The organism is Thioclava sp. DLFJ4-1 (assembly GCF_002020145.1).
GTDB classification, from domain to species: domain Bacteria; phylum Pseudomonadota; class Alphaproteobacteria; order Rhodobacterales; family Rhodobacteraceae; genus Thioclava; species Thioclava sediminum.
In genome coordinates this window covers 892649-950319 of sequence record NZ_MPZT01000002.1, presented here as the reverse complement: position 1 = coordinate 950319, position 57671 = coordinate 892649, and the positions used below count along the sequence as shown (strand labels likewise).

Annotated in this window: 51 protein-coding genes (2 of these 51 running past the window's edge); 19 read left to right on the top strand and 32 right to left on the bottom strand. The window is 61.2% G+C overall.

What is annotated here, in order from left to right:
* From BMI85_RS21135 to BMI85_RS09680, 13 genes are all read right to left on the bottom strand, one after another.
* On the bottom strand, positions 1-121 hold the 5' portion of the coding sequence (locus BMI85_RS21135) for a hypothetical protein (protein WP_143595034.1). Its footprint begins 74 nt before the window's first position; the window shows 121 of its 195 coding nt (coding positions 1-121); the start codon lies at positions 119-121; its stop codon lies off the left edge, out of view.
* 133 nt (positions 122-254) lie between these two features.
* Complete coding sequence (locus tag BMI85_RS09740) at positions 255-1592, bottom strand: hypothetical protein (protein ID WP_246832526.1); 1338 nt, start codon at positions 1590-1592, stop codon at positions 255-257.
* Between the two features lie 458 nt (positions 1593-2050).
* Positions 2051-3022, bottom strand: a complete 972-nt coding sequence (locus tag BMI85_RS09735; protein ID WP_078601140.1) for a TniB family NTP-binding protein — start codon at positions 3020-3022, stop codon at positions 2051-2053.
* Positions 3019-4965 carry a Mu transposase C-terminal domain-containing protein gene (locus tag BMI85_RS09730; protein WP_078601008.1) on the bottom strand — a complete coding sequence of 649 codons (1947 nt, stop codon included), beginning with the start codon at positions 4963-4965 and terminating at the stop codon, positions 3019-3021. Before BMI85_RS09730 ends, BMI85_RS09735 begins: the two co-directional genes overlap by 4 nt.
* Positions 4962-5669 carry a hypothetical protein gene (locus BMI85_RS09725; protein WP_078601006.1) on the bottom strand — a complete coding sequence of 236 codons (708 nt, stop codon included), beginning with the start codon at positions 5667-5669 and terminating at the stop codon, positions 4962-4964. The genes BMI85_RS09730 and BMI85_RS09725 overlap by 4 nt, the downstream gene beginning before the upstream one ends.
* 224 nt (positions 5670-5893) lie before the next feature.
* A complete protein-coding gene (locus BMI85_RS09720) occupies positions 5894-6157 on the bottom strand; it encodes a helix-turn-helix transcriptional regulator (protein ID WP_078601004.1) in 264 nt (87 codons plus the stop codon).
* Between the two features lie 1507 nt (positions 6158-7664).
* The gene (locus BMI85_RS09710; protein WP_168174763.1) at positions 7665-9239 is read right to left on the bottom strand and encodes a cytochrome c peroxidase; all 1575 of its coding nucleotides are present in this window, start codon (positions 9237-9239) and stop codon (positions 7665-7667) included.
* The gene (locus tag BMI85_RS09705) at positions 9236-10462 is read right to left on the bottom strand and encodes a His-Xaa-Ser system-associated MauG-like protein (protein ID WP_210402333.1); all 1227 of its coding nucleotides are present in this window, start codon (positions 10460-10462) and stop codon (positions 9236-9238) included. Before BMI85_RS09705 ends, BMI85_RS09710 begins: the two co-directional genes overlap by 4 nt.
* Entirely contained in the window at positions 10446-10799 is a 354-nt protein-coding gene (locus BMI85_RS09700) for a TIGR03982 family His-Xaa-Ser system protein (RefSeq protein WP_246832535.1), read from the bottom strand. Before BMI85_RS09700 ends, BMI85_RS09705 begins: the two co-directional genes overlap by 17 nt.
* A 19-nt stretch (positions 10800-10818) precedes the next feature.
* Positions 10819-11355, bottom strand: coding sequence for a His-Xaa-Ser repeat protein HxsA (gene hxsA, locus BMI85_RS09695; RefSeq protein WP_078600994.1), 537 nt, complete (start codon positions 11353-11355; stop codon positions 10819-10821).
* On the bottom strand, positions 11352-12431 hold the full coding sequence (hxsC, locus tag BMI85_RS09690) for a His-Xaa-Ser system radical SAM maturase HxsC (RefSeq protein WP_078600992.1): 1080 nt from the start codon (positions 12429-12431) through the stop codon (positions 11352-11354). Before hxsC ends, hxsA begins: the two co-directional genes overlap by 4 nt.
* Positions 12428-13837, bottom strand: a complete 1410-nt coding sequence (gene hxsB / locus BMI85_RS09685; RefSeq protein ID WP_078600990.1) for a His-Xaa-Ser system radical SAM maturase HxsB — start codon at positions 13835-13837, stop codon at positions 12428-12430. Before hxsB ends, hxsC begins: the two co-directional genes overlap by 4 nt.
* Complete coding sequence (locus BMI85_RS09680; RefSeq protein WP_078600987.1) at positions 13837-14094, bottom strand: hypothetical protein; 258 nt, start codon at positions 14092-14094, stop codon at positions 13837-13839. The genes hxsB and BMI85_RS09680 overlap by 1 nt, the downstream gene beginning before the upstream one ends.
* Positions 14095-14654: 560 nt before the next feature.
* Between BMI85_RS09680 and BMI85_RS09675 the strand changes: the two genes are divergently transcribed.
* Positions 14655-15860 carry a DUF4365 domain-containing protein gene (locus BMI85_RS09675; RefSeq protein ID WP_078600984.1) on the top strand — a complete coding sequence of 402 codons (1206 nt, stop codon included), beginning with the start codon at positions 14655-14657 and terminating at the stop codon, positions 15858-15860.
* 232 nt (positions 15861-16092) lie between these two features.
* Here BMI85_RS09675 and BMI85_RS09670 read toward each other — a convergent pair whose 3' ends face one another.
* Positions 16093-18717, bottom strand: a complete 2625-nt coding sequence (locus tag BMI85_RS09670; protein ID WP_210402332.1) for a DUF4238 domain-containing protein — start codon at positions 18715-18717, stop codon at positions 16093-16095.
* Positions 18718-19040: 323 nt separating this feature from the next.
* Between BMI85_RS09670 and BMI85_RS09665 the strand changes: the two genes are divergently transcribed.
* A complete protein-coding gene (locus tag BMI85_RS09665; protein ID WP_078600980.1) occupies positions 19041-22853 on the top strand; it encodes a hypothetical protein in 3813 nt (1270 codons plus the stop codon).
* Positions 22854-23163: 310 nt separating this feature from the next.
* On the opposite strand, the gene gyrB is transcribed toward BMI85_RS09665, so the two are convergent.
* The 9 genes from gyrB to mutM all read right to left on the bottom strand — a co-directional run bounded on the left by gyrB (position 23164) and on the right by mutM (position 33155).
* Positions 23164-25614: a DNA topoisomerase (ATP-hydrolyzing) subunit B gene (gene gyrB / locus BMI85_RS09660; protein ID WP_078549568.1), complete on the bottom strand. Its 2451-nt coding sequence runs from the start codon at positions 25612-25614 to the stop codon at positions 23164-23166.
* A gap of 81 nt (positions 25615-25695) precedes the next feature.
* The gene (locus tag BMI85_RS09655; protein WP_078600978.1) at positions 25696-26316 is read right to left on the bottom strand and encodes a LysE family translocator; all 621 of its coding nucleotides are present in this window, start codon (positions 26314-26316) and stop codon (positions 25696-25698) included.
* Positions 26313-26741, bottom strand: coding sequence for a VOC family protein (locus tag BMI85_RS09650; RefSeq protein ID WP_078600976.1), 429 nt, complete (start codon positions 26739-26741; stop codon positions 26313-26315). Before BMI85_RS09650 ends, BMI85_RS09655 begins: the two co-directional genes overlap by 4 nt.
* Positions 26738-27796: a DNA replication/repair protein RecF gene (gene recF / locus BMI85_RS09645; RefSeq protein ID WP_078600974.1), complete on the bottom strand. Its 1059-nt coding sequence runs from the start codon at positions 27794-27796 to the stop codon at positions 26738-26740. Before recF ends, BMI85_RS09650 begins: the two co-directional genes overlap by 4 nt.
* Before the next feature lie 52 nt (positions 27797-27848).
* A complete protein-coding gene (gene dnaN, locus BMI85_RS09640; protein ID WP_078521612.1) occupies positions 27849-28967 on the bottom strand; it encodes a DNA polymerase III subunit beta in 1119 nt (372 codons plus the stop codon).
* 114 nt (positions 28968-29081) lie between these two features.
* Positions 29082-30473, bottom strand: a complete 1392-nt coding sequence (dnaA, locus tag BMI85_RS09635; protein ID WP_078571315.1) for a chromosomal replication initiator protein DnaA — start codon at positions 30471-30473, stop codon at positions 29082-29084.
* A gap of 497 nt (positions 30474-30970) precedes the next feature.
* Positions 30971-31237: a 30S ribosomal protein S20 gene (rpsT, locus tag BMI85_RS09630; RefSeq protein ID WP_078521610.1), complete on the bottom strand. Its 267-nt coding sequence runs from the start codon at positions 31235-31237 to the stop codon at positions 30971-30973.
* 209 nt (positions 31238-31446) lie between these two features.
* Entirely contained in the window at positions 31447-32223 is a 777-nt protein-coding gene (locus tag BMI85_RS09625; RefSeq protein WP_075776776.1) for an enoyl-CoA hydratase, read from the bottom strand.
* 86 nt (positions 32224-32309) lie between these two features.
* Positions 32310-33155, bottom strand: coding sequence for a bifunctional DNA-formamidopyrimidine glycosylase/DNA-(apurinic or apyrimidinic site) lyase (mutM, locus tag BMI85_RS09620; RefSeq protein ID WP_078600972.1), 846 nt, complete (start codon positions 33153-33155; stop codon positions 32310-32312).
* A gap of 76 nt (positions 33156-33231) precedes the next feature.
* On the opposite strand from mutM, the gene ubiE reads away from it, so the two are divergent.
* Together ubiE and ubiB are read left to right on the top strand one after the other, a co-directional pair.
* A complete protein-coding gene (gene ubiE / locus BMI85_RS09615) occupies positions 33232-33984 on the top strand; it encodes a bifunctional demethylmenaquinone methyltransferase/2-methoxy-6-polyprenyl-1,4-benzoquinol methylase UbiE (protein ID WP_078571138.1) in 753 nt (250 codons plus the stop codon).
* A 3-nt stretch (positions 33985-33987) separates the two neighbouring features.
* Complete coding sequence (ubiB, locus tag BMI85_RS09610; RefSeq protein WP_078600970.1) at positions 33988-35517, top strand: 2-polyprenylphenol 6-hydroxylase; 1530 nt, start codon at positions 33988-33990, stop codon at positions 35515-35517.
* Here the strand turns inward: ubiB and BMI85_RS09605 are convergent.
* Together BMI85_RS09605 and BMI85_RS21545 are read right to left on the bottom strand one after the other, a co-directional pair.
* On the bottom strand, positions 35514-36197 hold the full coding sequence (locus tag BMI85_RS09605; RefSeq protein ID WP_078600968.1) for a flagellar hook capping FlgD N-terminal domain-containing protein: 684 nt from the start codon (positions 36195-36197) through the stop codon (positions 35514-35516). The genes ubiB and BMI85_RS09605 overlap by 4 nt on opposite strands.
* A gap of 9 nt (positions 36198-36206) precedes the next feature.
* Complete coding sequence (locus tag BMI85_RS21545) at positions 36207-36809, bottom strand: flagellar hook-length control protein FliK (RefSeq protein WP_210402331.1); 603 nt, start codon at positions 36807-36809, stop codon at positions 36207-36209.
* 1612 nt (positions 36810-38421) lie between these two features.
* Here BMI85_RS21545 and BMI85_RS09595 point away from each other — a divergent pair.
* The 6 genes from BMI85_RS09595 to BMI85_RS09570 all read left to right on the top strand — a co-directional run bounded on the left by BMI85_RS09595 (position 38422) and on the right by BMI85_RS09570 (position 42164).
* Complete coding sequence (locus BMI85_RS09595) at positions 38422-38706, top strand: rod-binding protein (RefSeq protein WP_078601138.1); 285 nt, start codon at positions 38422-38424, stop codon at positions 38704-38706.
* A complete protein-coding gene (locus BMI85_RS09590; protein ID WP_078600964.1) occupies positions 38699-39037 on the top strand; it encodes a flagellar export chaperone FlgN in 339 nt (112 codons plus the stop codon). Before BMI85_RS09595 ends, BMI85_RS09590 begins: the two co-directional genes overlap by 8 nt.
* Positions 39038-39244: 207 nt before the next feature.
* Positions 39245-40486: a flagellin gene (locus tag BMI85_RS09585; RefSeq protein ID WP_078600962.1), complete on the top strand. Its 1242-nt coding sequence runs from the start codon at positions 39245-39247 to the stop codon at positions 40484-40486.
* Positions 40487-40528: 42 nt separating this feature from the next.
* Entirely contained in the window at positions 40529-40948 is a 420-nt protein-coding gene (flaF, locus tag BMI85_RS09580) for a flagellar biosynthesis regulator FlaF (RefSeq protein ID WP_168174762.1), read from the top strand.
* On the top strand, positions 40945-41349 hold the full coding sequence (flbT, locus tag BMI85_RS09575; RefSeq protein ID WP_078542484.1) for a flagellar biosynthesis repressor FlbT: 405 nt from the start codon (positions 40945-40947) through the stop codon (positions 41347-41349). Before flaF ends, flbT begins: the two co-directional genes overlap by 4 nt.
* Positions 41346-42164 (top strand): DUF1217 domain-containing protein, encoded by an 819-nt coding sequence (locus BMI85_RS09570; RefSeq protein WP_078600959.1) that lies wholly within the window; start codon positions 41346-41348, stop codon positions 42162-42164. The genes flbT and BMI85_RS09570 overlap by 4 nt, the downstream gene beginning before the upstream one ends.
* A gap of 3 nt (positions 42165-42167) precedes the next feature.
* On the opposite strand, the gene BMI85_RS09565 is transcribed toward BMI85_RS09570, so the two are convergent.
* Complete coding sequence (locus BMI85_RS09565; protein WP_078600957.1) at positions 42168-43160, bottom strand: asparaginase; 993 nt, start codon at positions 43158-43160, stop codon at positions 42168-42170.
* A 163-nt stretch (positions 43161-43323) separates the two neighbouring features.
* On the opposite strand from BMI85_RS09565, the gene BMI85_RS09560 reads away from it, so the two are divergent.
* The 4 genes from BMI85_RS09560 to BMI85_RS09545 all read left to right on the top strand — a co-directional run bounded on the left by BMI85_RS09560 (position 43324) and on the right by BMI85_RS09545 (position 46883).
* Positions 43324-43842, top strand: a complete 519-nt coding sequence (locus BMI85_RS09560) for an invasion associated locus B family protein (protein ID WP_246832534.1) — start codon at positions 43324-43326, stop codon at positions 43840-43842.
* A gap of 133 nt (positions 43843-43975) precedes the next feature.
* The gene (gene rlmN / locus BMI85_RS09555; RefSeq protein WP_078600955.1) at positions 43976-45157 is read left to right on the top strand and encodes a 23S rRNA (adenine(2503)-C(2))-methyltransferase RlmN; all 1182 of its coding nucleotides are present in this window, start codon (positions 43976-43978) and stop codon (positions 45155-45157) included.
* A 59-nt stretch (positions 45158-45216) separates the two neighbouring features.
* Positions 45217-46176: an amidoligase family protein gene (locus BMI85_RS09550; RefSeq protein ID WP_078600953.1), complete on the top strand. Its 960-nt coding sequence runs from the start codon at positions 45217-45219 to the stop codon at positions 46174-46176.
* Entirely contained in the window at positions 46173-46883 is a 711-nt protein-coding gene (locus BMI85_RS09545) for a gamma-glutamyl-gamma-aminobutyrate hydrolase family protein (protein WP_078521588.1), read from the top strand. Before BMI85_RS09550 ends, BMI85_RS09545 begins: the two co-directional genes overlap by 4 nt.
* 10 nt (positions 46884-46893) lie before the next feature.
* Here BMI85_RS09545 and BMI85_RS09540 read toward each other — a convergent pair whose 3' ends face one another.
* Positions 46894-47715, bottom strand: a complete 822-nt coding sequence (locus BMI85_RS09540) for an LOG family protein (RefSeq protein ID WP_078521586.1) — start codon at positions 47713-47715, stop codon at positions 46894-46896.
* Between the two features lie 81 nt (positions 47716-47796).
* Between BMI85_RS09540 and dapD the strand changes: the two genes are divergently transcribed.
* The 3 genes from dapD to BMI85_RS09525 all read left to right on the top strand — a co-directional run bounded on the left by dapD (position 47797) and on the right by BMI85_RS09525 (position 50341).
* Positions 47797-48624, top strand: coding sequence for a 2,3,4,5-tetrahydropyridine-2,6-dicarboxylate N-succinyltransferase (gene dapD, locus BMI85_RS09535; protein WP_078521584.1), 828 nt, complete (start codon positions 47797-47799; stop codon positions 48622-48624).
* Complete coding sequence (locus BMI85_RS09530) at positions 48617-48982, top strand: hypothetical protein (RefSeq protein WP_078600951.1); 366 nt, start codon at positions 48617-48619, stop codon at positions 48980-48982. Before dapD ends, BMI85_RS09530 begins: the two co-directional genes overlap by 8 nt.
* A 120-nt stretch (positions 48983-49102) precedes the next feature.
* Positions 49103-50341, top strand: coding sequence for a lytic murein transglycosylase (locus BMI85_RS09525; protein WP_246832524.1), 1239 nt, complete (start codon positions 49103-49105; stop codon positions 50339-50341).
* A gap of 33 nt (positions 50342-50374) precedes the next feature.
* Here the strand turns inward: BMI85_RS09525 and BMI85_RS09520 are convergent, their stop codons facing one another.
* From BMI85_RS09520 to ade, 4 genes are all read right to left on the bottom strand, one after another.
* Complete coding sequence (locus tag BMI85_RS09520; protein WP_078600949.1) at positions 50375-51250, bottom strand: DMT family transporter; 876 nt, start codon at positions 51248-51250, stop codon at positions 50375-50377.
* Between the two features lie 87 nt (positions 51251-51337).
* On the bottom strand, positions 51338-51625 hold the full coding sequence (locus BMI85_RS09515; protein WP_075776797.1) for an HU family DNA-binding protein: 288 nt from the start codon (positions 51623-51625) through the stop codon (positions 51338-51340).
* Between the two features lie 131 nt (positions 51626-51756).
* On the bottom strand, positions 51757-53232 hold the full coding sequence (locus BMI85_RS09510) for an AMP nucleosidase (RefSeq protein WP_078571151.1): 1476 nt from the start codon (positions 53230-53232) through the stop codon (positions 51757-51759).
* Entirely contained in the window at positions 53229-55031 is a 1803-nt protein-coding gene (gene ade / locus BMI85_RS09505; protein ID WP_078600947.1) for an adenine deaminase, read from the bottom strand. Before ade ends, BMI85_RS09510 begins: the two co-directional genes overlap by 4 nt.
* 101 nt (positions 55032-55132) lie before the next feature.
* On the opposite strand from ade, the gene BMI85_RS09500 reads away from it, so the two are divergent.
* Positions 55133-55984 carry an SDR family oxidoreductase gene (locus BMI85_RS09500; RefSeq protein ID WP_078601134.1) on the top strand — a complete coding sequence of 284 codons (852 nt, stop codon included), beginning with the start codon at positions 55133-55135 and terminating at the stop codon, positions 55982-55984.
* Here BMI85_RS09500 and BMI85_RS09495 read toward each other — a convergent pair.
* Entirely contained in the window at positions 55972-57207 is a 1236-nt protein-coding gene (locus BMI85_RS09495; RefSeq protein ID WP_078571153.1) for an MFS transporter, read from the bottom strand. The genes BMI85_RS09500 and BMI85_RS09495 overlap by 13 nt on opposite strands.
* Before the next feature lie 172 nt (positions 57208-57379).
* Between BMI85_RS09495 and BMI85_RS09490 the strand changes: the two genes are divergently transcribed.
* Positions 57380-57671: the 5' end (the start) of a glutathione S-transferase family protein gene (locus tag BMI85_RS09490; RefSeq protein ID WP_078542496.1), read on the top strand. The gene runs 305 nt beyond the window's last position; 292 of the gene's 597 nt are visible here — the first part of the coding sequence; the start codon lies at positions 57380-57382; the stop codon falls past the right edge of the window.

The following is a 57671-nucleotide window of genomic DNA, read 5'->3' as shown; positions in this document are numbered from 1 at the left end:
TCTCGTGCGCGAGTTTAGCTGCGGAAACGACGCCTGAGCGGATATCGCGCTCATCCTTGGCACGCGCGGCGGCTTTTTCAGCAGCGCGCTTTTCGAATGAAAAGTGTTTCTCAGACTTCATAGCGTACCCCTTGAGACATTCTCGAATGCAGTAAAATCGTCAAAAAATCAAGAAGACCTTACGTCTCAGCCTGAGTCAGAGCGGGTTTGCAGTGTGGTGTCGGTCGACGCGTTCCTCACTGACTAATTCTCAGTTACGCTGCCGGAGTGCCTTCAGCTGTAAGCTTGGACAGGGCTCTCGCGAGATCGGAGATACGGATGAGCCGTCCGCGGCTGGTTTCACCGACGCGCTTTGCGCCGATCGTCTCGACTGTTGCAGCCTCCAGCGCCGCAGAGAATGCACGCGATGAAGTACCCATGGCTCGTGCAAGATCGGCGACGACTGCATAGGTCGCTTGAAACTCGCAGAGCGCCTTCTGTCTGATGAGCCAAATCTCGGAGCTGCCGCGTTGTGTGCGTGACGCGGGGAGCAGTCCAATCGCACACCAATGCGTGACGCACTCGTACTTCCAGCCGGCGACACGAGAGACATCGCGTGCTGTCATCACTGTTTCAGCTGCGCTCTCAAGGGCCTTCTCAATGTCCGTAGCCGCGAAAGAAAAATCTCCTAATCTGTCGCCGTGAGCGACGGAAACTGGCTTGATGCCTCCGTCGAATATCTGGCGAAACAGGGTGAAAAGAGCGGAGCGATCCGTAGTGCGTCTCAATGTGAGTTGGTTAAAGGTGATGGTCTGGCAAGGTGCTGGCATCCCCTCGCTGTTCGCTGCGATCTGGTGAACCTTGGTTTCGATGAGTGTCCAGTCGAAACCGCCGTCAACGAGTGGTGGTCGCTCTTCAAGGCTTAGCTCGCGAAGTACGCCAGCGCCTCTGAGCAAAGAAAGCTGAGACTTTGAGACACCGAGGCGTTTCGCTGTCTCCCTTGCATCTAAGAAACGATCGCGATCTTGTTCGGCTTCAAGGATACATTTCTTAGGGATCACGGTGTGTCGATGTCCGTGCCCAGTCGTAGTTTGTCTTCCCTCGATCTTTCCAGATGCGACGGTGTCTACGAGTCGATCGGCGCGGACTCCGAGCCTGCGTGCCGCTTCGGTCGCCGAGAGCCAGTCCGGCTCTGAGGTTGGTTCCGAACGAGCGTAGGGATCACCACAGTGTTCGCGGATTACCTGCTGACAGCGCACCTTCAAAGAGTTGGCCAGATCTCCTTTGAGGCGCATCAGGGCACGGTACCAAGGCCCCATCCGCTGGCTCGCAGTTTGCCCCTCTCCCACGTTCCATCGACTTGATACATGTCGATCGAAGTTGATGGGCCAATCATTGAGGAGGTTGAGGGCTGGCGTCATGAACTCGCGGGTCTCGGTAACCGTTTGTGGGACGCGTGCCTTTCCGTTCTTCCCTGTTCTGTTCTCGACAAAGCCGCATGCCAGAAACCACACGGTTTCAGAGATTCCTTCGGTGCCAGAGATGATCTCAGTGGCGGTGTGCTCGGATGGACCATTGCCGGCAAGGGCTCGCGAAAACTGAGTTTCCGTCACCAATCCTGGGTCAGCCGAGATTTCGCCCAAGTCATATCCGCAGTCGCAGGTGCTCAGGCCGCCGGAATGCGGTGTGATGCGAGCGTCGCACATCGGGCAGTGGTCCTGCAGACAGACACCGTGGATCGCGCATGTGCTGACGAGAGCGTGGCGCCATTCCTTTCGCCACGGTAAACCCTCATGAAGGCATGTGGGACAAAATGGGTCGCTATGGAGCCTGTCGAAACGCCACTCGTAGCATGGGTCCGGCGGTCTGACCGAAGGCGCTCTCGCTTGCAGCCGGTCAAGATTAACATCCAACTCGGCGGCCAAGTCTTCGAGATGCTCGACCATGGGTCGCCCGTAGCGCATGCGAAGACGTCGCGAAAAATCCGCAAGGCTTACGTAGCCCTCGCTGTCCGCGACGCGACGCAGAAGCCCTGTGAGGCTTTCATGACTCATGCTGTCACTGGGGGCGCTCATTCGCCCACCAGACTCTTTTGTGCGCAAAATTGCTGAAGTCGCGTAGGGGCGACTGCGAGATCGGCATCTTTCATGACGCTCGCGTATGCGCATTCGAGATGGAAATCATCCAAGTCCTCGAGCTCAAACATGTCCGGCAGATTGCTTTGGGCCTGAGTGCAGGCACGGTAAGCTTTCGACAGATCACTGAACTCGACCGCTTTGCGATCGCCGATGAGCCGAATGCAATGCGAGAGCAAACGAACAACCGGCCCAATGCGTCCACCGCTTGCGCCGTAAAGTCGACGGATCGCATCGGCTTGGTCAAAATCGAGCGTATAGCCATTCTCCTCGAGGAGGTCGAAAAACGGGTACACGGCACCAAGAAAAGCTTCTCGATCAGCGTCGTCGCCCCAAGCATATGGATGAAGAGTAACGGTGCGCATGGCGCGATCACGCAGTTGCTCGTTGTCGTCGATCAGCTTCTGAAATTTCGGCAACCCGCTGAGTACCAGCACGACGCCTGTCTCATCGACAAGAGACTTGAAATGGTCGGTCGCGCTGCGAGGTGGAAAGTTGGCGCCGCGTTCTGCGCAGTGACTGACTTCATCAAGTGCAAGTATCCGGAGCTTGCGGTCTTCGATAAGTTTCGTCAGGCGTTTTCGGACCAGTTCTGTTGATTCACGGCTGAAATTTGAGCGCGGTTCGATTGTGCTGAGCAAAGCTCCGAGAAGTGTTTTTTCGCTCGGTTTCGGAGCGAGCGAACCCAATGCGAAGTCGCAAGTATCGGCGACCATGTTGAGGCGGCGCCAATGTCCCAGGTCGTTGCGCAGATGTCGAAGCAGCTCTGACTTACCGCTTCTCGTGGGGCCGAGAAGTGGGACAACGCCACCTGTGTCAGCGCATAAAGAAATGCGCTCACACATCTCTTCGTAGGCGGCAGTGTATCGTTCGTGCTCGATCCGTTTTCCAAAGAGAAGATCGTTCATTTCTCGGCCTGCTCATCTGAGAATTTGGCAAGTTTCGCCGGGCGTTGGATCGGCTTTGATGCTTGGGACGCTCTTTCCACCAAACTCTCGGCGGAGGCGTGGGGCCTCGATGCCGCCTCGCGGATGCGTTGGTTGCGCCTGTTTGCTTTCGCTTCGTGAAGCTTCCGGCGATGCTTCGTTCCAAGCGGTTTCTCGGAATGATGCTGGTCTGCCGCCGCACTTTTGAGAAGTTCTTCTACCGTCAGGCGATCGGCGGAGGTTTTGCCCAGTGATTTCCGAATCCGCTTCAGTTCCTCGACTGAGAGCGGGGGACATTCGGGGTCTTTTGTTCCGACGAAAAGCAGCTCGTTCGACTTCGGGTTAGTTACACCGATCGTCCGGATGTCCGTGACGTCGCGCCAGACCTCGACTTCGGATGTGCCGAGTGTACGGCTGAGGTAGCTCAAGTCTGCGGAATGATATTGAATTCCGTCAACCTCGATTCCGTAGTGATGGAGCTTCCTGCTTATGCGCTTGGCGAAGAATATCTGCCGAAGCTCTGGCTTGCTCGGTGGCTCAGGAACCAAGAATTCCTGTTCGAGACGCTTCCATGCTTGAGCCGGGCTTTCGCTCATTCGGTAGATCGAGTGAATACGCCTCCGCTTTGTTAGGGCGTAGCTGTCGAAACGCCATTTTTGGACAAACGCAGTGAAATCTTCGAGCGTAAGCTTCGCCTCGACTTTCGCTGGAGCGATGCGCGATCGGTTCGGCATCATCTTCGTCTTCGTGGCGCCCGGAAGCTGAGTTACGAACCCCGAAAACGTTCCGAAGAAGCGTTCGATGAACGGCTTTTTTTCCGGATGCCCGGGGATCGCTTGCTGAAATTCAAATCCCGCAGTCGCGATCAATCGTCGAATGATATCGCCGCTGTTTTCGCTGCCTTGGTCAGCGACAACTGTCAAAGGACGGCCCATGGTCCTCAACCGGTTCTCAATCTCAAACCTGTCGAAGAACGCGTCGCTTGCGGGTGTCATCGCTTCTTTCAGCACCTTCGCAGTCGTGACTGCAGTCGGATTTTCGATACCGATCTCCAAGCCGACAATCAGACCTGTGGCTACGTCTATCGCTGCCGTCACATGCGGACGCGCAACATTGCCCTGATCGTCTATGATGACGAAGATGTCGGCGACGGTGCTATCCACTTCAAGGCGTTCGAATGGGGCTTTGATCTGCTGAAAGCGCGCCGCCTGGTTTAGCCGCCGCCGCGCCTCCTTGGAGTCGAGCCGCATTTTGACCACATCCTCGTGCGGTAGGCTCGCGATGATGCTTTCGACGACTTTGCGCCCATGCGGTGCCGGTCGAAGTCTCCGCTTCGCACATTCGGCTTGATAGAGCGCGGCCGCATGTCGTGAGAGTTGCGTGACCGTCATGCGATCTGATGTAAGGAACTTGGATTCAAGCAAATCGAAGACGATTTCTTCGAAGACTTCGTCATGTCGATAGTTGCGATTGCCGGACAGCGCGCGCTTGTCGACCATGGCGCGCGACCCGATCCTCATCGCATGCTGCCGCCAATACTGGACTGTCCGAATTGCAGGAAAGCTACGCGCTCTTTCGCAATGCTTTGCGTCGCTTTGAAGCTCATCACGTGCTTTCGCCCAAGCAGTTGGCCAGCCATATCCGTTTTCGCGATGCCGCCCCACGCGCGCGAGGACTGCTTCGCGAAAGGTCTTTTCCTCGCGCGTGTCGTGATTGAGCGAACGCGTTGCAAAGTCCGGGACCTTCGCTTCTGAGACATTGCCGAGCGCGATCTGCATGCGAAAATCTTCGATCGGAAGGAACTTTCGATCGCCGACTTCATCTTCGAGAACAATGTTAGGAGTTCCCGAATCTTGTCCAATGACACGATAGATTGTTTCTCCATGGCGGAGGTAGCGGCCGTCGGGGGCGGAAATGAGGTTCATATCGGAAGCACCTTGAGATGGTCTAACTCACCTGTACCGGGACTGATGAGCGTCGATGGGCGAAGTGGAGTCGATATAGGATCGAAGACTGCGGCTCCGGAAATGATGGCGCCGAATAAATCGCGTTGGCTGGTGCCTGTGGCTTCGAGAAGTCGCCGAAATTCTGCGGGGCCAAGTTCGAGATGAGCTTTGATCTTTGCAATTGCAGCGACATCAGGCGCCTGGGCAACGTGAGGTTTCAGCGTTCGGAGTGCGCGCGTCGATTCATCTGAGAACATCTCATCAGTAATGAGCATGAGGCGATGACCGAGCTTATGTACGGTCTCAATGACCAGTTCGAATCTCGGGTGCGCGTCGAGCCAGCGCCGTGCTTTCCCTTCGACGAGTAGTTTTTCACCGTTGGCGAGGGTCAGGCGAAAGTCCGGCGTGTACGCCCACGGCTTGTAGCCCTGTTCGCTCAATGTCTCGAACATCTTCTTTTTAGATGCATAGGCGCGACCGGTGTTGAGATCGAAGGTCAGCGGCTGGAACTCGATCTTAGTGACCCTCGGGTCGACCTCCGCGGCGGCTGCGATCGTGCCTTCCAGCATGCTTTCAGCCTGACTCACATCGCGCATCTTGGTGCCAGAAATCAGGCTAACCTTCTTTTGGTAACCACGTTTTCGAATTTGGCGCGCAGGTTCAGCGCCCTCGTCTGCATTCATTTGAAATCTCTCAATACACCCAGGGGTTGATGTCGGGAGACTTGGCCGAACTGCAGGCGGGAATCTGGTTTAAAGGTGGCTTTCCGGGCCGGATCGGTTTCAAGGTGGTAGAGGAATGCTCGCCAGGTCATCCTTCAAAAGACGCGTCTTCGTCTACAAAGTTGGGCTCGGGCACCGATAGAAGTCCCCGGCGCAATCAACGCATTATGGAACGAACTCGCGCTTCAGCCTGCTGAGGGGTGAATCTGAAGTGCCGCTCGATACAACGCGACGTCAGCCTGATCCGGCATCACCCCGGTGAGTGCTTCGCACGCCTGAACTGTTTCGAGGGACATACCCGAGCGCTCCGCGACCTGTTCTTGAGTCAGGTTCGCGGCGTCGCGCAGCGCGCGTAGTTGCATGGCGAGATCGATTTTTGCGCGAAATTCGATCTCGCGCTCTGCGATCTCGGGACGCGCTTCAAGCATCTTGTCTCGAAAGCTTTTCATCGGGTTCTTATAGCACGGTTTGAGGTTTTCTGGGAGACCGGCTGCTTCAGTCTAAGTTGATGTTAAACGTCCCTTGGCTCATGCGGCAGCCTCGCTGATCACTATGAACGAGCAGACAACGGCTAACCTCTACGTCCTATCGGCATGGCCTCGGTTCCCAGTTGCATGCCGATCATTCGCGCTCTGTATTCTATCGACACCAATTTCCCGGCCGAGGCGGGCAACGGGTTCGACCGCAGATGTAGCGCACGGCAAGACCCTCAGAGATCAAGAGCTCACCTACGTCTCTCCCGTCAACCCAAAGAGAGCCGCACTCGCGGCCGTAGTTGCAGGCTCGTGTCCCTTCTGTGCCTGGGCGGCAAGCGCAGGCCACACGTTGAAAGTCTATCCTTTTCGCGCCTCGAATGACTTCTCTGAGTCTGGAGGTTGCGCGCTGGCCTAAAGCATATTCGGCGTTGCAGGCCGCGGAACCGACCTCTGGTGTATTGAAGCCAACAAGGCGAACGTTTGCACGCTCGCCGTGAATAGCCACCGTATCACCGTCGATGACCCGTACGTCACTTGCAGCGATCAAGCGGCCTTTGGTGGGAGCCTGAGGGCTGCCAGCGGATGGATTGTGAGAAGATAGGTAACTCGTAGCCATCCAACCGGTCCCCAGCGAGGATCTAATCTGTGTCCAGCCTGCTTGTGAGCTGATCTTCTTGACCGATGTGCCTTGGCTCAAAGCCCCCATAATTTGATTTTCTGTGCCGGGGCCAGATCTCTGATTGACGCTTCTGCCAGTCACAAAAAGAACCTCACTCCCTGTTTCTGAGCTCAGCGACTGAGACGGTTGGTGGGCAGGAGAAGTGTTGTCTGTATCCCGCGAGAAGATCCCCCCGAACAGTGCAATGAAACCGATAACAAGTAAGGCAGGGAGGCCCAGCTGGCGCTCTACTCGCCGAATTGCTCTTCGCGGGCCATAGATGACCCTAAGGGGCGAGGCGGGGCGCCTCGAGCGCGAATAGCTTTGACGGCGTGAGTTTGATGCTCTGGGATGGCGCCGCTTTGGTTCAGAGCGTGTAGCTCGAGAACCTTCTGATATGTCGCCATCAGGCAGTTCTTGTTCTTTGGGAAGGTCCAGCAGCGCATAGAGTTTTCGATACTGGCGTTCGCTCAGTTTCGTCCGTCCTCCGTATCGCCGAAATCGCGCCTGCATATCCGCAAGAAACGAACGCTCCCAATCATTCAGCGTTCGAGCCTCTAAGCGCTCGTCTAAGCGCCTTTTGATAAGTTCGGTACGCTCCGCAGAGAAAGGCATCGTCCCCAAGAACTTCTGTTTTCCTGATGTTCAAAGGAATGCGATCTCTTGCGAAGGTGCAAGAACAATGGCTCCCAGCGGCGATCAGGGAACAATGCTAAGGCTACCGAACGGTGACCACATCATCGTAGCGTCACGATCTTACCTGTGAACTGCCACAGGATTTTTTCCTCCACCATCGATTAGAGTCCGGCCCAACTTTGCTGATTAGCGGGAAAGGGACCCGGCACGGCGATCCTCCAGCGCCTCCAGAAAGGCGACCAGCAGTCCGACCTGCTCCTCGGTGATGAGCGAACCTGACGCCAGAATCGGCGATATAGCGTCGATTTCCGTGGGCGCCATCAGATGCTCCCCACCCTCGGCATAGGCGCGCGCGAAGCGATAGGGATCGAGATGCTGCCGGATCGCAACTTCGAGCGTGTCGGCTTGGCCGTTGTGGAAATAAGGCGCGGTGAGCGTCACGTTCCGCAAGGGCGGCGTCCGAAAAAGAAACCGATCATCCGCCATACCGGTGGCATAGAAACGGCCCAAGTCCTTCTCCTCCCGGATCTCGGGCACGCCGACGGAATGAAACCCGAAATCGCTGAAGACATCGCCTGCGTGGCAGACCGCGCACCGGCCGATGCCATAAAATACGAGCGCCCCACGCTTCTGATCCACCGAGAGGGCGGAAAGGTCTCCGGCGAGATAGCGATCCCAAGGTGTGTCGCGGGACTGGAAGGCGATCTCGATGTAATGTGCGAGCGCATTGCCGAGATGGGCCGGACGAACCTCGTCGGCCGTCCCGACCCCGTAACTCTTGCGAAACAGACTCCGATAGGTTCCCGCTACCTCACCGCGCTCATCGCCCTCATAGAGACGCGACGCGAGGCGGGCCAGCACCGCCTCGGGGGCTGGCCTGCCGCGTGCCTCGGGAGCAAGAACATTGCCGGTGCCGGGCTCGCCAAGCATTTCCGCCGGGATAACGATCGGCCGCACCGATTGCAGCGCCATGAGATTCTCAAACCCAGTCGTCGACAGACCTTCGGGCAGCACCAGTCCACCCTGATCGGCGGCAGCCACGGCCTGAAGTCGGCCGTCCCAGAGCATCGTGGAGACATCGTTGTGGTCACGGTTCCAGAGATCGGGCACATTGCGCGCAGGAACGTCGGGCAACCAATTCGGTGACACGTCAAGTCGTGTCTCCAATGCAGCCCCGTCTGCAGTCGCTGAGGCCAAGACGTGGCAGGTGGCGCAAGTCCGCTCTCCTTGTCCACTCAGCAGCGGATCAAAAAATAGCCGTTCGCCGAGTCGGAACTTCGCATCGCGCAGGTCTTCCTTCAGGGGCAGTGGCGCGAGGTCGAAGAGCCGGGACGCTACGCGCAGTTGTGCATCGAGATGGTCAGCATCGCTCTGCGCCGCCCGCAGGTCTGGATAAGCGGGGTCCGAAGTCGCGGAAAGATTGCGGGCCGCGAGCGCATGCCGCGATATCCCGTCCGACAAAAGCTTCTCGGTGAGCGCAGTGTAGCTCTTGCACGGCAACCGGCCGATTTCGAGGGACTGGTCCAATCGCAAAGCCTGCGCCGCGTCCAGTTGGTCGTGTGTCTCCTCCGCGGTCTCTGCGGTGCGCAGGGCTTGGTCGCAGGCGGCGGCGAGGGTACGGACGTTCTTTTCCAGTCGGTGAAGCTCGATCCGCGGACGTAGCTCAGCAAGGTAGAACCAGGCCGGCAGGGAGAGACCGAGCCCGATGACGGCGATCCGGGTGAGGAGGTCGAGCAGGCCGCGCCGGCGCACCCACTTCACCGCGCGGGCTCCGGATCGAACTCCAGCGCCGCAAGGAAGGCGACGAGCTCCGCGATCTCCGAGTCGCTGAGCTCGACCGCGTAGCTCGGCTCCAGCGACCAGCGCGCGATCTTTTGGTAAACCTCAGCCCGGTCGAGCGCCGAAAGGCTGCTGGTATCGATCTCTGCCAAAGGATCGACATGCGCCCGAATAGCCGCGGCAAGATCCGGCTCGACCCCGGAATGGGAATACGGCGCGGTCTTTGCAACATTGTAGAGTGGCGGCGTTCGGAAGGCGTACCGGTCCTGGGGGTCTTGTGTGAAATTGTAGCGGCCGTAGTCGATGCCGAAACCGTTGAAGCCGAAACCGAACTGCCCGAAGGGGATCGCGTGGAATTCAAGGTCGGAGAAATAGGTGCCCGTATGACAGGCAGCGCATTGCCCGCGCCCGTAGAATAGGAGTCCCCCGGCCAGTTCCCGATCGGTCAGAGGTTCATCTTCGAAGATGAAGCGATGGAACCTCGTCTCCCGCAGTCGGAACTCGGAGCGAATGAAGGCGGAAATGGCCTGGGCAATCTGGAGGTAGGTAAGATCCCCGACCTCGAGCCCGGATGCGACCGCCAAAGGCTCGGCGATTTCCGGCGTTTCGCGGATGCGGCGAGCGATTTCCGTATGAACCCGCGCCGCGGCGCCAACGTCGCCCTGGCGTAGCCATTCGGTCGCATCGCTCTCCCCGATCATTTCGCGGAATTCCACCGGCGGCAGATGGACGGTCACGACCAGCGGGTCGTCGGAGGGTGCCATGGTGCCGAACTGGCTTCGGACGTCGCCGGAGCTGGCATCGACCCTCCCATCCCAAAAGAAGACGTCGAAGCCCACGCCGCCCCGCCCCCAGAGGGCGAGAGTGTTGCGCGAGAGAACGCCGGCCGGGCTCTTCATTCGCTCGGCGCCTTTGCCAACGCCACCAGCCCCATGGCCGAGCGGCAGACCGTCAGCGGAGCCAAACTCGTCGAGATGGCAGTTGCGGCAGGAGACATTGCGGGTGAGCGAGAGCAACTCGCTCTCAAAGAGCAACTTGCCGACCTCCGCCTTTTCCGGTTCGAACTCCGGCCAGGACTCTTCGACCGGACGCAATCCGTTCTCAAGCGCCGCCTTGCGCAAGACGGCCTCGCGCATGGTCTCGGCCATGGCTGGGGCGGCGCAGATCAGTGCGACAGCAGCGAAGAACTTAGTAGCGGATTTCATGGATCTCGATCACATCTTGCAAATCTGTCGCCTTAGCCTCGATCGCCTTGAGCGCCATGTAGCCAAGCGCCGCCTCGTCGAGCCCGATGAGCATCAATCGCTTTCGCAGCAGATCGTAATCCTGGCAGTCAATTAGGCCGACTTCGCTCGCCTCGAGAGCCCGCACGGTCTCGGCGGAGGGGTCGGCCTCCAACTTCTGTTTAGCCAGCAGATGCGCGCGCATTGAGCGGTCGCAGCGATAGGTCGCCTCTTGGTAAGCCGGCTCGGCGGCGATGATCACACCCCAGACCCAGAGTGGCGGAATCATCTGGCCGATGATCAGGCCACAGGCCAGCACCAAGGCATACCGGACCCAATTACTTCGCAACGATATTGAGCGCATCGAGGACCTCGGGAGTGATGGTGCCGGTGATCTTCAGGTTCCAGTCCTTCTGAAACTTGCTGAGCGCGGTCCTCGTGCCGGTGCCAACGACCCCGTCGATGGCCCCGGTGTAGTAGCCATAGGTATAGAGTGCCGTCTGCACTCGCTTGACGATCTCATTGAAAGCCGCGCTGTTCCCGGGCAGCGTCTTCGGGGCCTGCGGCGCGCGCGGCATGACATAAGAGGGCGGGGTGCTGTTGCTCAAGGGTTTAGACGGACTATAGGTACTGCCGCCGCTCGAATATCCCCCACCGGAGGAGGAGCGATGGCTACCGTGTGATCCATGCGAGCCGTGACTCGAATGTGACCGGTGCCCAGCCAGAGTGTAGGTGTGCTCGCCCCGGAGAAGCTGGAAGAGCGAGGCCGATGGGTCGTCATGACGATCCGACCGGGGCGGGGCGATGGCCTGGGCCCCTTGCGGCGCGTAGCCCGCGGCCGCGAGCGTGATGGCGAATTTTCCGATCTTCTTCATTGCGGCCGTATCTCCATGAAGCCGTCCTCCTCCCGATACCACTCGAAAAACCCGGCGCAGCTGGCGCGTAGACTGCAGGCGCGGCAGGCCGGAAGATATTTCTGTTTCCAGTCCGAAATCGATCGTGCCGCGAGATCCCGATAGGCTGGCGGCACTGTGCAAAGCGGGAAATTGTAGAGCGTGACGCCTTGGCGTCGCGCGCGCATCAAGTCGATGGCCGCACCGAGACTGGCGAAGTCGATGCTGCTGTCAAAAAAGCATCGCGTCCAGTTCATCCGGCCATAGCCGATGCGCTCCATCTGCATGATTGCCCAAGTCGCGGCGAATGGCAGATGCCGCGTGATGAAATCTGCAAGGCGCGGCAGATAAAGAGCATTTTGCGCCAGAACCACGGTCCGCAGTTCGAGCGCGGCACCCGCGAGACCGAGCAATGCGAGATTCGGGGCCAGCTGTGCAAAGGCACCGGACTTGCCGACGATCTCGTCATGTGTCGCCGGGTCGTCGGAATAAATCGGCACGCCCCATAGCAGACGCGTTCGGTGCTTCCGCAACCATGCCAAATCGTCGCGCTCGAAATGCTGACCATTGGTCAGAATGTGAAAGCTGAGATCGTCACGGGTGGCGAAGACTGCGTCGATGAAGGCAAAGAGGGCGTCCTTGTGCAGGAGCGGCTCACCACCGGAAAGGCCGATCTGAGCGCCGGGCGGCGCCAGCCGGGCGGCCGCGAGGAAATGAGCGAACATGTCCTGATGCTGCGGCTTTGGCGGCTGGGAGCACATCAGGCAGAGTTGGTCGCATCGCTCGGTGACGAGAAACGTATTGTGCGGTGAGGTCGCCCGGATGAGACGATGGGCGATCTGGCGGCGCGGATCGATCAGCAGCACATCGCCCGCGATCTCCGCGGGCGCGACATCCCGAAGTCGGAACCTGGTCAGACTGTTCCGGTAGCCCAGGACCCCCGCCTCCGACGACGTGAGGGTGGCATCCTCCTCGCATTTGGGCTCCCCTTCCGCGATGCGGGTCACAAAGGGCGCGAGGTTGCGGTCGCACTCCGATTTGAGACGAAGCTGGATCATGGCGCGACGGGCCTCAGCGCCTCGGGAATACTCTTGACTCCGAGCCAGCGCGACAAGGTGAATTCGACCTCCCGGTCGGTGCTATAAAGGAGCTCTATCGCGAGATCGAAGACGGCAAGGTGGCGCTGGCAGAACCAGCTCTCATGGCGAGGTACATCGATCCGGCCGCTGCGCGAGAGATCGTCGATCGGATCGGTGCCGCAGAAGGGCTGATAAGGGCAGTGGATGCAGTCGGGATCGAAATTGTTGATGTGGCCCGGCGCCAGCAGGGCCAGTTTTTCCTGGTCCAGACCATCGCTCACGTTGCCGATGGCGAGGTCGACCTGACGGATTCGCGCCAGCATGCGCGCCTCGTCGCTGGGATAGATTTGCCCGTCGAAATCAATAACGGCATTCGCGCCGGTCGGGACATTGGGATTGCGTAGATCAGTGTGGCTGTCCATCCCCGGCGCCAGGATGCGCCGCAGGCAATGGGCCATGTAGAACTCTTCCATCACCTGTTCCGTCTGCGCGTTTCGCGCGATCAGCGCCTTGATGAAATCTCGGTAATAGTCATTCCAGGCGGCCGAAGTCCGGGCCGCGGGATGGCTCTTGCGGGCGAAGCCCTGGTAATTGACTGGGCGCAGGTAGAGCGAAGTGAAACCGAAAGCCTCATAGGCCGCGATCAGGTCCTCCGGATCGGGCGGCTCTTCGATGTCGACGGTCGGCAAGGCGGAGATCCGGCCGGGACCGATCCGGCCGATCACCTGTTTGAGGTTGCTGAGGAAAACTTCCGTCAGCGCGGTATCTCCCGTTCGATTCCGGGTATGGACCTGGTGAGGTCCGTCAAGCGAGGTGCTGATCAGCACGTCCTCGCTATCCAGAAACGCGAGGATGCCCTCATTAAGGGTTTGAAGGTTGCTGCAGACCACGAAACGAACACGGCGGAAGCGCCGGCGCGCGAAGGCGGCGACGGCCTCCAGAAGATCGAGCCTCAGGAACGGTTCCCCGCCCTGGAACTCGATCTGGATTTCCTCGACCGGCAGGTCGTCAAAAAAGCCCAGCACCTTTTCAAGCGTCTCCGCATCCCAGTCGAAACCTTGCGACGCAAGCGGCGCGCGCGAGACCTGGCAATAGGAACATTTGAGGTCGCAGCGCAGCGTAGGAATCAGGATGATATAGGCCGACCTGCCCCCGATATGCTGGCGCCGCGACCACCGCGCCAGAAACCCGGTATGGGCGAGATCGCCCGCCCGCTCGAAGGCGTGGCCCTTCTCCAGTAGGAAGCGTTCGTCCGACGGGCTCAACGCGTCGCGCGCATAGCGCCCAACGAACTCACTCTTGGCGAGGAAATAGGCGCCGGAGTCATCCGCGAGGATCGTCCGGCGATCGTCGAGATCGCGAAACCGAAGCGGCCAGATCTGCATTACCCTGCCAGCATCGCGTAGAGGTTCTGCCGCATCGGCAACGTCTGCCGGAAGATCTTCTCGCGATAGATCTGGTAGGTCACCTCGCGCTCGATCTGAGCGGGATCGCACTCAGACGCACCGTGCACTGAGATACCCTTGTCTGACCCGGAAAAGCCGAGCTCCGGATAAATATACCCAAGGCGCAAAAGAGCCGCAGGGATGCAAAGATCAAATTCTGGATCGATCGCGATATCGAGAATGGGGCTCACGGACATGTTGGCGGTCTCGAAAACTACTAATATAATCGGCGGTCAAAAAAGTGGCATAGCCTTCATTGGGCGCGAAATCCGGCAAAAATCAAGCCTATGACTCCCAAGAAACGCACATGGGGAGAAGTTTTCGTAGCGGGTGGCTCAACGACACCCGCTCTTTTCCGGCGTTTATGCTCAGTTCGCCCAATGCAGGATTCCCCGCTGGATTACGCAATCCGATTTCAAGGCGCAGGCGGATAACGTTAGAAGAAAGGAAGGGCGACGCTTGCTCGACTGAACACCCACTTGGCTCCGTGCGACAAGCCGGATTCGATCCTGTCCCCCGTCAGCACCTGGGGCATCTGAGTTGATTTTGTAACGGAGGATTTCTGGCTGTTCGCTGCAATCAGCTTTGACGGCAGCAACGCGGGACTGAGCGGGCGTTCACCTCTCCGCAAGGACAGACCGCTTCCCAGCCTATTGCGGCCATTACAATCACTGAGCGTGATCGGAAAAACCAGTTGTCAGGACTATAGCAAAGTTCAAGCTTGGGGCTCGGCCCATCATAGTGCTACGAGGTAACGATGTCAGATACCGAGCAGACAAACCGCCTTGGCGTGAACATCTTGGATCAGAGGGTGCTTGAGGCAGGGCATATCTTTCGTGAGCAGTCGATTTCCGATTCCGGCATTGATGCCCAAATCGAAGTCAAGGATCGCACGAAAGCAACGGGACGCTTGATCGCCGCTCAAATCAAGGCCGGTCCCAGCTACTTTTCCAAAGAGGATGAGAACGGATTTTGGCACTATGTGTCTGACCGGCACAGGGACCTTTGGATCAATCATTCACTCCCGGTCATCTTGGTGCTTTGCGATATAGATAAGCGTGCTTGCTACTATGAAATCGCGACCGAGGAGACGTGTGTTCGAACAGCTAACGGATGGAAAATTCTTGTATCCAAGAATAAGACCATAGGCACAGACAGTTCACTTGATCTCACTTCAATAGCTTCACCAATTGTAGCAGCAAGTGACTATTCAATTCACGCCGAACAAGATCAAAGCCATGCAAATGCCAGACGGGTTAGCTTAGATATTGTCGTTCATCCCGGAAGTAAGCCAGTTAGCAAACCCTTGCTTGGTGCAATCGTTCGAGCGGCGCTGAAGGACGGCCAATCAAGCCAGTATCATCGTGATGAGCTCTCGGAGAGGGTGCTTGGTGGACGACCCATCGATGTAGTTTGGGGCTTTGTATATCTGCGAGACATTGACCGTGAATCGGCATCATGGATATGCCGATTTCAGTGGATTTCACCAAGCTTGGAAGCATCTTCCAGACCGCACGCGTATGAAGGAGAACAAGACGGTAGCGGGCTTGTGATCGATTGGAAAGGCAATACGGAGCTATCAAAGTTTATCGACGAAAGACGCGCTTCGAAAGCCGACTTCCTGAAACACGTCGATAAGTTGCTTGCTCAGCTGCCCGACGTACAGAAAGGCCTGGACTCATTGCTTGAGCGCGGCGACCAGAGCCCACACGCAACAGGTTTCGCCGTACTTGCCGAAGAGTTTGAAAGTATGTGGGACGACAGCTTCGCAGCTCCTAACGAATGCCAGCGGCTAAATCAGGCAATCCAAGAGCTACTCGCTACAGTGGGAAATGCGGGGTTGATTTGGGCTCAAAGAATGTCGCGTCGCCCTTCGCAGGTGCGATCACTCATGAGTAGCTATCGCGATAAACTGGATCGCCTCGACGCTGATATCTCATTCCTACGCCGAGACGTGAGATAGGGCAGCGGACGTTGGTTGAAGGAGGCGATGTTGACGTGTTCTATTCAGGCAGCTCCGGGCCGGATGCGACGGACGCCTCCGCGCTGCGAATGCGAGGTCTCCCAAGAACAACACGGTCAGTTAGGGCTCGAAGCGGCCATGCGGCGTCGCGGCAAGCCTTTCCTGCGACCCGCCCGACCGTATCGACGCGCTCGGTACAGAGCAGCCGATAGACCTACGTTACCCTCTGAGCTCAGTGAACATGAGATTTCGCGTTGTCCGCTCGTGGTGCAGCATCCCAACGCTCAATCAACGTCGCCATAGGAACGGAGTGCAAGTGGTGCTCAGAGCTCGACATTAGCAGTAGCCGATTGATGGTGTTGTCTTGAAAGCCTCCGAAGCGGAACTCTGTCGTAAGGCGCGCCGCGACGGAGGGGACTTTGGCGCGGGCGATTATGGAATTCATCGAGTCCCGCTGTCGCCGGAAGCGTGCGGCGAGGTGTGCTTCGAAGTTTGGTTTCAGCTTGTCCGCGCTACGAGCCGCCGTGTAAGAGAAGGCAGCACGGAAAAGCGTCTCCATCCCGCGAAACGACGGGTCGTCGTACACATGGAATATCGCTTGGGGGCCTCCCGGAAATCCGATTGGATTCGATGAGATTTCGCTCTGCAACTGGATCAGGGCAGGGTTGGTTCCGAGGTGCCGCCGCGCGAGCGCCGCGTGGAGTTCTCTCCAGCGGAAGGGGCTGTCAGTCACTATCTGCGCGCCGGTGGCTTGGGCCAAGTACATCGCCATCTCGAAGTTGGGGGTCATTTTCATGAGTTCGAGCTGGCCGCCCTTGGTGAGCGGTTCGTCCTGAAGGATGGCTAACTCGTCTTCGACCTTCATCCGTTCGATGAGATCGATAAGGGTATCCTTCTCGATTGGCTCGTCATCGCCAGCCATCTCCAAAATGCGCTCAGCAAGGGCGTCCTTCGGCATGTTCAGCATCATGCGGCGCATGTCTTCTTGAATCACCGCCTCGAGCCTCGGGTCGTCGGAGGGGTCGAACTTGATGGTTCGGGAACGGGCCTGAGCCATGGCCATCATCTGTTCACGGAGGTGAAAATCGAAATCGCATGGATCCGGGATCAGGGTGATCAGCCCGGCCTCAACAAGTGGCATGAGCTGGAAGAAGGTCATGAGGGTCTTGAGGGCTTCGCCTCGGTACCGGCGGGGGTGCTCAGTGGGTCGCTTGTCCTTCTGCAGGGTCCGAGAGATTAAGAATGGATTTTGTATAATGACCTCACCGAAATATAGCGGTGCGCCGAGCGCGAACTCCAGGATCAACTTGGGATGCGGCGATCCTGTATAGACCGAGCGCATCTTGCCGTCCGGCTTGGGCAAGAGAGCCAGCAGGTCAGTCTCCAGCGGCCACAGGGCCTCGTACAGGCGATACATTCGCGCGATCTTGTCGTCGGTCATCTCACGGCGGATCGTTTCCCAATCCTTGGTCCCCAATTCGAAGAGCTGGGTCAGGGCGTTCATGAACATCATGTTTCGCTCACGGATACTCCTCTCCGACCACGACGTGCGCAGGTGCGCCGGCTTGTCCTGACAGCAATTCCCGAACGACTTGCCGGAGCCACACGGACAGTAGTCGCGAGGCAGTAGCAGGGTCTTCGGCTCCTCCTTCAGAAGCCATTCCCGCGGCTTCTCGGTTCGTCCGAACTCGTCCTGATAGTGGACATCTCCGTTCTCGAAGTGGGCATACATCTCTCCGCCAAACCGATGGAGCTCGTCTGGAGGCGGCAAGAACGTCGTACGCAGGTCAGCCCAGGGCTTGGACACCACCTTTTCGGGGAAAATATCCTCCCGGCGGGATCCGGCGACATAGCGGTTCGCACGAGCCTTGATCACGAAGTTCACCTCGGCGACCTGATCGTCGGTGAGGTACCGTTTCCTGATGAAATTGATCGTCGAAACCATCGTGGACTGGTAGTTTCGCGCAAACGTCCGCTTCGCATCGGGGGGTGTCCCGGGGTTCTTCGCGTATTCGAGGTTGGTCAGAATCAGAAGGTGGTCCGGCCCTAACGGGAAAAGCGTTTGCGAGCCCTTGAGAGCGGTCGACGGATCTTCGGGATACCGGTTGCGAGCGTCGGACGGAGGTATGGCATGGTTGTAGACAGTGACAGGATGGTCGCTCAGGATGAACTTGACGTCAGCTCGCTCCGCCGAGACGATCTCCCGAACTCCGGTGGTCCAGGTCGTAACGTTGAGCATGCGGATACCCTGCATCTCAAACATCAACTGGTTCTGGGCAACACTCGGCAACACATCACCGAGCCGACCAATCTCCGGATACTGCTGACGTAGCCATGCGAGACCCTTGGGCGTCCGCAACTTCTGAATGTCCAGGAATTCGAAAAGGTCCTCGAAGTGTTGATGCCAAGCACGTTGGTCATCGCCGCAGAATGCCCGGATCGCGGCGGCACCTCGCCTGTCGATGTCACCGAAGAACATTTTCTCGATCTCGTCGTTGACCTCGACCCCGAAAAATGTGGAGTAAAGGTCCTGCTCGACAAACGCCCGCGACGTGGGTGAATCGAAAAGGCAGCGCCCGCTGGCGACCGTTCCGTCCCGACGTTTGAAGGTAGGTGGGTGCAGGTCCAGGAGGAAATGCGTGGTTTTCCCTGGGGCGAAGAACCTCTCCTGATGCCATTGCGGGACATAATGGTTCTTCCTGGTTACCGACATAAGTGTTCGCTGCGTCCGATACTGGATATCCGACCATCCTGATCTGTTGATCGGTCGACCGTCAATGTCCGCTGTTAACGTTAGCGAGCAGCTTGCCGAAGGTCGGGAAACGGGGCGCAAAGCCGCCATTGAACTGTCGACCATTGAGAGGCGGGAGTGGGCCGTTCGCGACGGGCCCGTAGGTCTGGGCGGGGAGCGGACCTTCGCTGCGCTCTCCACCAAGGTCGGCAACACGAACGAAGCAGAGCCTGTCGCGGATCGAGGCAACCTTCTGAAAACAGATTATTCCTCATCCTACGAGCTCAATTTTTCTGCCTGCTTCCATTGGACTGCTGGCACAAACCTATGCTTAAAGGCTAACACCTTGGCGTGAGATCAACCAACCCGGCGGTATTATTCCCTCCAAGCCTTTGCCGTTAGGTCATCTTTTCGTTTTGCCGACGATGCAGACACATTGGAAAGGCATTATGTTTACAGTCCATCCTAACGAGATCAAAGATTTCACTGGAGACGAGCTCGTCGAGTTGTTGCGTCGTCTTCTTTACGCCGAAGCCCGCAATGCTAATGTTCCGCTAAGAGGGGTGGACGTTCCGCTGCAAATCACCGTCGCCGATGGCGGGCAGGACGCAAGAATTGTCTGGACCGGTGGCGCAAAATCAACCAATTTCCTCCCAAGCTGCGATATCACCTTTCAATGCAAGGCGAAGGACGCGGGCGACGCTCAGTGGGAAAAAGAGGTTTGGACCAAACCCACCCAAAATAATAAAGTTACGACCAAAATTCTGAATGACGCCGTGCGCGATGCCCTTGCTCGCGGCGGTAGCTACATCGGCATTACCACCACGGCGCTCGTCGGTAACAAACCGACGGACCGCGTCAACGCGATAAAGAAGGGTATCAAGGCCGGCGGTGGTGACCCAACCAATCTCGCGACGGTCGATGTATATGAGGGAAATAAGCTCGCCGCGTGGGCGAGCGCGCACCCCGGCGTCGCTGTCTGGATCAAGCAGCGCCACGCTGCGATCGACCTTGCTGGCTTCTCGACCATCGATCATTGGGGCAAACGCGCTGACATCGCCGCACCACCGTTCATTGAGAGTCCTGACCGCAAATTCTCGCTCGGCCCCCATGAGGCCGATGCGATCGAGTTTTCTCAACTCGCCGAGCGCCTCTTCGTCGAATTGGAAGAGCCTGGGGCTTCTGTTCGCATCTGGGGTGCCTCAGGAATCGGCAAGACCCGGGCACTGTATCATGCGCTTCGCACCGGCACTGGTCTTCTCAAGGGTCTCGCTGCCGCCAACTTTGTTTTCTGCGACTTCAGCCAGGTTGGAGATCGCCTCTGGGACGTCGCGAACCAGATCGTGAAGGAGGGCTCGGCCGCAGTTCTTGTCGTGGACGGATGCCCGCTCGATAAAGCTCGCGAACTGAACGCACTCGCTCTTACTGAAGGTAGCCAGCTTCGTATCATCACCATCGGCGCCGACGGGCTCGAACATGATGATCATTGCGTCATGGTTCGGCCCTCCAAGGCCGATCGCGCGACGATAAGGGGCATCCTTACGACCAAGCTAACCAAGGCCAAGGACGATGAACTCAACTATATCGCGGACCTTTGCGACGGGTTTCCTCGCATCGCTGTATTCGCCACCGAGAGCTACGAGAAAAAAGCGATACTAAAGTCGGTCGACGATGTTGCACAGCAGATCATGGATGCGGTCGGTGCTGATCGCGAAACCGTGCGGGCGCTCGAATGCCTCTCATTGTTCGACAGCCTTTTGCCCGATGAGGAACCAGCCGCCTTCGATAAACTCGCCGAGATGCTGGTTCATATGAAGGGTGAACTAATGTACGAGAACCTCGTCATCGCCACCCGGCAGCATCTGGTCGAACGCAATCATGGCGCAATGGTCGTTCAGCCCCGTCCGATCGCTAACTTCCTCGCGCTGCGCCGCCTCGATTATCTGCGCCCCTCAACATTGGTAGCGTTTCTGGATGGCGCGCCGTGTCATCACCGAGACGCCATGCTCGCACGCTGGCGCTTCCTCGCAAGGTCCCATACGCTGAGCGAGGCCATCCATACGCTATTGCGCACACGGTTTGCTGGCTCAAACATCGTCCAACCCGACGTCGCGCCCTATCTCAACGCCTTCGTTCATGTCGAACCCGATCGCACAGGGGCATCCCTATACTGGGCGATTGCGAAAGTACCGCTTTCCGATGTCGAAGCAATTCACGTCACTGAAGAACTCATTGACGCATTGCGTCTTCTCGCCTCGCGCCAGAAGAGCTTCGGCCCCGCCGCGCAGATGGTTCTGCGGCTCGCGGCCGTCGCCCCTCTTGAGGGCTCACAGCCGATCTTGCAGCTATTACACCAGCTCTTCCAGGTTGCGCTCGCAGGCTCGCAGGCTGATGATCGGCTCCGTCGTGTTGCCTTGGAACAGGCACTGGACGAAGACGATCCGCGTATCCGCCGCGTTGGTGTCGAAGCGCTCGGAGCCATGATCCAAACCCATATCTCTCGGTCAGAACAGTTCGAGCAGATCGGCGCTGAAGCTTATCACCCGGAATGGGTGCCTGCCGATCACGGCACTATCGACGCCTATTTCGACTGGGCTCTCAAGCGTTTGCTCGAACTTTGGCGCAATGACATCGAACTGCGCCCGGCTATCGAAGAGCATGTCGCGGGCGACATCCGCAATCTACTGTCGCCAAAACTTTTGCCCACCCTTGAGATATTTGTCAAAGAAGTGATCGCCTACTCTGGTCATTGGTTTGACGCCACTCACGGGATCGGTGACTGGCTCTATTTCGATCGGCCCGAAGAGCCGAATGACTTCTCGCTCGCTGTGCGAACGCTGTTCGACGCGACCCTACCGACAGACCCGGTGGATTTGGTCCGCCTCCATAGCCGTTTCTGGAGGGCGGACCTGCACGATCCCGCGAAACACTACTCCAAGGATCAGGAGGACCCCGACTACGAATATTCGGCGCGTCGCGTGCAAGAACTTGCGCCAGTGATCGCGAGAAATCCGAAGCTGCTATCCCGCGCCATCCACGCCATGGCGACGGAAGAAATGAATGCGCCACAGGACTTTGCAAACGCTTTGGCTCCGGAATTGCAGGCCCCTTTGGAGACGTTCGAGCAAGCCGTCACTGCCTTAGACGAGAGCGGCACACGGGCAGGCGTCAACTTTGTCGCCTCCCTTTTATCGGCCCTCGATAACCACCTTCGCAATAAGCCAGACGCCGTCGGTAAGCTTGAAGCCATTGCCAATACATCGAAGGTCCTCGCTGCCAATCCGATGTATATTATGAACTCGCTCCGCGTCACTGATGAACGCCTCAACAATCTCGCGGACGACGTTCGCGACGGCAAAGTGACGCCGGCTCAGAGTATTTCGGTTGCCTATGGACGTCGCCTCGAGGAAGTCGGTCACGCCGTCCTTTCAACGTTTATCGAGGCGCTCGTTGAGCGTGGCTCTGACGGAGGAGCATGGGCTGCACTCGAGATCTTGTCCATGTATACACACGGCCAGAAGATGCTTCCGCCCAAAATCGTCGATCTGGTAAAGTTCACGATCCTTTCACCATCGATCGCCGAAGAAGCAGATGGCAATTCTACCATGGCCGATTATTCCTACGATCGGTTGCTCCGTTTGGTCGACGCCTCTAACGGGATCGACGACACCTTCGCTCGTCGGTTTGCCGATCAGCTTGTGTTTGCCTGCCGAACCTCAGGATCGAGACGCCGCGGTCCTCCAGAGGTGCTACGCGGGGCCCTCGACACCATAATTCTACGCGCTCCGGTTGCAGTCTGGCCTGTACTCGCAAGTTTTTACGAGATCGCAACACCGGTCGAACGTGATCGCATGAACGCCATCACTTCCGCTACCAAGCCCTTCGCAAGTGGACTCTCGCGCGTCGGCGCTGGAGCCCTATTCGATATCCCGATCGAACTGATGCTTGAATGGGTTGCGGTCGATCCGGATGGTCGCATCGCATTCCTCCTTACCTTCTTCCCGATCCTCGAACAGAGGAGCGGCGAATGGACCTGGCACCCCGCGCTCCAGAAACTCGCCAACCTGTATGGCGACCGAAAGCGGTTCCGCGATGCTTTGCGCCAGCGCATCTATCCCAGTTCTTGGAGCGGCTCGCTGAAACCACATCTACTGATCTTCACAAAGCCGCTCGCTTCTTGGAGTAGTGATGCCGTTCTCGGAGACTGGGCAGCTACGATGCTGGACGGCGTGAACCGCTCTTTGAAGAGCGAAATCTATTGATGAGTTGATCCGGGAGCGGTCATTGGTTTCGCGTTATGCGAGCGGCAGGAGAGGGCCGGAAGCGTCAGACTTCCGGGCAACACAAGGTCGCGGCGTCTCCATCACGCTTGATGAACGATCGGAATCGACGCGAACTCTGCCGTTTGAGCTTTGGGCTATGCCGGCAGGAAAAATTCCCTGACCGCCAGCCGGAAACATCGAGAAAATTCCGACTGACGATTCACAGCATTTTTTCCGACCGCGCAAACTTATGCGCAAATCGCGCAATCTTATGGGTAGAACGCAAAGCTTTGCGCAAACCTACAGAGCGTCAGAAGTCGAGGTTTTCCACCGTGAGGGCGTTTTGCTGGATGAACTCGCGGCGGGGTTCGACGACGTCGCCCATCAGCTTCGAGAAGATGTCCTCGGCCTCGGCCACGTCTTCGATGCGGACCTGCAGGAGCGTACGTGCGGACGGATCGAGGGTGGTTTCCCAGAGCTGCTCGGGGTTCATCTCGCCCAGACCCTTGTAGCGCTGCAGGCTCAGGCCCTTTTCGCCCTCCTTGAGGATCGCGTCGAGCAGTTCCAGCGGACCGTGAATGAGGATTTCGCGCTCTTTGCGCACCAGTTTCGCCGGGCGGTCATAGACCTCCTTGAGCTGGTCGGTCTGGCTGCCCAGACGCCGCGCTTCGCCGGAACGCAGCACTGCGCCGTCGAGCGTGCGGACCTCTTCCACGCCGCGCAGAACGCGGGCGAGGCGGATGCCGTGATCCTGCGTCGGACGGCCCTGCCAGCCGCGCTCGTATTCCAGCGCGACGAGGTCGAGACGCTCGGCCACCGAGTTCGCGACGCCCTGCGCATCGCCGTCGATCTTGCCGGGAACCATCGCGCCTGCGATCGCCGCCTGCTCGAGGATGTGATGCGGGTAATGGGTCGGGAAAGTCGCGAGGATGCGCTTGATCAGGCGCGCCTCTTCGACGACGCGCTTGAGGTCCTGACCGGAGATTTCTTCGCCGGTGTTGAGCCGCAGAATGGCCCCCTCGACGCCCATGTCGATCAGGTAATCCTCCAACGCGGTCTGGTCCTTCAGATAGACCTCGGACTTGCCGCGCGCGACTTTGTAAAGCGGCGGCTGCGCGATGTAGAGGTAACCATGCTCGATGATCTCGGGCATCTGGCGGAAGAAGAAGGTCAGCAGCAGCGTCCGGATGTGCGCACCGTCGACGTCTGCATCGGTCATGATGACGATCTTGTGGTAGCGCAGTTTGTCGATGTTGAACTCGTCGCGGCCGATGCCGGTGCCGAGTGCGGTGATCAGCGTGCCGATCTGATCCGAGCCGAGCATCCGGTCGAAACGCGCGCGCTCGACGTTGAGGATCTTACCGCGCAGCGGCAGCACCGCCTGGTTCTTACGCTCGCGGCCCTGCTTGGCCGAACCGCCTGCGGAGTCACCCTCGACGAGGAAGACTTCCGACAGCGACGGATCCTTCTCCTGACAGTCGGCGAGTTTGCCGGGCAGGGAGGCCACATCCATCACCGTCTTGCGGCGCGTCAGTTCGCGCGCCTTGCGGGCAGCCTCACGCGCGAGCGCGGCTTCGATGATCTTGCCGACGATCTGCTTGGCCTCGTTCGGGTTCTCCTCGAACCATTCGGCGAGCTTCTCGTTCACGAGGTTCTCGACCGCCGGGCGGACCTCGGAGGAGACCAGCTTGTCCTTGGTCTGGCTGGAGAATTTCGGATCGGGCACTTTCACCGAGAGCACGCAGGTCAGACCTTCGCGCGCGTCGTCGCCGGTGAAATCGACCTTCTCGCGCTTCGCGATACCGCTCTCCTGCGCGTATTTGGTGATCGTGCGGGTCAGCGCGCCGCGCAGGCCCGCCATATGGGTGCCGCCGTCGCGCTGAGGGATGTTGTTGGTGAAGGGCAGCACGGTCTCATGGTAGCTGTCGTTCCACCACATCGCGCATTCGACTCCGATGCCGCGCACTTCGCCGACCATGTAGATCGGATCCTCCATCACGGCGTTTTTCGAGCGATCCAGATATTTCACAAATTCCCGAACGCCGCCTTCGTAATGCAGCTCGGTCTTGATCGGCTCGGCGGGTCGCTCGTCTTCGATGATGATACGGACGCCGGAGTTCAGGAAGGCCAGTTCGCGCAGGCGCTTTTCCAGCGTGGCGAAGACGAACTCACGGTTCGAGAAGGTGCCCTCGGGGTCGTCTTCCTTGCTCGATGCGAGGAAACGCACCTCGGTGCCGCTCTCGTTCGGGGCGTCGCCCACGACATGCACATGCTCGACGCATTCGCCATGCTCGAAGCGCGCCTTGTGGATCTTGCCGTCACGCCAGACCGTCAGTTCCAGCCAGTCGGAGAGCGCGTTCACCACCGAGACGCCCACGCCGTGCAGACCGCCCGACACCTTGTAGGCGTTGCCGTCATCGTCGGTGTTGTTGAACTTCCCGCCGGCATGCAGCTGGGTCATGATGACCTCGGCCGCGGAGACGCCTTCCTCGGCGTGGATATCGACCGGAATCCCGCGGCCGTTATCGCGCACGGAGACCGAAGAATCCGCGTGAATTTTCACGGCGACGTAGTCGGCGTGACCCGCCAAGGCCTCGTCGATCCCGTTATCCACGACCTCATAGACCATGTGGTGCAGACCCGAGCCGTCATCGGTATCGCCGATATACATGCCGGGCCGTTTTCTCACGGCTTCCAAGCCTTTGAGAACCTTGATGGAATCGGCGCCGTATGCGTTCTTCTTCGGGGTGTCGTCGGTCATGCCTGCCCGTCCTTTATCTGTTGCCGGTTTTATATCGGCTGGGCAGAGGAATGTCACGTGTCAGACACAAGATTTAGGGGGTCACGTCACGGCGATAAGAAGGCCTACAAGGATCATCAGCCCGCCCGCGATCCGGTTGAGCTTTGCCAGCTTGCCGCGGCTTTGCACGAAGTTGCGGATGCGGTCGACGAAGGCGGCGAGGATCAGGTTGCCGGTCAGCGGCACGATGGCCGAGATCAAGCTCACGAGGGCGATGTCGATCCAGGTCATCGTGGCGATCGGGAAGAAGCCCGGCAGGATGCCCATGTAGAACAGGATCGCCTTGGGATTGCCGATGATCACGATGAGCCCGGCGACGAAACCTGCCCACATGCCGGGGCGCGTCAGGCGGCTGTCGGAGCTGATCTGATGGTCGGCATGGCGGATCAGGAGCGCGCCCATCCCGACGAACATCGCGACCGCGACCCAGCGCAGGGCGTCGAGGAACCAACTGAATTCGCCCACCAACCACGACACGCCGAGAATGGCGAGCGCGGGCCAGATCATGTCGCCAACGGTGACCCCAAAGGCGAGCGGCCAGGCGGCGGCAAAACCTCCCGACATGGCGCGGGCGAGAAGGGCGAGCCAGACCGGCCCGGGGGTGAGGAAGAGAACGAACAGCGCGCCGGAATAGAGCGCGATCTGCGAGAGCGTGAGGGTCATGGGAGGGTCAGGCTTCCGTCGTCGGCCAGCGGCCAGAAAGGATTATGGGCGAGTTCCCAGACATGGTGGTCGGGATCGGCGTAATAGCCCGAATAGCCGCCCCAGAAGGTCTTCTCGGGGGCTTTCAGTTCGGATGCGCCCGCTTCGAGCGCGGCGGCGAAGGCGGCATCCACCTCTTCAGGGCTGTCGAAGTTCTGCGCCAGCGTCATCGCTCCGGTGCCCAGCCGCGCGCGGGTGCGTCCCTGATCGGCGGCCAGCGCGGGCAGAGAGAACAGGCTCAGCGCCATCCCGTGGAGCTGGTAGAAGGCGACGTCGTCCTGCTCGGCTTGGGGTTGCCATCCGAGGGCTCCGTAGAAGGCCTTGGACTGATCGAGATCGGCCACGCCCAGTGTGATCAGCGTCACACGCTGCTGCGGATAGCTCATGGCGTTGCCTCCCTCACTTCGGAGCCCTGCGGCCCCTCGACCACTTCAAGATATTGCCCGCGGGGTCCAAGCGCCTCGAACAGTTCCGCGCCGGTCCCGGTCATCATCACCTGCGCGCTCATTGCGCAGATTTCGTCATAAAGCGCCGCGCGCCGGCCGGAGTCCAGATGGGCCGCGACCTCGTCGAGCAGAAGCACCACATCCTCGCCCGCAAGCGCCCGCGCATTGGCTAGGATCAGAGAGATCAGCAGCGCCTTCTGCTCCCCGGTGGAGCATTGCGCAGCGGGGGCGTCCTTCTCGACGTAAGTGGCCAGCAGGTCGGCCCGGTGCGGCCCCTCCAGCGTGCGGCCCGCAGACATGTCACGATGCCGGTTTGCGTCGAGCGCGGTTGCCAGATCCTCGGGGCCTTCATTCTCGAGCACCAGATGCGCCGCGGGAAATGCCGTCGCCGCATCGGCCTGCGCCTGCATGATCCGCGTCAGGGCCTCGGCCCGGTTCGCCCGGATCGCAGCGCCCGCCTCGGCCATCTGCGCCTCCAGCGCGTGATACCAGTTCGGATCGCGGACCATGTCCTTGAGCAAGCGGTTACGCTCGCGCATCGCTTTTTCGTAGGCGAGCGTTACCTCGGCGTGTGCGGGGGTGAAGCTCATCACCATCCGGTCGAGAAACCGCCTGCGCCCTTCGGCCCCTTCGATCCAGAGCCGGTCCATCGAGGGCACCAGCCACAGCACCCGCAGGATCTGCGCCAGTGCGACCTGCGGTGCCGCCTTGCCGTCGATCTCGACCCGGCGCGATTCCCCGGGAAGGGCGGAGGTTTCGATTTCATGGGTGTCGGTGACGGCGCGCAGCTTCCAGCCCACGGCCTCGGCGCGGCGCATCAACTCATCGGCCTGCGCCCGGCGCAGCCCACGCCCGGGCGAGAGCAGAGACACGGCTTCGAGGATATTCGTCTTGCCCGCGCCGTTCGGCCCGTAGATCGCCACGGGCCGCCCATCGAGAGTAATCTCGGCACGGCGATGCGAGCGGAACTGCAATATCTTCAGCTCACGCAGCATCGCGCCTCTTCGTGTTGGTCAAAATATCCCCGCCGGAGGCTCCCGGCGGATGTCACACGCGCATCGGCATGACCACATAGACCGCCGAGGTGTCGCCACCTTCGCGCATCAGGGTCGGATCGCCCGAGGAGTTGAACAGGAAGACGGCATTCTCGCGGTCCACCTGGCTCGCGATCTCGAGCAGGTATTTCGCGTTGAAACCGATCTCCAGCGGCTCGTCGGCATAGGCCACGACCAGCTCTTCTTCCGCAGCACCGGCATCCGGAGCGTTGACCGAGAGCACCAGCTTGTCGGCTTCCAGCGCAAGTTTCACCGCGCGCGAACGCTCCGACGAGACGGTCGCCACACGGTCCACCGCTTTCGCGAATTCGGACGCGTCGACTTCCAGCTGGCGGGTGTTTCCGGTCGGGATGACGCGGGTGTAATCGGGGAAGGTGCCGTCGATGACCTTCGAGGTCAGCGTGATTACCGGGGTCGCGAAACGGACCTTGGTTTCCGACACGGAGACCGCGATTTCCTGATCGTCATCTTCCAAGAGCTTGCGCAGCTCGTTCACCGTCTTGCGCGGCACGATCACGCCGGGCATGCCCGAGGCGCCCTCCGGCAGGCCGGAATCGATGCGTGCCAGACGGTGACCGTCGGTCGCGACGCAGCGCAGCACCTGACCGTCTTCGCCGGTCGCGATATGCATATAGACGCCGTTGAGGTAATAGCGGGTCTCTTCGGTCGAGATCGCGAATTTCGACTTGTCGAACAGGCGCTTGAGCACCCCGGCCTTGGCCGTGAAATTCGCGGTGTATTCCGAGGACGCCATCACCGGGAAGTCTTCCTTCGGCAGCGTGGCGAGGTTGAAGCTCGACCGGCCGGCCTGCACGTTCAGACGCCCGGCGGCCGGATCATCCGAGATCGAGACCAGCGCGCCATCGGGCAGTTTGCGCACGATTTCATGCAGCATGACCGCCGAGACGGTCGTGGCCCCGGCCTGTTCGACCTGCGCGGGCGCCTTGTCGACCACCTCGATATCGAGGTCGGTCGCGCGGAACTGGACGGTGTCGCCTTCGGCTTCGATCAGGACGTTTGCAAGGATCGGGATCGTGTTGCGGCGTTCCACAACGGATTGCGCTTGCGAGACGGCCTTGAGCAGAGCGGCGCGTTCGATGCTGAATTTCATGTCGATCCCTCACGACTTTCCGGGGCTGGCAAGGTAGCACCTCGCGCCACCGGCACAACGGTTTTCGCAGACATTCGGTCGCTTTGTCCGGAGCGTCAAGCCCAGCGGGCCAGATCAGCTTTCAAGGAGGCGGCGGAGCAACTCGATATCTTCGGCGAGCTGCGAATCCGTGCCGCGCAGCTCTTCGATCTTGCGGATGCCATGCATGATCGTGGTGTGATCGCGCCCACCGAAGCGGCGCCCGATATCGGGCAGCGAACGGGTGGTCAGCGATTTCGCGAGGAACATCGCCACCTGACGCGGCCGCGCGATGGCGCGCAGGCGCTTGGGCCCCACGAGATCCGAGAGGCGGACGTTGTAATGCTCCGCCACCTTGCGCTGGATTTCCTCGACGGTGACCTTGCGCTCGGATTGGCGCAGTTGGTCCTTGAGGCATTCCTGCGCCAGATCCATCGTGATTTCGCGCCCGATCAGCGAGCCATAGGCAAACAGACGGGTCAGCGCACCTTCGAGGATACGCACGTTCGACGTGATCCGGTGCGCCACGAATTCCAGAACGCCGGGGGCGATCTTCAGATCGGGATACTCGCTCTTATAGGCTTCGGTCTTGGTCTGCAGAATGCCGAGGCGCAGTTCGTAATCGGTCGGGTGCAGGTCGACGACGAGGCCGCAGGACAGGCGCGACTTGATGCGCTCTTCGAGGTCCTTGATCTCGCCGGGCGCACGATCCGCCGAAATGACGATCTGTTTGCCCTGATCGACCAGCGCGTTGAACGTGTGGAAGAACTCTTCCTGCGTGGAATCCTTGCCGGCGATGAACTGCACGTCATCGACCATGAGAACGTCGATCGAGCGGAACATCTCCTTGAAGTCCATGATCTGCTTTTCGCGCAGCGCCTGCACGAAGCGATACATGAACTGCTCGGCCGAGAGGTAGAGCACGCGCAGATCGGGGCGCTGATGCTGCAGGTCATGCGCGATGGCGTGCATGAGGTGCGTCTTACCAAGGCCGACGCCACCATAGAGGAACAGCGGGTTGAAGGTGACGGGGCCGCCTTCGGCGACGCGCTTGGCGGCGGCATGGGCCAGCTCGTTCGGTTTGCCGACGACGAAGCTGTCGAAGGTGAAACGCGAATCCAGCGGCGCGCCGGGAAGCGGCTCGTCGGGGCGCGGGGTCTTGCGCGGCTTGACGGCAGGAGCGGCCGGGGCAGGGGCCGGAACCGTCGGGCGCGTGGCGCCATTCGCAGAGCCGTTCATCGGACGGCGCGACGGGACCGAGATGTTGACGCGCTCGGCGGAGACACCTGCCCGGCGCAATTCGCTCAGGATCGGTTCCGCGAAGTTGCGCGAGACCCAGTCGCACATGAATTTCGTCGGTGCTTGAAACGAGGCGATACCGTCCTCGAGGTCGATCAGCTCGAGAGGAGCGATCCAGGTCGTGTAGTTGTTTTGCCCAACAGCTTTTTGAAGCTCATTGCAGACCTGCCCCCAAGTGTCGTCCGTCATTTTTCCGCCCATCGCCAAACACAAATCAGGTGCGTCTTCGTCCCTTGGCTTTGCGGTGAGTCCGGCTGGCAGGCCAAACTCGAATACAAACAGACACGACCTACCTGCCGGGGCTAAAACCCGGTGTCAGGCAGAGTTGCCGAAAGTGAGGGGTTATACCCCCTCGAGAATCGGAATCGCATTTCGCTGGTCGCCGCCAGGCTTTTTCATTTGTCGTGGCAGACTTATTTGCCCTCGACGGCCAGATAAATGCGTCATGTCCCCCAAGGCGACGTGAATCGCAGGTAGAAGCTAGCAAGCTGGTGAGCCCGCAGGCAACCGACCTTTGCGCTTGACGTGAGATTCCCCGAAACGAATCTGAGGGGGCTGCGCAAAACTGCAACAGTTTTGTGTCAAGGCGTTGATTGTCCAAGAAAAAACGCGCCTGCCAGATAGGCAGACGCGTTTTTCTTAAGGAATCCAGCGTATTCCCGAGCCAGTTCGCTCCGGGACGCAGATCAGGCTTTGAGGGCCTTCACGCGCGAAGCGAGGCGCGAGACTTTGCGCGATGCGGTGTTCTTGTGCAGAACGCCTTTGGTGACGCCGCGAGCCAGTTCGGGCTGAGCCGCGCGCAGAGCGTTGGTTGCCGCTTCGTAGTCGCCCGAAGTGATGGCTTCTTCGACTTTGCGGATGAAGGTACGGATGCGCGAACGACGTGCTTTGTTGACGTCTTGACGGCGCTCGTTCTGACGGGCGCGTTTCTTGGACTGGGGCGTGTTAGCCATGTGTATCTTCCCACTTTCCGGGTCTGTTCAAATCTTTCAATCGCACGACAGACCCCGGGCTCCAGCGAACCTAGATGATTCTAGCCTAAGCGGGCTCCACGCGCATGTGAGGCGGCCTCATAAGCCAAAATGCGTGAAAGGGAAAGGGAATAATGAAAAGCGGGGCCGAAGCCCCGCCATCTGCTCTCGCGTTGGTGGCCCGAAAGGGCTCACTTGTCGCGGAATTGCGGCTCGCGCTTTTCGAGGAAGGCGGCCATGCCCTCCTTCTGGTCGTCGGTCGCAAACAGCCCGTGGAACAGACGACGCTCGAACAGGATGCCCTCGTTCATCGTCGTCTCGTAGGAGCGGTTGACCGCTTCTTTTGCCGCTCGGGTCGCGAGCATCGACTTCTCGGCGATCTTCTGCGCCGCGGCCATCGTCTCGGGGATCAGCTTGGCGTTCGGAACGACCCGGCTGACAAGCCCCGACCGTTCCGCCTCGCCCGCATCCATGAAGCGGCCCGTGAGGTGCATGTCCATCGCCTTGGACTTGCCCACGAAGCGCGTCAGGCGCTGGGTGCCGCCGATCCCGGCAATCACGCCGAGATTGATCTCGGGCTGGCCGAACTTGGCGTTCTCCGCGCAGATGATGAAGTCGCACATCATCGCCAGTTCACAGCCGCCGCCGAGCGCGTAGCCCGCCACTGCAGCGATGATCGGTTTGCGGATGCGGTTGATGGCATCCGCCTCCTTGCCGAAGAAGTCGCTCGTGAACATGTCCACGAAGCTCTTTTCCGACATTTCCTTGATGTCTGCGCCAGCCGCGAAGGCCTTTTCCGAACCGGTGATGACGATGCAACGCACCTTGTCATTCTCTTCCGCCGATTTCAGCGCCTCGGCAAGTTCCCCCAGCAATTGGGAGTTCAGGGCGTTCAGTGCGTCGGGGCGGTTGAGCCGGATCAGGGCAACGTAATCCTCGATCTCGACGATCAGGGTCTGGTAGGCCATTCGGTCTTGCCTTTCCTTGTCTCTGAACGGGACTCCTAGCAGAGCATCAAATCAGATCAAGCGTCTTATGAGGCTGGAGCGCTGCGTCATTTCTGGCAAGACGGGCAGAAAAAGGTCGAACGTCCCGATTGAACGATGCGCCGGATCTGGGTGGCGCAGGTGGTGCAGGGCGTGTCCTCGCGGTCGTAGACATGGAAGCTGTGCTGGAAGTATCCCAGCTCCCCATCCGCCTGACGATGGTCGCGTAGGGACGAGCCGCCGGCCGAGATCGCCTCGGTCAGCACCTCGCGGATGATCGGCACGAGCGAAGCGAGCCGCAGGTTCGAGATCCGCTTCGCCTGACGACGCGGATCGATACCTGCCCGATGCAGCACTTCACAGACATAGATGTTGCCCAGACCCGCCACGACATGCTGATCGAGCAGCGCCGATTTGATCGGCGTTGCGCGGCGTTTGAGCGCCTCGACCAGATAGTCTTCGTGGAAGTCGTTGCCGAAGGGCTCGGGGCCCAGCCCCGCCAGCAGCCAATGGGCCTGCTCGCGCTCGGTCAGCACCAGATCCATCGCCCCGAAACGGCGCGCATCGTTGAAGGTCACGCGTCCGCCGCCGGACATGTGCAAAACAACGTGATCGTGCTTGGCAGGCGCCGGATGATCGAGATGAAATTCGCCGAGCGTCACGCCCGACACCAGCATCCGCCCGGACATCCCCAGATGGATCAGCAGGCTCTCCCCGCTATCGAGATCGGCCAGGATGTATTTCGACCGTCGCCGCAGTCGGTCGATGCGGGCACCTTGCAACCGCTCCGCCATCCGCTCGGGCAGGGGCCAGCGCAGGTCGGGCCGATTGACTTCGGCGCGTTCGATCCGATGGCCTTCCATGGCCGGGACCAACCCGCGACGAACCGTCTCGACCTCGGGCAATTCGGGCATTGTTCCTCCTCATCGCATTGTCTTGGGGCAAAGGGCCCCTATAAGAAGGGGGTGAAATGAGGAACGGCAAGGGCCCATGAGCGCAGAGCAATCAAAGACCACGCATTTCGGTTTTCAGACCGTGGACGAAGATGCCAAGGCAGGCATGGTTCACGGCGTGTTTTCGCGAGTGGCATCGAAATACGACATCATGAACGACCTGATGAGCATGGGCATCCACCGCGTCTGGAAAGATGCGATGATGGATTGGCTCGCGCCGCGGCCGGGTCAGAAGCTGCTCGATGTGGCGGGCGGCACGGGCGACGTCTCCTTCCGCTTCCTCAAGCGCGCAGGCTCGGGCCACGCAACGGTCTGCGATATGACCGAATCGATGCTGGTCGAAGGCCGCAAGCGCGCCGAGGCCGAAAGCATGGCCGACAGTCTCGACTGGGTCGTGGGCGATGCGATGGCACTGCCCTTCGCGGATAACTCCTTCGACGTCTACACGATCTCTTTCGGCATCCGGAACGTGACGCGCATTCCTGATGCGCTCAAGGAAGCCTACCGGGTGCTCAAGCCCGGCGGGCGGATCATGGTGCTCGAATTCAGCCAGATCCCGAACGAGATGATGCAGAAGGCCTATGATCTCTATTCCTTCAACGTGATCCCGAAGATGGGCGAGATCGTCGCGAATGACCGCGACAGCTATCAGTATCTGGTGGAATCGATCCGCAAATTCCCGACGCAGGAGACATTCGCGCAGATGATCCGCGAGGCCGGGTTCGAGAATGTCTCCTACCGGAACCTCTCGATGGGGATCGCGGCGCTGCATTCGGGCTGGAAACTTTAACCGATGCGCGGACCCCATAATATCTGGCGCCTGATCCGGACGGGCGCGACCTTCATCCGCACGGGTGCGATGCATCAGGCGCTCGAAGCGATGGACGCGCCGCCGCGGCTGCGCGCCTTGGCCTATGCGATCAGCGCGCCGTTTGCGTGGCTCGGCTACAAGGGCGATCCGGAACTGCCGCCGGTGACGCGCGCGATCACCGCGCTGGGCCCGGCCTATATCAAGTTCGGTCAGGTCCTCTCGACACGGCCCGATGTGGTCGGCTCGGAGCTGGCCGATCAACTGCGCGTGCTGCAGGACAAACTGCCGCCCTTCGAGACTTCCGTGGCCAAACGCATGGTCGAGGAAGAACTGGGCGCGCCCGCCGATCAGCTCTTCATGGAGTTTTCCGAGCCCGTCGCCGCCGCCTCGATCGCGCAGGTCCATTCCGCGCGCCGCGCCGATACGGGCGAGCGCGTCGCGGTGAAGGTGCTGCGTCCGGGGATCGAGCGCGCCTTCCGCCGCGATCTCGACGCCTTCCATTTCGCCGCCGCGATGATCGAACGGATTTCGCTCGCCTCGCGTCGTTTGCGCCCGAGCGAGGTGATCAAGCATTTCGAATCCGTCGTTATGGGCGAGCTGGACTTGCGTCTGGAAGCGGCCTCCGCCTCGCAATTCGGCGCGAATACTGAAGGCGATGCCGGTTTCGTGGTGCCGCAGCCGGTCTGGAACCTCTCGGCCAAGCGGGTGATGGTTCTCGACTGGGCCGAGGGGCTGCCGATGGGCGACCCGGACGGTCTGCGCGGGGCGGGCCATGATGTTTCCAGCATTGGCGAGCGCGTCTTGCAGCTGTTTCTAAGCCATGCGCTGCGCGACGGTTTTTTCCATGCCGACATGCATCACGGCAATCTCAAGGTGGCCGGGAACGGCGATATCCTCGCTTATGATTTCGGGATCATGGGGCAGATCGACGAATATACCCGCCGGGTCTATGCCGAGATTCTCATGGGCTTCATCCAGCGCGACTATAAACGCGTGGCCGAGGTGCATTTCGAGGCCGGGTACGTCCCCGCCGATCGCGATGTCGACGAGTTCGCTCTGGCGCTGCGCGCTGTCGGCGAGCCGATCTTCGGGATGGACGCGACGCATATCTCGATGGCGCGGTTGCTGGCCTATCTCTTCGAGGTGACCGAGCGGTTCGGGATGCAGACCCAGACGCAGTTGATCTTGCTACAGCGCACGATGGTGGTTGTCGAAGGTGTCGCCCGCTCGCTGAATCCGTCGATCAACATGTGGGAAGTCGCCAAGCCGGTCGTGGAGAAATACATCCGCGAGAGCCTTGGGCCGCGCGCCATCGCGAATGACCTGCGCAAGACTGTGCAGGTGCTGGGCCGCTTCGGGCCGGAACTCCCCGACCTCGTGAAAGCGGCGATCCGCAAACAGACCGAACCGACGCCGCCCCCCGTGACGGTAACACGCTGGCGCTACGCGGCGCTGATCTCTGCGGGGACGGCCCTGCTTTTGCTCGGCGTCGTGCTGGGTGAGTTGCTTTAACCCTCTCGCAACGCACTGACCGTGTCCGCGGCGATCGTGGCGCCGCCTTCAAGCGTCAGCAGCGCGCCGTCCGCGCCTGATTGCACCTCGGTCACGCGCGTGTAGGCCGCAACCGGGTCGGTGCCGATCAAGCTTCCAGAGGCGTAGCTTTGCAGCGCGAAACTGTATCGCCCTGCGCCCAGAACCTGACCTGCGTCGTTTGTCCCGTCCCAGGAATAGCTGTCGAGTGCGGGCGAGATGGGTTTCTGCGCAACCTGACGCCCGTTGGAATCCGTCACCACTAGAACAGCGGCATCGGCCCCCGATTGCGCGGCCGGCGCGAGATCCACGGGCGTCGTGCCGTCGAAGTAACTCGGCGCTTCGGCACGCGCCTGCATCCCGACCCAGCCCGCCAGTTCGCTCAACCCTCCGAGCCCGGTCTGGCCAGACAGAGCCGTCAAAAGGTCATTGGTCTTCACCTGCTGCTCGACGCCCGAAAAAGTCGCGAGCTGAACTGCGAAGTCGGCGCTTTCGATCGGGTTGAGCGGATCCTGATTCTTCATCTGAACGGTCAGCATCGTCAGAAAAGTCTCGAAATCCGAGCTCAGCGCCGAGGGCGCTTTGGTGCCTGTGCCGTTCTCCGCGGCGGTAACGGCCGACGTGGCGGTGGCAGGCGAGGTGATGGGGGAAGTGGTGGTCATGGTCGTCTCCTACATCCGCAGATCGAGCCCGCTTTGCGGGGGGGCGAGGCGCGCGGTTGCGCGTGGGGCCGGGGCAATCGGCGTCTCAATTGGGTCTAAGTCCGGGGCTGCGCCCAAGCCGTCGAGCATGTCGAGCCGTTGCTGCGGACGCTCGTCGCGCTGGCTGAACTGAAAATCGAGCGCGCCATAGCCCATGTCGTGCATCTCGCGCGCGAGCGTGTCGATATGGCGGCGCATGAGGTCGAGCGTCTCGGCACGATCGGCCTGTATCGCCACCGTCATGCCATGCTGGCTCGCGTGGAGGGTCATGCGCACATGGCCCAGTTCCTCCGGTGAAAGCGCAATCTCCACCGGTCGATCGGGCATCCGTGGCAGTGAGATCCCGATCTGATGGGCGATCGACTGCGCGATAGAAGCGGGCGCGGGGGGCACCGCCGCGCTTGTCTGCCCGGACCCACCCGACGCGGTGATCAGAGGGGCGGAGCCCGCGGCCCATGTCTCTGCTGTCTCACCGACATGGGCCCGCGTGGCGGTCAGCTCGGGGGCGTCCATATTGCTCTTGGCCGCGCCCAGTTCCGCCGTCGTGAGATAGATGGCCCGTGCATGATCCATGCGTTTGAGGGCGGGCGCGGGTGAGGCATAGGGTATGGCACCCGAAGGGAGAGGTGCGGCCTCCAGCCGGGTTGACCTCTCGGGCGCCCCGGCCTTTTCATTCTGCGGCGCATCGCTTTGCACGACGCTCAGTATCGGTGACGTGTTCTGCTGAGGTTGAGGGCGCGCAACCGCTCCAGAGGCGCCGACAGTTGAAGGGGGGGCGGAGGCCTCGGTCGCCAGCTCGTGGTGTGGGGCATTTGCGTTCGCGATCTGCTGAAGTCTCGAAGAGACAACGCTTGCCTCGGCGGGCTGCGGTGCTTCCTTAGCGCTCAATTTGACGTCTGAAGCCCTTGATCCTCGCGTCTTCGCACCGGGCGGCTCGGCGAGCGTGGAAGGCAGTGGAGAGAAGGCCGGCGCTGCCTGGTCTCCTGCGCGTCTCTTCATCCCGGTCAGCGTCGGATCAGTTTCTGGAGCAACGGTGCGCGCAGCCCCAGCTGACGCTTCGGTCGGTTGGGTTTGGGCACTGTTTTGGCCAAAGACGGGCGCGCTTTCAGGTTGTTTGCCTGCCAGAGGGTTATGTGTTGCAGCAGGTGAATGGAAAGAAGGCGCGGCATTCAGGCCCCGCACAAGCGCCATTTCTGAACGACCGTCGGGACGAAGAGGGCCCGAGCTAGTTGCGTTCTCCTGCGGTGTGCTTTTGGTTTCAACGTTCCCTGCCTTTGTCCCCTCTGCATCGGATGCTGTGAGCGTTGGAATTTTCAATGCGGGCTCGGCACTTTGAGCGCTATCAATCCCGGGGACAAACACCTCGGGTTTTGACGACACAACTACCGCCGAATTTCCGCCAGTTTCAGCAGACCTTTGTACCCGACCGCTCGCATCGTGAGGCGCAACGGTCGCCGCATCATTTCTAACGAGTATTGAGAGCGTTCCATCTTTCACGAAGCCAGCGTTTTGCGTGTCGATCTGTGGCTGAACGGTCATCACGTTCGAGAGTTGCACAGAACGCATTGAGCTTTCCGAAGCCGTGTCAGGGATATTCGCTTCGATTTTGTCCGTCTCCGTGTGAGCAAGCGAAACCCTCTCCCCATATCCTTTTCCGTTCAATCGAGACGTCGCGCCGCCATCATGCGAGGCGACGCTCTCCTCGGGCTTCTTTGAACCATTGAACTTTGTGGGATGGTCCGGGTCGACTGTGAGCGCCGACCGCGTCGGGCCGAACGGGCCCTGCGGACCGGGCAGCGCAATGTCAGAATCGCTGCCAGCCAATTCTCGAGCGCCTGATCCGATCGTCGGCGCTACTTGAGCATCTTCAGCCTCACACTGCGGGTCCTTGTCGGCGCCTCCCTCCGGCTCCTCAACCAAGTTAACGCCACGAGGGATTGCGACGGTTTTTGGCGCGGCCTCTTCTTCAAGCGTGAAGGTTCCGCCCGGCGACTCCGCCGTATCGGTAGGTCTCGCTGCTGCCTTGAGATGGCCGCTCGGGCCTTTCGGCGTTTCTGGAATCGGAAAGGGAATCATGGTCCTCACGACTTCTGTCTGTGTCGAGGCCACTATCGCCGCAGGAACTTACCGATTCTTTACGCCCGACTGGCAGAGTGCAGAAAATTATCTGCAACTGGAGAGTTCGATGCACAGTCCGACCGTATCACCGCTGCCGCACGCGGCTGGTCTCTCTTCGCTTGATGCCAAGCTGTTTGAGCAAGCGAAGGCACTAGAAGCTGGGTTCCTGTCGGAAATGCTCAAAGAGGTGGGCATGAAAGCCGCAAGCGGTGCTTTCGGCGGTGGAATTGGCGAAGAGCAATTCTCGTCCTTCCTGAGAGCCGAACAGTCCAAGGCCATGGTCGAGGCCGGGGGAATTGGCCTTGCGGAAATCATCTTCGAATCGCTCAAGAACGGAGGGCAGGATGCCTGATACGAATGCTGCGGAAGAGCTGATCTCGCTGCTACGGCTCGAACGGGAAGCGATCCGTTCGGCGGATTTTTCCGACCTTGTCGGGCTGAGCGATCGAAAGGAGCGCGCGATGGCTGCGCTGACGAAACCTGATGGCGACACGGTCGAGAAAATCCGTGCGCTTGCACGCGAGAATCAGACGCTATTGGCCTCGGCACTTGCGGGTGTTCGCGCGGCGCAGGCTCGTTTGAAAACGATTGTGACGGCGGCGAAAGGCTTCGAGTCCTATGACAAAGAAGGGCGACCGCGGCCCATCCGCCGCGGCAGCGGAGATTTCGAGCGTCGTGCATAAGCTGTTAATCATGAAAGGAATTTGTTGAGAGATCGGGGAGGGATTTAGCAGATTGTTAGCCTTTGGAGGGCCATGGTGACGACGCATCCAAGCGATGGCGCGCCTCACGGCTCAGGAGGCGCATTGGTCAGAAAGCCTTGAGTGCCGCGTCGAACACGCGGCTTTTCAATCGAGTGACGCAAAGCGTCGACACTAAAGGGATAAATCATGTCCAGCATTCTGACGAATACCGGCGCGATGGTCGCGCTGCAGACCCTCAAAGGGATCAATTCCGGCCTCGCCACCACTCAATCCGAAATCTCGACCGGCAAATCCGTCGGCTCAGCGAAAGACAACGCGGCTGTCTGGGCGATTTCGAAGGTCATGGAATCCGACGTTAAGAGCTTCTCTGGCATTTCGGACAGCCTCGCACTGGGCGAATCGACCGTTGCCGTCGCTCGTAAGGCGGCCGAAACCGTCACCGACCTGCTGACGGATATGAAAACCAAAATCGTCGCCGCGCAGGAATCGAACGTAGATCGCGACAAGATCCAGACCGATATCGACGCCTTGCAGGAACAATTGACCTCGGTGGTCGGGGCGGCGCAGTTTAACGGGCTGAACCTGGTGGATGGCTCTTCCGCCGCGACCGTCAAGGTTCTGTCTTCGCTTGATCGCGCGTCGGACGGCACCGTCTCTGCAAGTCATATCGACGTCGCCGCGCAGAACCTGTCGGTCGGTGGGTATTCCGCCAAAGCTGCCTTCACAGCGTCCGACGGGGTGTCCACCGACAAGGACGTTGCCGCAACGACCCTCGCCAAAGCGGATGGAACCGGTAAAGATCTCCTACTTGATGATACGGTGAGCTGGGCTGCGGGTGATAGCGTCAGGGTTACCCCGGGTGACCAAACCGTCAGCTACACGCTCTCGGCTGCAGACGCGGCGCAGACTGGAACTGCGCGCACCGACCTGATCGCAGCAGGCCTCAAATCGGCAATCGACGCGCTGGGTATCGCCAACCTTCAAGTCGACTTCACGGCCGGTGTCAGCACCACCAGCGATTCGACTCTCACCTTCAAAAATGACGGTATCGCCGATCTGGCGGGAGACCTTACGATCGTGTCTCAATTCGTCAATGCGGGGGCAGGCGGCCTCGGCGCGGTCGCATCGATCGACGTGACCAGTGAGGCGGGGGCGACCGCGGCGCTCTCCAATATCGAAACGCTGATCCAGACCGCAACCGACGCGGCATCGTCCTTCGGTTCCGTGGAGGGACGGATCGGCACGCAAGCCGATTTCATCTCCAGCCTCAGCGACTCGCTCAAAGCGGGTATCGGTTCGATGATTGACGCTGACATGGAAGAGGCTTCGGCCCGTCTTCAGGCGCTGCAGACGCAGCAGCAGCTGGGCATTCAGGCGCTCTCGATCGCCAACCAGCAGCCGCAGAACATCCTTTCTCTGTTCCGCTAAGGCTCGGGTTGGGGCACCTGATGCGGTGCCCCAACTTCGCTCATGTGTCCCGCGCATGATCAGTTTCAGTCACCGGAAGGATTTCCCGTGTACGCGACGACTTTGGCCAAAACGGCCTATTCCAATCCCAGCCAGCCGATGCGCACGCCGCGAGGGCTCGAATTCGAACTCTTCGCCCGCATCACGCGCCGCCTCAAACAGGTCTCTTCGCAAGATGCCCCCTTTGCCGCGTTGGCCGAAGCGATTTTCGAAAACCGCCGTCTCTGGACCGCGCTGGCGGCGGATGTCGCCGATCCGGAGAATGGCTTGCCGCAAGATCTTTGCGCCCGCATCTTTTTCCTGCACGAGTTCACGCAGGCGCATAGCCGCCTCGTGCTTTCGCAAGACCGGTCGGTCGATGCGCTGATCGACGTGAACACCGCCATCATGCGCGGGTTGCGACAAGACGGGGCAAAACAATGAGCGGCCTCGTTCTGAAACTCGCCCCGAAAGAGAGAGTGCTGATCAACGGTGCCGTCATCGAAAATGGGGATCGCCGATCGCGACTCGCGATCATGACGCCGAACGCAAACATTCTTCGGCTGCGCGACGCGATCCATCCCGAAGAGGTCAACACCCCGGTCCGTCGGGTTTGCTATATCGCACAGCTCGTGCTCTCCGGTGACACCGATCCGCAAGAGGCGAAGATGCAGTTGCTTCGGGGGATCGAACAGCTCAGTCAAGTTCTCAAGGATCAAGATAGCCGTGCGCAGCTCAATGCGGCCACGCTCGCCGTGATCGAGAACCAGCATTACCAAGCGCTGAAAGCACTGCGCACGCTTCTTCCACGGGAGGAACGCCTCCTCGCCGCAGGCGCGTCATGACGTATCAGCCGGTCGTCCCTTTCTCCGGGTTTGCGGGGTGGCGGTTTCTCTCGCGCACGATGGAGACGCAGCAGGCCGCTTTCGCGGCGTCGACGGAAAACCAACGCCTCGATAGCTATTTCCGGGAGACGATCGGACAGATCGATACGGCGAAGGCTTTGGTAGATGATCGGCGTCTGCTCGGTGTGGCGCTCGGCGCATTCGGTCTCGATGCGGATATCGACAATAAATACTTCATCCGAAAAGTGCTCGAGGAAGGCTCTTTGGACAGAACGGCGCTGGCCAACAAGCTGTCGGACAAAAGCTACCTCGCGCTGACCACGGCCTTCGGATTCGGAGATTTCTCGGTCCCGCGAACGAAGCTTTCGACTTTCGCGGACGAGATTCTGACGAAATTTCAGACCCGAGAATTCGAGGTCGCGGTCGGCGAAGTCGATAATGACCTGCGCATGGCGATGTCGTTGCAGCGCGACCTTCCCGAGCTCGCGGCGAAGGATATCTCCGAGGCTGCGAAGTGGTACACGATTATCGGATCGCCATCCCTGAGCCGGGTGTTCCAGACTGCGCTCAACCTGCCACCTAGCGTTGGCGCGCTTGATGTCGATCAGCAGCGCGAGATCTATATGTCCAAGGCGCAACGCACCTACGGGACCTCTGATCCCGCGGAGCTCGGTGCATCCGAGAAACTGGAGGCCCTGACGCGGGATTATTTGCTTCGTGCGCAGCTCTCGAGCATGACCAGTGTCTCGTCGCAGAATGTCGCGCTCAGCCTTTTGCAAAACGCGGGGGCGCAGCGCCTTTCGCTTCGGCTCTAGGCTTTAAGGAAACTGCGCGGCACGGCGGAGCTCGCCCGTTTTCAGGCCGCGCCAATTGCTGATCGGGCCGGTCAATCTGCGATGCACCACGGGCGCGTTGGCATTGAGCGCACCGAGGCGGATCAGCAGCGCGATCATCGCCGCTTCCGAGGCTCGGGTCGCGCCATCAGTGATCTTCAGGGCGACGCCGCGTTTCTGATCCGGAAGCATGGCGACATAGACGCCTTCCGCACCGGTTTTGACGGCGACGCGCCCGTTCGCCTCTCGCATGATCTCGGTGCAGGCGCGGCCTTCGCCTGCGACGAGCTCTGGATGCTCCATCATCGCATCGACCAGACGGGTCGCAGCGCGCGCCCGCAGATCGCCGTCCGAGGTCGCCGCCGCGAAGAATTGCATGGCGCGCCCGAGACCGGCGAGGCTGGTCGCGAAATTCGGGGCCGAGCATCCGTCGATCCCGTAGCGCGGCGAGGTCTCTTCGGTCACCTCTTCGAAGGCGGTTTTCACGGCCCGCTGCACGGGGTGATCGATCTCCACATAGTCAGGACCGCCGCCCAGATGCCGGTTCAGCGTCAGGAACCCGGCATGTTTGCCCGAGCAATTGTTATGCGCTTGGCAAGGCGCGTGATCCGAGCAGATCAGCTGCTTCTTCTCGGCCTTGTCGCGCGGCAGATGCGCCCCGCAGCGCAGGTCGTCATCGCCCAGCCCAAGCGTCGCGAGCCAGTCTTCGACCGCCGCGCGGTGCATCTGCGCGCCGGAATGGCTCGCGCAGGAGAGGGCCAGCTGGCGCGTCGTCAGCCCGGCGGCCTCCGCCGCGCCGCTTTCCAGCAGCGGCAAGGCCTGGATCATCTTCACAGAAGAGCGCGGAAAAATAACCGCTTCTGGATCGCCCCAGGCGGCTTCGATCCCCTCCGGGCCGAAGATCACCGCATGGCCGTGATGGACGGATTCACACATCCCCCCGCGCCACAGCTCGATCATTGCCTTCGGTGCCGTCATCGCCTGCCTCCTATGCGCGAAATCTCGCCATCGCGGGGTTTTACCCCTAGGCTTTTTTAGGTTAAATGAGTGTTATCGAGAGGAAAACGCATTCGCCACCGAAAACAGGGTGACCGGCCCGGGCGATGCAGAGGCAACCTGACAGCTGGAGGCTGTAAGCATGATGATGAAGGGTCTGCGGATCGCGACGGTCGCCGCGCTCATGATCGGGGCGGGGCATGGCGCAATGGCGCAGGAAAGCACCAACCGCGTCGCGGCGAATACCGATTGGAGCGTCTTCGTCGATAACGATCCGAAAGAGTGCTGGGGCGTGTCGAAACCGAAGAAGACGGTCAACACCAAAGGCGGCAAGGTCGTGCAGGTGAACCGCGGGGATATCCTGCTGTTCGTGACCTACCGTCCGGGCAAGAAGCCCGAGATTTCGTTCATGGGCGGCTATCCTTTCGCGGATGGCTCGACGGTCGATCTCGAAGTCGGCGGTCAGAAATACACGCTCTTCACCGATGGCGGCGGCGCTTGGGCCGGATCGCCTGAAGAGGACGCGAAGATCATCGGCGCGCTCAAGGCCGGGTCTGACGTGAAGCTGACGGGGCGTTCGAGCCGTGGCACCCAGACCGAGGACACGTTCTCGCTGATGGGCTTCACCGCCGCGACCACCGAAGCCGAGCAGCGCTGCCAGTAAGCGACCCTCGCGCCTGACATTGGAGCCCCGGCCATGCGCCGGGGTTTTCGCGTTCGAGCCAAAAGCGCGACGCCCCCTGTTAATGCAGGGGCGAATCCCCTATATGAGGCGCCTCATTTCAAGGAAACATGCGATGACCCAGTCTCAGGCTCCGATCACGCAAGACGTGCACACGATCCCGCGCAAGCTGCCCGAAGGCGGCAAGGTGAACCTCATCGGTCTCACCCGTGACCAGCTCCGCGCGGCGCTGATCGAGGCGGGCACGCCCGAGAAGCAGGCGAAGATGCGCGTCGGCCAGATCTGGCAGTGGCTCTATTACTGGGGCGTGCGCGATTTCGCGGCGATGACCAACCTCGCCAAGGATTACCGGGCGATGCTGGCCGAGACGTTCGAGATTACCCTGCCCGAGATTGTCTCGAAGCAGGTGTCCGAGGACGGCACGCGGAAATACCTTCTGAAGATCGCCGGCGGCCACGAGGTCGAAGCGGTCTACATCCCCGAGGAAAGCCGCGGCACGCTGTGCATCTCGAGCCAGGTGGGCTGCACGCTGACCTGTTCGTTCTGCCACACCGGCACGCAGAAACTCGTGCGCAACCTGACGCCAGGCGAGATCGTCGGGCAGGTGATGCTCGCACGCGACGATCTGGGCGAATGGCCCGAGAAGAACAGCCCGAAGAACGAGACCCGTCTGGTGTCGAACGTCGTTCTGATGGGGATGGGCGAGCCGCTTTATAACTTCGAGAATGTCCGCGACGCGATGCAGGTCGTGATGGATGGTGAAGGCATCAGCCTCAGCCGCCGCCGGATCACGCTGTCGACCTCGGGCGTCGTGCCGGAGATCGCGAAGACCGCCGAGGAGATCGGCTGTCTGCTGGCGGTGTCCTTCCACGCCACGACCGACGAGGTGCGCGACAAGCTGGTGCCGATCAACAAGCGCTGGAATATCGAGACGCTGCTGAACGCGCTGCGGGAATATCCGCGCCTGTCGAACTCCGAGCGGATCACGTTTGAATACGTCATGCTCAAGGGTGTGAACGACAGCGACGAGGACGCGCGCCGTCTGGTGAAGCTGATCCGTGGCATCCCCGCGAAGATCAACCTGATCCCGTTCAACGAATGGCCCGGCGCGCCCTATGAGCGCAGCGATTGGGAGCGGATCGAGAGCTTCGCCGACATCATCTACAAGGCGGGCTATGCCTCGCCGATCCGCACGCCGCGCGGCGAAGACATTATGGCCGCCTGCGGTCAGCTGAAATCGGCGACCGAGCGGGCGCGCAAATCGCGGGCGCAGATTCAGGCTGAGGCGGGGCTTTAAGGGAACCCGCTTCGCCGCTTCTGCATTGACGCTACGTGTGGGAAGTAACCGGAGACGTCATGACGCGAGAGGCCATCGCCCCGCTTCCAAAGCCCTGTAATGCCGAGGGAAAGCCGCGCCGCACTGGCGTGGAGATCGAGTTTGCCGGGCTGACCGAGGCGCGCATCGCGCAGATCGCCGCGCAGGCCCTTGGGGGCGAGGCGCGGCGCAGCGACGGTCAGGACTGGGAAGTCACCGGCACGAAGCTCGGCGATCTGCAGGTCTATCTCGACATCTCGGTGCGCAAGCAAGCCGACGGTGCGCTCAAGGAACTGGGTCTGCGTATCGGGCGCGAGGTCATTCCGGTCGAGATTGTGACCGAGCCGCTGGACCGCGAAGGCCTTCTTCAACTCTCTGATTTCATTGAATTGCTGCGCAGCGAAGGCGCGCAAGGTACGGGGCGGTCTCTGCTCTATGGGTTCGGCCTTCATCTCAACCCGGAGATCGCCTCCAGCAAGGCTGAAGATATCGTTCGCCCGCTTCTGGCCTTCGCGCTGATCGAGGAGTGGATGCGCGAGACCTGGCCGATCGAGAGGACGCGCGAAGTGCTGCCTTTCACTGCGCCTTATCCGAAGAAGCTGATCGAGGATTTGGCGCGGCTTGGCCCCGATGCCGCGCTCGACGAGGTGATCGTCACCTATCGCAGGCACACGCTGTCGCGGAACCACGGGCTGGATATGCTGCCGATCTTCTGCGAGCTACGGCCCGATCTGATTGCACCGGAGGAAGGGAAGGGGGGCACCGTTTCGCCGCGTCCCGCCTTCCATTTCCGTCTGCCCGATTGCCGCATCGACGATGAAACCTGGTCGCTCGACAGCGAGTGGCGGCGCTGGTGGTTCGTGGAGACGCTCGCGGCGGAGCCCGAGTTGTTGGGCCTGATGTGTCGCGAATGGTTGACGGCGAAGACCGAATTCCATCTGCTGGGCGGGAAATGGGTCGAGACCTGCGAGAAAATTCTGAGGCTTGCCGGGCATAGATGAAGCCCCTGATCGGCATATCGACATCGCGTCGCACCGGGTGGCGGGTCTACCCGTTCATCGCCTTCGGCGTCTGGCTGGCGGGCGGTCGCTCGGTTCGCTGGGTCGCGGGCAAACGCGCTGAGGTGCAGCATGTCGACGGTGTGATCGTGGGCGGCGGCGATGACATTTCACCCGAACTCTATGGCGGCGATCTGATCGCGAGCGCGGTGCTCGACCCGGCGCGCGACGAGCTGGAAAAATGCCTCGTCGAGGAAGCGATGGCGCAGGGCAAGCCGGTGCTTGGGATTTGTCGTGGCGCGCAGATGATAAATGTCGCGCTGGGCGGCGATCTGCATCAGGACGCCTACGATCATTACAACGCGCATAAACACACGACGCTTCTGCCGAAGAAGGACGTGCGAGTCGAACCCGGCTCGCGGCTCGGTGCGCTGGCAGGGCTCGCGCCGATGCGGGTCAACGCGCTGCACAGTCAGGCCGTGGATCGCTTGGGCGACGGGCTACGGGTCGCGGCGCGCGATGGGTCGGGAATGGTACAGGCAGTCGAGCGCGTCGAGGAGCCTTTCGCCCTCGGCGTTCAGTGGCACCCGGAATACCTCACCTATGCCCACCGGCAGCGTGCGCTGTTCCGGGCACTGGTGGCGGCAGCGCGCGCAAGCCATGAGCACCGCGCGCAACTGCCCGAGGTCAGCGCCGAGGCGAAGGCCTGAGCGCCGCGCCTCAGCAGTTCTCGTAATTCCAATTGTCGATGATCGCGACCGCGTCCTTGGCGCTCTCGACGAAGCTCACCAGATCGAGATCCTCGGGCGAAATCGTTCCGGCCTCGGCCAGCCGATCCCAGTTGATGATCTCTTCCCAGAACTGGCGCCCGAACAGGATGAAGGGGATTCTCGACATCCGGCCCGTCTGGATCAGGGTCAGCGCCTCGAACATCTCGTCGAGCGTGCCGAAGCCGCCGGGGAAGACGCACACGGCGCGGGCGCGCATCAGGAAATGCATCTTCCGGATCGCGAAATAGTGGAAGTTGAAGGTCAGATCGGGCGTGACGTATTCGTTCGGCGCCTGCTCATGCGGCAGCACGATGTTGAGACCGATCGACTGACCGCCCGCCTCATGCGCGCCGCGATTGCCCGCCTCCATCACGCCGGGGCCGCCGCCGGTGCAGATCACGTTCTCCCGGCCGTATTCCTGCATCGAGCGTTCGGTCATCTCGCGCGCGAAGATGCGGGCCTCTTCGTAGTAGCCCGAAAGTTCCGCGAGATACTCGGTCTTCGCGTTGGCCTTGTTCTCGGGCGCGGGGATGCGCGCGCCGCCGAACATGACGATGGTCGACTCGATGCCGCGCTCGTCCATGATCAGCTGCGGCTTGAGCAATTCGAGCTGCAGCCGCACCGGGCGCAGCTCGTCGCGCAGCATGAAATCCACATCCGTATAGGCCAGCCGATAGGCGGGCGCGCGGGTCTGTGGCGTGTCGGGAATGTTCTTTGCGGTCTGCGCGTCGTCCCGCGAGTGGCGGAACGAATGCGTCGTGTCGTCCTTCATGGGGCACCTGCTCATTGCGCGTTTCGCTTTGACCAACTATAGCGTGAACGCTGTAAAGGCCACCTGAAAGAGGATTTGCCCATGTCGAACGCCGCGCTCGAAACTGCAATCGAAGCCGCTTGGGAAGCCCGCGACACCATCACGCCCTCGACCGGCGGTGAGACCCGCGAGGCCATCGAAGATACGCTCAACGCGCTGGATCGCGGCGAGCTGCGTGTTGCGGAGAAACGCGAGAACGGCGACTGGCATGTGAACCAATGGGCCAAGAAAGCGGTTCTGCTCGGCTTCCGCCTCAAGGACATGGAGCAGCAGGATGGCGGCCCGCAGGGCGGCCACTGGTGGGACAAGGTCGACAGCAAGTTCAAAGGCTGGGGCGACAAAGAGTGGAAAGCCGGTGGCTTCCGCGCCGTGCCGAACTGCATCGTGCGCAAATCGGCCTATATCGCGCCGGGCGTGGTGCTGATGCCCTCCTTCGTGAATCTCGGCGCCTATGTCGACGAGGGCACGATGGTCGACACTTGGGCCACCGTCGGCAGCTGCGCGCAGATCGGCAAGGGCGTGCACCTCTCGGGCGGCGTCGGCATCGGCGGCGTGCTGGAGCCGATGCAGGCCGGCCCGACCATCATCGAGGACAACTGCTTCATTGGCGCGCGCTCGGAAGTCGTCGAAGGCTGCATCGTCCGCGAAGGCTCGGTGCTGGGCATGGGCGTCTATATCGGCAAGTCGACCAAGATCGTCGATCGCGAGACCGGCGACGTGATGTATGGCGAAGTGCCGCCTTATTCGGTTGTCGTGTCGGGCTCGATGCCGTCCAAGAACGGCATCAACCTCTATTGCGCGGTGATCGTGAAGCGCGTCGATGCGCAAACCCGGTCGAAGACCGGCATCAACGAGCTGCTGCGTGACTGAGACGCCGGAAAAGCCGAAGAAGAAACCCTCGCGCCAGCAGGTCTTTACCCTGCTGGTCGAGGTTGGTCGCTCGCCCAATGACGGTCTGCCGAAAGGCGCGTCGGGGGCGGGGCTGCTGTGCTACGCCTCGGGCGTGGACGAGGCAGAGGCCGTGCGCGAGACCGTGGCGATCCTCAAGCAGGCCGAGATGGCGCCGCTTGACGTCACGGGTTACGGCACGCTCGCGGAACGCGAGAAACAGGGCCATGAGATCGACGATGCGGAACGTGAATTGATGCAGCGTGCGCTCGACGAGAACTCCGTGATCATCGCCCAGATGGAGCCGTTTTTCGGCAACGACAAGAAGCCGCTCCAGTAAGCCTTAGAGTGTCATGTGACGCCCGTTGAAACCTCACGAACCGTTGATACACTGGTTCAAAGAGCAAAACAGCGAGCAGGCACCATGGCAATTCCCGGCAAGATCATCCCACTGACATTTATGGCATTTTCTGCGCTTTCGGCCTGTGCGGGGCCCCCCGAATCCTCGCCCCGGCCGCTGGCGCGGGGCAGCGCGCCGGTGGCGGACCCGATCCCGCCGACGGACGCCGCGACGGAAGCGCGTTTCGAGTCCTTCCTCGCGGGCTTCAAATCCCGTGCGCTGGCCAACGGCATCACCGAATACACCTGGAACCGCGCGATGGCCGATGTGCGCTACAATCCCAAGGTGATCGAGCGCGACCGCTACCAATCGGAGTTCACCAAGTCGATCTGGGATTACCTCGATAGCGCGGTTTCGGATGAGCGCGTCGCAACCGGCAAGCAGATGCTGCGGCAATACGACCGGCAGCTGAACGCGATCGAGCGCAAATACGGCGTCGACAAAGAGGTCGTCGTCGCGATCTGGGGTATGGAGAGCCGCTACGGCGCTTATCGTGGCAAGACGGCGATCATCCCCGCGCTTGCGACGCTTGCCTATGACGGGCGGCGCGGCGAGTTCTTCGCCAAGCAGCTGATCGCGGCGCTCAAGATCATTCAGTCGGGCGACGTGGACGAGCGGCACATGACCGGCTCTTGGGCCGGGGCGATGGGCCACACGCAGTTCATCCCGACCTCCTACCTGTCCTACGCGGTTGATTTCACCGGCGATGGTCGGCGCGATATCTGGTCGGAAGACCCGACTGATGCGCTGGCCTCGACGGCGGCCTATCTGGCGCGTTCGGGCTGGTCGAAGGGGCAGCCCTGGGGCGTCGAGGTCATCCTGCCCTCAGGCTTCAACTACGGCCTCACCGGCAAGGGTACGAAGAAGAGCCCTGCCGACTGGGCGGCGCTTGGCGTGCGCTCGGCCACGGGCGGCACGGTGCCGAATTACGGTTCGGCGTCGATCCTCGTGCCAGCGGGCGCGAAGGGGCCCGCCTTCATGATCTTCGGCAACTTCCGCGCGATCTCGCGCTACAACTCCGCCGACAGCTACGTGATCGGCGTGGGGCATCTGTCGGATCGTCTGAAAGGGAAGGGGCCCTTCGTGCAGGATTGGCCCCGCACCGGCAAGCCGCTCAGTTCCAAGCAGAAGGTCGAGCTGCAGGAGCGGCTGACCGCGGCGGGCTTCGATACGGACGGCACGGACGGCAAGATCGGTGCGAATACGTCGAAGGCGATCGTGGCCTTCCAGAAATCGCGCGGTCTGCCGCCCGATGGCTACGCCACGCTGGAGCTGCTGCAGGTGCTGCGCGGCTCGTGAATTGCTAGGCGTAAAGTTCAGGGGCGCGGGGGGTTACCTCCGCGCCTCCTGCTTTGAGATCTGCACCGCGAGAATGCCGCCTGCGATCACCAGAACGCCAAGCGCGTCGTGCCAGTCGACATGCTCGCCCAGCACCGCCCAGGCGATCGCGACGCCGAAGACCGGCGTGAGGAAGTGGAAGGTCGCCGCGCGCACCGCGCCGATGCGGCCCACCAGCCGGAACCAGACCCAGGTCGCCATCAACCCTGGTACGATCACCGTGTAGGTGAAGGCCAGCGCCAGTGTCGACGTCACCTCGACCACGAGATGCTCGGTGAAGGCGGAGACCACGGCGAGGCTCACAGCCCCCACCAGCATCTGCAGGCCGACGATCATCAGCACGCCGCCACCGCCGCCGCTCGCGCCGCGTACGGTGAGCGTCGCCACCGCCAGCGCCAATGCGCCCGCGACGCAGAGGCCGAGCCCGAACGGGTCGATCCCGCCTTGCAGCCGTGCGCCCATGATGATGCCGACGCCCGCGAAACCTGCCACCAGCCCGGCGATGCCGAGGGGCGGAATCCGGTCGCGAAAGACGATCCAGCCGAGCGCGCCGACGATCAGCGGCATGGTCGAGGCGATGATCGCCGCGACCGAGGCTTCGACCGTGGTCATCGCGACCCAGTTAAACCCTAGGTAGAGCGCGTTTTGGCAAATTCCGAAGATGATCGTGGCGCGCCATTGCGCCCGGCTCAGCCGCCAGCTTTGGCCGAAGGCCAGTGCCAGCGCGATGCCGATCCCCCCGGACAGGGCGAAGCGCAGGGCAAGGGCTGCAAGGGGCGGAGCCTCTGCCACGATGATATGCGTGGACGTGAAAGCCGAAGACCACATCAGGGCAAAAGCGAGCCCCATTCCGATCGCGCGCAGATCCATCTTTCCTCCGGGCCTGAAAAAGGGCGCCCCGATTGCTCGCGAGCGCCCTAAAAAATTGGCTGTCCCTCGATTGAGAGAGTCCTGCGATCAGGAGTTAACGCTGTCCTTGAGCGCTTTCGCCACGGTCACTTTGACCTGCTTGTCAGCCGGCTTCTGCATCTGCTCGCCGGTGGCCGGGTTGCGGACCATGCGCTCGGGGCGCTCGCGGCAGTAGACTTTGCCAATGCCCGGCAGGGTAACGGCGCCGCCGTTCGACACTTCTTTGGTGACGACGTCGGTGATCGCGTCGAGTGCGGCCGAAGCCGTCTTCTTGTCGGCGTCCATCGCCTCGGCGAGGGCTGCCACCAGCTGGGTCTTGGTCATCGGTTTCGACATATTCGTTCCTCTCTCCGCCCCGGTAATCCAGGGTCAATTTCGTCCGCGTTGCACGGTTGGTGGGCCATGTTCCACACGTTTTTATTGAGCATGGCAAGCCCTTTTCCCAGAATGGGCGGGTTTTTCCCACGTCACAGAAAAGCTGTTTCCTCGAAGCTACGCAATTTCCTGCTGTGAATCCGATCCAGAGGCATCTCGCGAAGTTTCTCCATCGCGAGGATGCCGATCAGCAAATGGCTCGCCACCTGCGTGCGGTAGAATTCGGTCGCCATGCCCGGCAGCTTCAGCTCGCCATGCAGCGGTTTGTCCGAGACGCAGAGAAGCGTGCCGTAGGGCACCCGGAAGCGGAAGCCATTCGCCGCGATCGTGGCGCTTTCCATATCGAGCGCAACCGCGCGTGACTGGCTCAGGCGATGAACCGGGCCGGATTGGTCTCTCAACTCCCAGTTGCGGTTGTCGATGGTGGCGACAGTGCCGGTCCGCATGATCCGCTTCAGCTCGTAGCCTTCCAGCTTCGTCACTTCGGCCACCGCTTCCTGCAGCGCGATCTGGATCTCGGCCAGCGCCGGGATCGGCACCCAGACGGGCAGATCGTCGTCGAGCACATGGTCTTCGCGCAGATAGGCGTGGGCGAGGACGAAGTCCCCAAGCTGCTGCGAATTGCGCAGACCCGCGCAGTGACCGACCATCAGCCAGGCATGCGGGCGCAGCACGGCGATGTGGTCCGTCGCGGTCTTCGCATTGGACGGGCCGACGCCGATATTGACTAGCGTGATCCCGCCGCCATCCGCACGCTTGAGGTGATAGGCGGGCATCTGCGGCAGCTTCGCGAGGCCCGGAATCTCATCCTGCGGGTCGGTGATCTCCTGATTGCCCGGCGCGACGAAGCTCGTATAGCCCGAGTTCTTGTCGCCCAGCAGGCGGCGCGCGACGGCCTCGAACTCATCCACGTAGAACTGGTAGTTCGTGAACAGCACGTGGTTCTGGAAATGCTCGGCCTTGGTCGCGGTGTAATGCGACAGGCGCGCCAGCGAGTAATCCACCCGCTGCGCGGTGAAGGGCGCGAGGTGGCCCGAGCCATCCGGGTTTGGCCCGGCCATGCCGTTGACGATATCGTCGTTCATCCCCGCAAGGTCAGGCACGTCGAACACGTCCCGCAGCGAGAAGTCGAGAACGCCTTCCTGCGGCACCGTCACTTCCGGATGCGCGGCCACGGCGAAATGCACCGGGATCGGGGTGTCGGAGGGGCCGATCGTGACCGGGATATTGTGGTTCTTGATCAGGAGGCCCAGCTGCTGCGTCAGGTAATTGCGGAACAGGTCGGGCCGCGTGATCGTCGCCGTGTAGGTGCCCGGCAGCGCCACATGGCCGAAGCTCAAGCGGCTATCAGCCTTGATATGCGAGGAAACGGAGATGCGCACCTCCGGGTAGAAGGCGCGAAAGCGGTTCCGCGCGGTCTTGCTCTCGAGCGTTTCGTTGAATTTCTCGAGCAGGAAGGCGGTCGCCTCGTCATAGAGCGCCTCGAGCCGGGCGACGGCCTCGGCGGCATCGGTGAAGCTCTCCGCAGGGGCTGCGTCGGGGGTGATGAGGTCTAGCGTTTCATTCATTCAAAAAGATCCGTCAGTTCAAAACGCGTCACGTCGACGAGGCCCAGATCCGAGATGCGGATCTCGGGAATGACGACGAGCGCGAGCAGCGAATGCTGCATGTAAGCGTTGTTCAAAGTGCAGCCGCAGGCGCCCATCGCCTCGACCATCTTGGCGGCGCGTGCGGCCACGGTCTGCGCCGGATCGTCCGACATCAACCCTGCGATCGGCAGCGGCACGGCGGCGATCTCTTCGCCGTCCTTCCAGACGGAGACCCCGCCGCCCATCTCGCCAAGCGCGTTGGCGCAGGCGGCCATCATCTCGCGGTCGGTGCCGACCACGATCATGTGGTGGCTGTCATGCGCCACGGTCGAACCCATGGCCATCCGGCCCTTGTAGCCGAAGCCCGAGACGAAGCCGTTGGTGACGCCGCCGGTGCCTTGATGGCGTTCCACCAGCGCAATCTGCGCGATGTCCTTGGCGGTGTCGGGCTGGGCGAGCCCGTCGGTCACGTCCAGCTCTGCCGTCAGCGCCTTGGTCGGCGCCTGGTTCTCGACCACGCCGATCACGCGGGCGGTGACCGTGTTGGCGCCCTCAGGGGCCGCGATCTCGAAATCCGCGCCCGTCAGGGTCTTGCCCAGGTGCACAGTGTCGCGCGCGCTTTCGGGCCAGTCGTAATGCGGGCACTCCGCCAGCAGTTTTCCATCCTTCGCCACGGTGCGCCCACGCGCGATGACCTGCTCGACCGGCAGCGTCGCCAGATCCGAGGTCAGGATCACATCGGCCCGGCGGCCCGGCGTGATAGAGCCAAGTTCGCGCTCCAGCCCGAAATGGGTCGCAGTGTTGATCGTACACATCTGCAGCGCGACCAGAGGATCGGCGCCGCACTCCACGGCATGGCGGAAGACGCGGTTCATATGCCCGTCATTCACCAGCGTGCCGGAATGGCAGTCATCGGTGCAGAGGATGAAGTTGCGCGGATCGAGACCCTTCTCGGTGACGGCAGTAATCTGCGTCTCCACATCATACCAAGCCGAGCCCAGCCGCATCATCGAGCGCATCCCGTTGCGCACCCGCGCGATCGCGTCGGCCTCGCAGGTGCCCTCGTGATCGTCGGCGGGCCCGCCCGCGACATAGGCGCGGAACGGCGCGCCCAGATCGGGGGAGGCGTAATGACCGCCCACGGTCTTATGCGCGTTCTGCGTCGCGGCGATCTCGGCCAGCATCTTAGGATCGGCATTGATCACGCCGGGGAAGTTCATCATCTCGCCTAGGCCGATGATGCCGGGCCATGTCATCGCCTCGGCCACATCCTCGGGGGTGATCTCGAAGCCGGTGGTCTCCAGACCCGGCGCGGAGGGCGCGCAGGAGGGCATCTGGGTGAAGATGTTCACCGGCTGCATCAGCGCCTCGTCATGCATCATCCGCACGCCGTCGAGGCCCAGCACGTTGGCGATCTCATGCGGATCGGTGAACATGCTCGTCGTGCCATGCGGGATCACCGCGGCGGCGAATTCGGCGGGCGTGAGCATGCCGCTCTCGATATGCATATGCGCGTCGCACAGGCCCGGCACCATGTAGCGCCCCGCGGCGTCGATCACTTCGGTGTCGGGTCCGATACTGTCCGACAGATCGGGAGCCACGGCGGCAAATCGCCCTTCGGCCACGGAAATATCGTAGCCCTCGAGAACCTCACGCGTGTGGACATTGACCCATTTGCCACCCCGGATCACGAGGTCGGCGGGTTCGCGCCCGGCAGCCACGGCAATCAATCGCGGTGCGGCTTCGGGCCAGGATTTGGTCTTGTTCTTCTGTTCCATGTCCAAGCCTGTCATTGCGTGCGGGAAGGTTCAAGAGACGTTGTTATGCCTTCACACAGCCTCTACCTATGACGGATGACAGAAACGCAAAGGGGGCCGTGATGCCGACGCTTCTTTCCATCGGACATGGCTATTCCGCCCGTGCCCTCGCGCCGCTTCTTCTGGCGCGCGGCTGGCGGGTGATCGGCACGACGCGCAGCGTAGAGAAGGCCGAAATGCTGCGCAGCGAAGGCGTGGAGCCGCTGGTCTGGGAAGGCGGGCCTCTGCCGCTCGATCAGGCGACGCATCTACTGAGTTCCGTGGCCCCGGGACCGGAGGGCGACCCGGTTCTCGCTGCGCAGCATTCCGAAATTGCTGCAGCGCAGCATCTGGAGTGGATCGGCTATCTTTCGACCGTCGGCGTCTATGGCGATCACGCGGGCGGCTGGGTCGATGAGGCAACGCCGCTGACCCCCTCGACCAAGCGCGGACAGGCGCGGGTGGAGGCCGAGGCGGCTTGGGGTGCGCTGGCCGCAGCCCGTGACCTGCCGCTCCATATCTTCCGGCTCGCGGGGATCTACGGCCCCGGGCGCGGACCCTTCGAGAAGGTACGGCAGGGCACAGCCCGGCGGATCGTCAAGGAGGGGCAGGTCTTCTCGCGCATCCATGTAGAGGATATCGCGCAGGTGCTGTTGGCCTCGATCGAGCATCCCGATCCGGGCGCAGTCTATAATGTCTGCGACGACGATCCTGCGTCGCCGCAGGACGTGATCGCCTATGCGGCTGAGCTGCTCGACCTGCCGCTGCCGCCTGAGGTCCCGTTCGAGGAGGCCGATCTCAGCCCAATGGCGCGCAGCTTCTATGCCGAGAGCAAGCGCGTGCGGAACGACAAGATCAAACGCGACCTTGGCGTCACGCTGCGCTACCCGGATTACCGCGAAGGGCTGCGCGCGCTGCTCGATCAGGCGGGCTGAAGCTCGACCCGCTTTTCACGCACCGGCAGATGCACGATGGCCGAGAACGCGCCCACGCCCACGCCGACCCACCAGACCAGCGTGTAATCGCCGTAGATGTCGTAGAGCTTGCCGCCCAGCCAGACGCCGAGGAAGGCGCCCACCTGATGCGAGAAGAAGACGATCCCGTAGAGCGTGCCCATGTAGCGCAGCCCGTAGATATGCGCGACCAGCCCCGAGGTCAGCGGCACCGTCGCAAGCCACAGCGCCCCCATCGCGAGCGAGAAGATCAGCACCGTCGCGGGCGTCATCGGCGTCAGGATGAAGGCGCCGGCGACGAAGGTCCGCAGCAGGTAAATCCCGGCCAGCAGGTATTTCTTCGACCAGCGTTTGCCCGCCCAGCCCGCGTAGATCGTGCCCACGATATTGGCCAGCCCGATTACCGAGATCGCCGCCGCGCCAAGCGCCGAGGTCGTCTCGATCCCGATCCCGGCGAGCAGCGATCCGGGTGGCACCGCGCCGCACATCTCGGTCACCATCGCGGGGAAGTGCGCGGTGATGAAGCCAAGCTGATAGCCGCAGGAGAAGAAGCCGAGGAAGATCAGCGTGTAAGACGGATCGCGGAAGGCGCGCATCAGGACGCTGCCCATGCTCTCGGCCAGTTCTTCGCGGCTGGCGCGTTCGGGCGCGCGGATCAGCGGCAGGAAGGCCAGCGAGGCGAGGATCACGGCGGCGAAGATCACGAAGACCGTCTGCCATGGGAAATGGCCCAGCAGCAGCTCCGCCATCGGGGCGCCGAAGACCTGCCCGGCCGAGCCTGCCGCCGTCGCGATGCCAAGCGCGAGCGAGCGGTTCTCGTCCGAGGTCGCGCGGCCCACCACGGCAAGGATCACGCCGAAGCCCGTACCCGCGATGCCGAAGCCCACGAGGATTTCCAGAAGCTGATGCTGTCCCGGCTCCACCGCGAAGGCCGAAAGCACGAGACCGAGCGCATAGACCAGCGCGCCGAGAATGATCGCCAGCCGGTCGCCCCAGCGCTCGGCAATCGCGCCGAAGATCGGCTGCCCGATCCCCCAGGCGAGGTTCTGCACCGCGATGGCGAGCGAGAATTCGGCGCGTGGCCAGTTGAACTCGCTGGCGATCGGAATCTGGAAAACGCCGAAGCTCGCCCGGATGGCGAAGCTCAGCATCAGGATCACGGCACCGCCGATCAGAACCGGCGTGAACAGTTTGGCTTGCGTCATTTTACATCTCCCGGCGGATCTCCCTTCCGCGCGGACCGCATATCGACATGTATGCTGCAGCGCGTCAATCTTGGGCTTGTCCGGGTCACAATCGCGCGGAGATGATGGCGCGCTGCCCTTGAACCTCCCCGGCAGCCGTGGCCCAATGTCGCGACTTTCGACGGGAGGCAGGATGTATACGGTTATCGGAACGGTCGGCTCGCGGACGCTGCGCGTGCTGTGGATGCTGGAAGAGCTGGGCGCGGAGTATCAGCATGTGCGGGCCGCGCCGCGCTCGGACGATGTCGTCGCTTTTAATCCGGCGGGCAAGGTGCCGGTGCTGGTCATCGACGGCACGCCGATCACCGATTCCACGGCGATTCTCACCTATCTCGCGGATGCGCATGGGAAATTCACGCATGAGGCGGGCACGCTGGAGCGCGCGCGGCAGGACAGTCTGACGCAATTCCTGCTCGATGAATTCG

Bases quoted from the DNA above. Each gene is read 5' to 3' on its own strand.
- dnaN (WP_078521612.1), bottom strand. From the start codon at position 28,967: ATGAAATTCAGCATCGAACGCGCCGCTCTGCTCAAGGCCGTCTCGCAA.
- BMI85_RS09540 (WP_078521586.1), bottom strand. From the start codon at position 47,715: ATGAAGGACGACACGACGCATTCGTTCCGCCACTCGCGGGACGACGCG.
- BMI85_RS09590 (WP_078600964.1), top strand. From the start codon at position 38,699: ATGCCTGATACGAATGCTGCGGAAGAGCTGATCTCGCTGCTACGGCTC.
- hxsB (WP_078600990.1), bottom strand. From the start codon at position 13,837: ATGCAGATCTGGCCGCTTCGGTTTCGCGATCTCGACGATCGCCGGACG.
- gyrB (WP_078549568.1), bottom strand. From the start codon at position 25,614: ATGACCGACGACACCCCGAAGAAGAACGCATACGGCGCCGATTCCATC.
- BMI85_RS09560 (WP_246832534.1), top strand. From the start codon at position 43,324: ATGATGAAGGGTCTGCGGATCGCGACGGTCGCCGCGCTCATGATCGGG.
- BMI85_RS09675 (WP_078600984.1), top strand. From the start codon at position 14,655: ATGTCAGATACCGAGCAGACAAACCGCCTTGGCGTGAACATCTTGGAT.
- mutM (WP_078600972.1), bottom strand. From the start codon at position 33,155: ATGCCCGAATTGCCCGAGGTCGAGACGGTTCGTCGCGGGTTGGTCCCG.
- BMI85_RS09720 (WP_078601004.1), bottom strand. From the start codon at position 6,157: ATGAAAAGCTTTCGAGACAAGATGCTTGAAGCGCGTCCCGAGATCGCA.
- flaF (WP_168174762.1), top strand. From the start codon at position 40,529: ATGTGTCCCGCGCATGATCAGTTTCAGTCACCGGAAGGATTTCCCGTG.
- dnaA (WP_078571315.1), bottom strand. From the start codon at position 30,473: ATGACGGACGACACTTGGGGGCAGGTCTGCAATGAGCTTCAAAAAGCT.
- BMI85_RS09605 (WP_078600968.1), bottom strand. From the start codon at position 36,197: ATGACCACCACTTCCCCCATCACCTCGCCTGCCACCGCCACGTCGGCC.
- rlmN (WP_078600955.1), top strand. From the start codon at position 43,976: ATGACCCAGTCTCAGGCTCCGATCACGCAAGACGTGCACACGATCCCG.
- ubiE (WP_078571138.1), top strand. From the start codon at position 33,232: ATGAGCGCAGAGCAATCAAAGACCACGCATTTCGGTTTTCAGACCGTG.
- BMI85_RS09515 (WP_075776797.1), bottom strand. From the start codon at position 51,625: ATGTCGAAACCGATGACCAAGACCCAGCTGGTGGCAGCCCTCGCCGAG.
- BMI85_RS09565 (WP_078600957.1), bottom strand. From the start codon at position 43,160: ATGACGGCACCGAAGGCAATGATCGAGCTGTGGCGCGGGGGGATGTGT.
- ubiB (WP_078600970.1), top strand. From the start codon at position 33,988: ATGCGCGGACCCCATAATATCTGGCGCCTGATCCGGACGGGCGCGACC.
- ade (WP_078600947.1), bottom strand. From the start codon at position 55,031: ATGGAACAGAAGAACAAGACCAAATCCTGGCCCGAAGCCGCACCGCGA.
- BMI85_RS09585 (WP_078600962.1), top strand. From the start codon at position 39,245: ATGTCCAGCATTCTGACGAATACCGGCGCGATGGTCGCGCTGCAGACC.
- hxsC (WP_078600992.1), bottom strand. From the start codon at position 12,431: ATGATCCAGCTTCGTCTCAAATCGGAGTGCGACCGCAACCTCGCGCCC.
- BMI85_RS09545 (WP_078521588.1), top strand. From the start codon at position 46,173: ATGAAGCCCCTGATCGGCATATCGACATCGCGTCGCACCGGGTGGCGG.
- BMI85_RS21545 (WP_210402331.1), bottom strand. From the start codon at position 36,809: ATGGATCATGCACGGGCCATCTATCTCACGACGGCGGAACTGGGCGCG.
- BMI85_RS09705 (WP_210402333.1), bottom strand. From the start codon at position 10,462: ATGAAATCCGCTACTAAGTTCTTCGCTGCTGTCGCACTGATCTGCGCC.
- BMI85_RS09650 (WP_078600976.1), bottom strand. From the start codon at position 26,741: ATGAGCTATCCGCAGCAGCGTGTGACGCTGATCACACTGGGCGTGGCC.
- BMI85_RS09730 (WP_078601008.1), bottom strand. From the start codon at position 4,965: ATGAACCTCATTTCCGCCCCCGACGGCCGCTACCTCCGCCATGGAGAA.
- BMI85_RS09495 (WP_078571153.1), bottom strand. From the start codon at position 57,207: ATGACGCAAGCCAAACTGTTCACGCCGGTTCTGATCGGCGGTGCCGTG.
- recF (WP_078600974.1), bottom strand. From the start codon at position 27,796: ATGCTGCGTGAGCTGAAGATATTGCAGTTCCGCTCGCATCGCCGTGCC.
- BMI85_RS09670 (WP_210402332.1), bottom strand. From the start codon at position 18,717: ATGGTCGACAGTTCAATGGCGGCTTTGCGCCCCGTTTCCCGACCTTCG.
- BMI85_RS09735 (WP_078601140.1), bottom strand. From the start codon at position 3,022: ATGAACGATCTTCTCTTTGGAAAACGGATCGAGCACGAACGATACACT.
- BMI85_RS09550 (WP_078600953.1), top strand. From the start codon at position 45,217: ATGACGCGAGAGGCCATCGCCCCGCTTCCAAAGCCCTGTAATGCCGAG.
- BMI85_RS09510 (WP_078571151.1), bottom strand. From the start codon at position 53,232: ATGAATGAAACGCTAGACCTCATCACCCCCGACGCAGCCCCTGCGGAG.
- BMI85_RS09625 (WP_075776776.1), bottom strand. From the start codon at position 32,223: ATGGCCTACCAGACCCTGATCGTCGAGATCGAGGATTACGTTGCCCTG.
- rpsT (WP_078521610.1), bottom strand. From the start codon at position 31,237: ATGGCTAACACGCCCCAGTCCAAGAAACGCGCCCGTCAGAACGAGCGC.
- dapD (WP_078521584.1), top strand. From the start codon at position 47,797: ATGTCGAACGCCGCGCTCGAAACTGCAATCGAAGCCGCTTGGGAAGCC.
- BMI85_RS09680 (WP_078600987.1), bottom strand. From the start codon at position 14,094: ATGTCCGTGAGCCCCATTCTCGATATCGCGATCGATCCAGAATTTGAT.
- BMI85_RS09725 (WP_078601006.1), bottom strand. From the start codon at position 5,669: ATGAATGCAGACGAGGGCGCTGAACCTGCGCGCCAAATTCGAAAACGT.
- BMI85_RS09525 (WP_246832524.1), top strand. From the start codon at position 49,103: ATGGCATTTTCTGCGCTTTCGGCCTGTGCGGGGCCCCCCGAATCCTCG.
- BMI85_RS09500 (WP_078601134.1), top strand. From the start codon at position 55,133: ATGCCGACGCTTCTTTCCATCGGACATGGCTATTCCGCCCGTGCCCTC.
- BMI85_RS09665 (WP_078600980.1), top strand. From the start codon at position 19,041: ATGTTTACAGTCCATCCTAACGAGATCAAAGATTTCACTGGAGACGAG.
- hxsA (WP_078600994.1), bottom strand. From the start codon at position 11,355: ATGAAGAAGATCGGAAAATTCGCCATCACGCTCGCGGCCGCGGGCTAC.
- flbT (WP_078542484.1), top strand. From the start codon at position 40,945: ATGAGCGGCCTCGTTCTGAAACTCGCCCCGAAAGAGAGAGTGCTGATC.
- BMI85_RS09520 (WP_078600949.1), bottom strand. From the start codon at position 51,250: ATGGATCTGCGCGCGATCGGAATGGGGCTCGCTTTTGCCCTGATGTGG.
- BMI85_RS09570 (WP_078600959.1), top strand. From the start codon at position 41,346: ATGACGTATCAGCCGGTCGTCCCTTTCTCCGGGTTTGCGGGGTGGCGG.
- BMI85_RS09655 (WP_078600978.1), bottom strand. From the start codon at position 26,316: ATGACCCTCACGCTCTCGCAGATCGCGCTCTATTCCGGCGCGCTGTTC.
- BMI85_RS09595 (WP_078601138.1), top strand. From the start codon at position 38,422: ATGCACAGTCCGACCGTATCACCGCTGCCGCACGCGGCTGGTCTCTCT.